Raw genomic sequence first — 43,774 nt, forward strand, 5'->3', positions numbered from 1 at the left:
AGCGCCAGGCCACGAGCGCGGGGTTGCCGCCGTTGTGAACGGCGAACCGTTTCCCTGTTTCGACCGCCGCCTCCAGCGCCGCCTCGTACCTGCCCTGAGCGGCCAAGATCCTGGCTTGGATGTGCAGACTTGGATAGAGCAGCCCGGCCCGCAGCAGTGCTGGGGGAAGGTCGAGCTTCTTGATGACCGCTGAGGCTTCGTCGATGCGCCCCTGCTCCAGCAGGACCTCGGCGAGCAGTCCCTGTGCGATCGCGGGCGCGATTCCCATCGACGTGATGCGGTGCAGTTCGATCACTTCGCGGAGGTCGTTTTCGGCCTCGGCCAGCTCGCCCATCCGCAGCCAGCCCATTCCGCGGAAGGTGAGCGGCGCACTCAGGGCCACGAGCGATCCTCGTCTCCGCGCCTCGGCGATCAGGTCGCCATTGGCGTCCACGCCCTCACGCAGGTCGCCGACTGTCAGGGCGAGATAACCGGAGATGCTCGCGGACGCTCCCCTGGTCGCGGCTTCCAGCATCTGCGGATGGGCCAGTGCCTTACGGGCGCGGTCCAGCCCTCGAGCGTCCCCGGCGTAGCACTCGTGCCCGGCGATCATGCACTCCAGGAGCGCCGCGTTGATCGTGCGGGAGGCGGGCAACTGGCGCAGCATCTCCACCCGCTGGGAGATACTGTCGAAACCGACGACGACCAGAGGGACGCCCAGCAGCATCGCCTCGAGACCGCGCCGGAGGTCATCGCATTCCTCGGGTAGGTCTGATATCGCCGTGACGAGCTGCCTCGTCGCTTCGTCACCCCGGCCCACCCACACTTTCGCGACCCCCGCCAGGCCGACGAACTCCCCGACTTCGACGGGGTCATCGATCATCCGGAGGGCGGCGTCGAGATGCTCCAGTACCGCTTCCAGATCGACGAACAGAGCGGCATAGATGGCCTCTTTGAGCGCCTCCAGCCTTTCCTTCCTGCTCATCTCTCCGTTCAGAGCATGTGTCAGGTAGGCGTGGGCGGCTTCGGGCGCCCCTTTCCCCAGTGCCTCCATTCCGGCTCTCCGTAGCATCATTGCGTGCTCACCCGTGGGATTCGGGACGCAGAGGATATGACTCGCCGACTCCTCCGTTCGGTGGCCCTCCCGCATCAGCAGTGTCGCCGCGGCCAGATGGCACCGGACGCGTGCGCTCGGGTCCATCTGCTCATAGACCGCCGAGCGGACCAGCGGGTGCAGGAACTCGGCGGCAGCCTCCTCCCCGGATCCCGAGCGAAGGATCTGCGCGCTCGTCAGCTCGTTCAATGCCCGGTGCGCTTCCACCCGGTCGAGCGCCGCGACCGCGGCGACATGGCCCGCGTCGGCACGGCGGCCGAGGACGGCCACGGCCTCGGCCGCGGGCCTCGCGGCCGGCGACAATCGCCTGAGCTCGACGGAGACGCGCCTGGCCACCGCCTTAGTTCCGATGTCACGCAGCCTGACAGCGTCAACCGGGGTGGCGCTGTCACGCTCCACGATGAGCGCACGCGCCATCTCTGTCACAAGAAGGGGATTGCCCGCGGCGGCGGCGTGACAGGCCGACAGGAGGTTCGGCTCGGGTTGCTCACCGAGCATGTCCGTCAGGACGACGTCGGCGGCCTGCGGGCTCAGCGGCTTCGGTTGCAGGATCCGGCATTCCGGATGCGTGAGGACGAAGTCCAGCAGGTCCATCGCGGCCGACGGATCGGATGGACGCGTCGCGGCGGCGACCACGAGCGGCATGTCGTACAACCGCTGCTGAAGGTAGGCCAGAAAGCGCAACGACGGCTCGTCCCCCCAGTGCAGGTCGTCGACCACCAGCAGGACGGGACCTTCCTGACAGATGTTGGCGGTGAGCCAGAACAGACCGTGAAGGAGATTCATCTCGCTCTGCTGCTCGCCGTCAACCGTCGTCAGGAGATGCCCGGCAGCGGCAGCCGCACCCGACAGCCATCGCTCGCGCCGGGCCGCGTCGGCTCTCCTCAGCACGCCCTCGAACAGTTGCCGGACCAGCCCGAACGCGTATCCGCGCTCAAGATGCGACCCCCTCGCGGCCAGGACCCGCATGTCGGCACCACTCGCCATCGCGCGGGCTTCATCGAGCAGTCTGGTCTTACCGATCCCCGCTGGCCCCACCACCACGAGACAGGTGCCCCTCCCGTCCCGAGCTGGGAGTATCCCGGCGGAGATCGCCGCAGTCTCATCCTCACGTTCCACCAGCAGGTCTCGCAGCACGCCCGCCATTCTTGCCCGTCTCTATCGCTCGTCAAAGACGAACATAACTACAAAACAGTAGCCATATGACAGACAGGAAGTTTCTGGGCAAGCCGACAAGTAACAGGATGCTCACCGACGATATTCCTGGACAATCAGTCCAATATCCCTCCCGTACGCACAATGGTGCGAATCTCAACTACCGGCGTCGCGGCGCAAACGAGTTGTCACGCGTCGACCACGCAGTCCCCTCGTGGACGCGAGGTCTGACCCGCAACCCGACCTCAGCCGTGCAGGCGGCAGCGGACCCCAGTGGAATGATCGACGGTCAGCCCTCCGAGTACGTCCGACACGCCCAACAACCCCGTTACGCTGCCCCCTGGCTGAAACCCCGGCATGCGGGCACTCGTGGTGCTCCGCCGGACGCTGTGCGCGGTGAGCGCGGGCGGCACGCTGCCGGCCCGGGAACTGCGCGGCCAGAACCTGCCCTGGCGGCCCGCCGGCGGGTGCGGGGGCACCACTTCCGCGTTGGTCGCACTTTAGGTGGGGGGCGCTCCGGCCCCGAGGTGATGCCGATCATCTACAGAGGTGGCAGGGTGGCTGGGGTCGGAACACTCGATGACGGCCGTCCAGGATCTCGTCGGCCGGCAGATCAGGCCCGCGCAGGACCCGTGGGCAGGCATGCCGGACTGTATCCGCTCGCGCAGCGGTTCCAGCAGGCCGAAGGCCACGGCTGGCTTGGACCTCGTGGTGGGACTCGCCTCCGGGGGGACCGGGTCGTCGACCTCGGTCAGCTCGGCCGGCCTGCGCGCAGGAGGGGCACGCGTGCGGGCCGCCGTGAGCGCCATGAGATGCTCGCGGACGTCGCCCCGGAGGGCGAGGCACGCCGATGGTCGGAATGGCGCTCGCGATGGCGTCACCAGCCGCGGTTGGCGTAGCGCTGTGTCTCTGAGAGAGTGTCACAGTCGATCCCGACCATGGCCTCGCCGAGGCTGCGGGAGACCTCCGCGATGATTTTCGGGTCGTCGTGGAAGGTGGTGGCCTTCACGATTGCGGCGGCTCGCTGAGCCGGGTCACCGGACTTGAAGATGCCGGAGCCGACGAAGACGCCTTCGGCGCCAAGCTGCATCATCAGCGCCGCGTCGGCCGGGGTCGCCACTCCTCCGGCGGAGAACAGCACGACGGGCAGCTTGCCCAGTTGGGCGACCTCTTTGACCAGTTCGTACGGGGCCTGGAGGTTCTTCGCTGCGGCGAAGAGCTCTGTCTCGTCCAGGGTGGTCAGTCGCTTGATGTCGGCACGGATCTGGCGCATGTGGCGGACGGCCTCGACGACGTTGCCGGTGCCGGCCTCTCCCTTGGAGCGGATCATGGCCGCGCCCTCGGTGATTCGGCGCAGGGCCTCGCCGAGATTGGTGGCACCGCAGACGAAGGGGGTAGCGAAGGCCCACTTGTCGCTGTGGTTGACCTCGTCGGCCGGGGTGAGAACCTCAGACTCGTCGATGTAGTCGACGCCAAGCGCCTGCAGGATCTGGGCCTCGACGAAATGGCCGATGCGGGCCTTGGCCATCACGGGGATGGACACGGCGTTGACGATGCCGTCGATCATGTCGGGGTCGGACATTCGGGCGACGCCGCCGTCCTTACGGATGTCGGCCGGTACTCGCTCCAGGGCCATGACGGCGACCGCACCGGCGTCCTCGGCGATCTTCGCCTGCTCGGGGGTGACGACATCCATGATCACACCGCCCTTCAGCTGCTCGGCCATGCCGCGTTTGACGCGCACGGTGCCGGTCTCGGCAGTCTGGGCGACGGAGGGGACGATAGACACGGTATGACCTCAATCATCGACGGATGGTGTACGGATGTTGAGCAACGGTTGCTCTACAGTCGCGCCAGTGCGGCTGTGATGGCGTCGATTGAGCGGTCGACGTCCATTTCGGTGGTCCGCCAATTGCAGACCGAGATTCTGATGCACCGGCGGCCCTGCCACGTCGAGGGGCTCATCCAGCAGGTGCCGTCCTTTTGAATCTCGTGCACAAGCTGATCGGTGACCGCGTCGCCGTCGACGGCCCGGATCAGCGCCTGGTTCAGCCCGCTGGCCAGTACCTCCAGGCGTGGATGTTCACCGAGCTGGACGGCGAAGCGTTCGGCGCAGGTGAACAGGCGATCGACGAGCTCGGCGAGCCCCTGCTTGCCGAGCGAGAGCAGCGCCGCGTAAGCCGGTATTGCCCGTGCTCGCCGCGATGACTCGGGGGTCCAGTCCAGCGGTTCGCGGATCGGTTCGTCCTGGAGAAAGAACGGCGCGCGGACCTTCATCGAGCCCTCGTGGGCGCTGCGATGGGATACCGCTGCGAAACCGCAGTCGTAGGGGACGTTGAGGATCATGTGGGCGTCTGTGGCCCACGAGTCCGCATACTCGCTCCCGGCAATCAGATGGCGATAGGTGGGGCTGGCATTGGCCCACAATCCGAAGGCGCCATCGACGTGAACCCAGGCATTCACGTCATGCGCGAGTTCGCAGATGCCGGCGATCGGATCGATGGCTCCGGTGTTGACGTTGCCGAGCTGAGCGCACACGATGGTCGGGCGGCCATCGTGCCGGAGTTCCGCCTCGAGCGCGTCCAGGTTCATCGCGCCGCGTGAATCGACGGCGACCGCCTCGATACAGCCGACGCCGAGACCGAGCACTCTGAGTGCGCGGTCGATGGTGACGTGGCGTTCGCCGCCGACGATGACCCTGATCGGCGGCGCCCCGATGAGACCGTCCTCTTCGACGTTCCAGCCGGCGCGCGCCAGGACTTCGTGCCGCGCGGCTGCCAGTGCCGTGACGTGCGCCATCTGGCAGCCGGTGACGAACGCGAATGATGACGCGACCGGCAGTTTGAGCACGTCGAGGAACCACTGCCCCGTGGTCTCTTCGAGAGCGGCCACGGCCGGAGTGGACCGCGCCAGCAGGGCGTTCTGATCCCACGTGGAAGCAAGCCAGTCCGCTGCCAGGGCGGCCGGCAGCGTGCCGCCGACGACGAGGCCGAAATAGCGCGGCGAACCCATCGCCGTGATGCCCGGCTCGGCAGTGGCAACAAGGTGGTCGAGGACCAGCCGTGGATCGGTGGGCCGGTCCGGCAAGTCTCCTCTGAACGCGTCTCGCATGGCGGTGCTGCCGGACTCCGCCTCGACCCGCCGCTCAGGCAGTCCTTCGAGATACTTCGCGGCGTGATGCGCGGCTGCGTTCAGCAATTCGCGTTCACTCACATATTCTCCTGACCGCCCCGATTCACAGGCTTGATCGGCAGAATGGTCTCCCCTATCGAATCCTCAACGCCCTTCGCCCGGATCAGGGTCATCCCCAGCATCAGCCCCCTAGCTTTGGGCTCGACTTCCTGATCGGCTACGGCTCCGAGGAGCATGACCAGACGTTTCCCAGGCCACACTGAAGTGCTCCAGGTTGGGTTGGCTCAAGCCGCCGGTGGGGACTGGTGTCCGTCCCTCCGTACGTTCGTGGATCGCGGCTGTTCAGCAAGGAGGCGGTCGGCGCAAGGGCCGCTCCGGGCCCGCCCGCAAGAGACACAGGCGGCGTGGGCAACTGCCGCACCGCATGGCGAGCGGGTCGTCGCCAACGGCTACGAGGGATTCATCCGCACGGCACGGTGACCGGCGCGGGAGAAACAGGGCTGCGGTGGGTCTCTCATCGCCGTGCCCAGGCTGCCGTCGAGTTCTCCGCGCGCCCACCACGGTGAGGCGGGCCAAGACCGGCGTGGATCGAACATCAGATGTCGACGACGCAGTCCTCCTCCACACGGGAGACACAGGCCAGGGTGTACCCCTGCGCGATCTCGTCCCCGGTGAGGGCATCGCTCGGCGGCGAGGCCAGTCGCCCGGAGACCACCCTGACGCGGCAGTCGCCGCAGGTGCCCGAGCGGCAGCCGTACTCGAGATCGATCTCGGCTGACTCGGCGGCGTCCAGAAGCGGGCGGCCCTGAACGGCGGTGACGCTCCTGCCGGAACGGACGAAGTCCACCCTGCACGTACCGGCCCCGGGCTCGGGCGCCTCGGCGACGGTGCCGAAACTCTCCCTGCGCACCTTCGAAGGGTTCAGGCCGAGACCGGTGAGCAGTTGGGTGACGGCGTCCATGAAGCTCGCCGGCCCGCACAGGTAGGCCACGCGGTCCCGCAGATCCGGAACCTCCGCATCGAGGAGGGCCCGATCCAGGCGCCCACCGCCGGAGGTTCGAGTGGTGACCAGCCGATAGGAGAAGTGCCGACGGTGCCGCTCTGCGAGCAACCGCAGCTCGCGATCGAAGACGGCCTCGTCGGCATGACGCGCGGACTGCAGGAAGACCGCGTCGACGGGGGCCGAGACGTCGCACAGCCAGCGCGACATCGACATCAGCGGCGTCACACCGCTGCCGGCCCCGATGAACAGGACCTTGTCCGGAAGGTCGTCCGGATCGAGACGGAAACCGCCACGGGGGGCCTTCGCCCGCAGCCGATCACCGGTCCGCAGGTTGTCGAGCAGCCAATTGGAGACCAGTCCGCCGGGAACCCGTTTGACGGTGAGGTCCAGCGCGTACGGACGACTGGGCGATGACGAGATCGAGTAGGAACGCGTGACCCGCCGGCCGCCGACGTCCAGCACGAGCGTGCAGTACTGGCCGGGCAGGTAGACGAAGCGGCGCGGAGGGTCGCTCTGCAGGCGTACGGTGCACGTGTCGGCGGTCTCCCACAGCAGCCGGCTCACCACGAGGGGTGTGTCGATCCCTTCCCACACCGGCGCCTCGTGGTGCGCCGCCATGAGGGGTCGGCGGCGCCGTGCCACCGCCGGCTCGAGAGTGACCGGCTGGATCTTCAACTGCACCTGTGAGGAGTAGGCGCAACGCCCCTCGTGGTCGGTGACGTCGTTGATGTAGAGCCCTCGCCCCTCTTGTGCTCGGGAGCGGTGGAAGCTCACGTAGACCGTGTCGCCCTTCACCCGGTCGGACACCGTCACCGGCAGTTCGACGCTCGCGCCGTGCCGGGTGCTGGTGACCTTCGCGAGGCCGCCGTCCTCCAGGCCAATTCTCTCGGCCAGCGACGGTGAAACGTGCAACGGGTGCTCGTCGGGCATGTCGGCGACAGGTGTGGCCTTCCCCGAGTTGAAGGTGCTGGTCGCGAAGCGGATGCGGCGGCGGTCGTCGGACAGCGAGGAGCGCCCGCTGTTGAGAACGATCCCTTCGGGGAGGAACAGATCCGCCTCCGTGGGGACGAAGAAGGTGAACAGACGCGGAGCTCGGTAGATGTCGCGGAAGGGGGAGGCGTCGGGGTCGGCGTAGTCGAGGAGGTAGCGGTTCACCCCGACACCGCCGTACACCACCGAGTGGCTCCGCAGAAGTTCCCCCCACCTGATCGGGGTGCCGTCGGCGTGGTCGAACGCGCAGTACAGCGGGCCGCTGCCGCCGTGCAGGTAGTCCTGGACCCGATTCCACAGTTGAACCCTGCTGACTTCACCGTCGACGCGTCTCAACCCCCTGCCTCCCTTGCCCGGGGGCTGGCAGAAGCGTCGCCGCAGATATCCCGACCGCAGGTGCCCGGCCAGGTCGGCGTGCCGCGCGGCCAGGCCGGCGTCGGCTTCCAGCAGTCCGGTGATCTCCGCCATCAGGTCATAAATGATCGTCGCGTCCGATCGGGTCTCCGCGGGGGCCTTCTTCTGCGGCACCGAGAGCCGTAGCCGCCATTCTCCGTTCTGGTACAGCTTCGTCGTGGCCGGATGCGGCGGGGAGGGGATGATCAGGTCGGCATGCGCGAGGCTCCACGGGTCGGGAATGGGATCGATGACGACCAGCGTGGAGGAGGAATCGGTGAGCTTGTCCGTCCAGCGCCGCCGGTTGGGCATGTTGGCCTCGAACTGCGTGCCCACGCAGAGGAACAGCTCCCGCTCTCCTGGAGTCGGCTCCGAGTAGTCGAGTGCCGCTCTCGGGGTGTCCTCGAGCACGCGTTTGTAGGAGCCGGGCGGCAAACCCATGCGGCGGGCCGCCTCATCGGCCTGCTCGATCGGGATGCGGCCCATGAAGAACTTGCGTGACAGCCCCTGGACCTCGCTCTCGGCGTTGATCTGGCCGGGGAGCCGCAGCACGCCGCCGGCCGGGTCTCCCTCTCCGCGCAGGCCGTACTTGCCGAGCATGGCCAGCAGGTTGCCCCAGAGGCAGTGTGCGACGATGCCGCTGCTCTGCGAAAGGCCCACCGACGGAATGGCGATGGGCACGGTGGCGGGGTCCGCCAGCTTGGCCGCCAACTCGCGGATGGCCCTCAGCAGGGGCAGGCGGTACCGCTCCTCCGCCGCGATGCGCACCACGACGTTCTCCGGCGCGTACGGCTCGGACAGGGCCAGCTCCCGAAAGGCGGCAAAGGTGCCGGCGTCGGAGAAGCGCGTGACGAAACGCTCCTCGACGGCCCGGGCATGCCTGGTCAGGATCTCGTGGGCGACGGCGAGCGCGAGGTGCGGGTCGCTGCGCGGCCGGACCAGGAGCACCCGGTCATCACTCAGTCGTCTGGCCAGATCCTTCGCCGTTTCCGTGACCATCACCTCGACGAGGTAGGCGTCGAGGTCCGTTCGCCTGGCAAGCAAGCGGTACGCGGGCGGGTGGCTGATCATCCCGTTCCACCCGTTGAGCAGGAACACGCGATTGGGTCCGTTGAACGCCTGGTCGATGGTGATGAAAGGCCCCTCCTGACCGGTAAGCACCTCGTTGTGCACGGCGCCGGCGTTGAGGCAGTGCTCGGCGTTGCCCGTCACGTTACGGACGCCGAGCAGCCGGAAGACCTCCTGCATCGCGAAAACGGTGAAGTAGTCGACCTGGCCGCAGGCGTAGACAAGAGTGCGCGCGCCGGGTCCGCGGTGGCCGAGCACGTGGAAGGCCAGCCAGGAGATCGCTTCGCCATACGTGATCGGCCTGCGCCGACCCGTGGTCCGATCGAGAACGCTGGGCGTCGTGTGGATGGGGTGGGCGGACGCCTGTTCCATTCTGGACTGCCCCAGTTTGACGCAGCCGTGGGTCGGCTGCGCTCCGGTGAGGACGAAGGGCCTCACGGTCGTGTCCGCAAGGATGGCTCCGTCCCCCACCCCGCAGTAGGAACAGGAGATCTGGGTGGACAGCCGCTGCCCTCGGCGATGACCGGGGACGAGGTAGGCGGGCATGCACGTCAGGTCCGGCAGGACCCCCGCGTGCTCGATCGTCGTCACGGCCTCGCTGCGAGGCGGCTCGATGTTCGTCACGATGCTCCAGCCAGGGAATGCGGTGAGGGAAGAGCACGGTCCGCCGCGTTTTCGCCGGCGGGTCGCCGCTACGCCCGGACGCTAGGCATCGCCCCTGTTGCCGGAGTGCCGCCGCGATGTCTCGCCGGTGTCGGCGTCGGCGACAGCGTTACGAAAACCCGCCGACAGTACATCCGCCTAGCCTGCGCCTCGTTCGAGTCCCGAGGAGAGAGGCGAGCCGATGGCCAGGCGCGAACGCGGATGGATCCGCGACTGGGAACCGGAGAATCCGCACTTCTGGGAGAGCAGGGGAAAGCAGATCGCCCGGCGCAACTTGCTGTGGTCGATCGCGGCCGAGCATCTCGGCTTCACCGTCTGGACCGTGTGGAGCATCGTCGCGGTCAAGCTCGGCGCCTACCGGTTCTCGACCGACCAGCTTTTCTGGATCGTGGCACTGCCCAACCTCGTGGGGTCGGTGCTGCGCATCCCTTACACCTTCGCGCCCGCTCGATTCGGCGGGCGAAACTGGACCGTGGTCAGCGCCCTGTTGCTGCTCGTCCCGACCGGCTTGCTGAGCGTCGCCGTCAGCGACCCACGCACACCGTTCTGGGCCTTCCTCGTGATCGCGGCCACCGCAGGCCTGGGCGGCGGCAACTTCGCCTCCAGCATGGCGAACATCACCCACTTCTATCCGCAGAGCCGGCAGGGCCTGGCACTGGGGTGGAACGCGGCCGGAGGCAACATCGGAGTCAGCTCGGTCCAGTTCGTCGTCCCCCTGGTCATCTCCGCTCTGGGACTCGGCGCGGCGGGTCTTTTCTGGATCCCGTTCATCCTGGCGTCCGCGGCCGGCGCTTGGCTCTTCATGGACAACCTGACCAGCGCGACCTCTCCGTTCCGTCAGCAGGTGAAGGTGGCCGGCGCCGGGCAGACGTGGATCATGTCCCTTCTCTACATCGGGACCTTCGGGTCCTACATCGGCTATTCCACGGCGTTCCCCGTGCTCACCAAGACCCAGTTCCCCTCGGTCGCCGTGACGAGCTTCGCTTTCGCCGGGCCGCTGCTCGGGTCGCTCGTACGCCCCATCGGGGGCCGGCTGGCCGATCGCTTCGGAGGCGCCCGGATCACGGCGTGGACCTTCTGCGGCATGGGCGCCGCGCTGGCGGGCGTGTGGTCCGGCCTGCACCTTGGGAGTTTCCCCATGTTCCTGGTGGCCTTCCTGGTCCTGTTCGGGATGACCGGGCTCGGCAACGGCTCGACGTACCGGATGATTCCAGCGATCTTCGTGGCCAGGGCCGTGAGAATCGCCGAGAAGAGCGGCAGCCCGGCGGCAGTCGAGGACGCGCCGTTGCGCGGCAGGCGCGAGGGCGCGGCCGCCATCGGCATCATTTCGGCGGTCGGCGCCCTGGGAGGGTTCTTCGTCAATCGCAGCTTCGGCACCTCCGTCCAGGCGACCGGCGGCGCCGGCGCCGCACTCCTGGGATTCGGTGCCTTCTACATCGTTTGCGCCGGTCTGACCTGGTGGTGTTACCTGCGCACGATCGGCTCCCGGGTGCTCCCAAACTTCGCGACCGCCCGGGTGTGATGCCGGACGGTACGGCGCGCGGCGGTGTGGACGAGGTAGTCGCGGACCAGGTTGTACGTCGCGAATCGCGGCTCAAAGTCGTCGTCCACCAGCCTCACCATGGAACACGCGACCAGATCGTCCAGCGCCGCCGCCACCTCGCTCACCGACAGGTTGTGTGGAACGCAGAGCGCCTCGGCTCGATTCAGCGTCGCCGGTTCCCGGTGAGCGGCCAACCGGCTCAGCACCAGACGCTGCTGCTCGTTGAGCAGGCGGTAGGACGCCTGCAGTTCCTCGCTCATGCTGGTATGACGACCCCGCCCATCGCCGGGGACCCGCAGCAGGGGAAAGGGATCCTCCATCCGGATGACGACCTGCCGGGGCGTCAGCGTGGCGAGCCGAGGGGCGATGAGCTTCAGCGCGAGCGGCAGGCCGTCCAGCCGCCTGCACAGCCGTCCCAGATGGGCAGCATCGCGATCGGTGACAGCGACCCGCCCTCCGGCGGCGTTGGCGTGTTCGATCAGGAACGCCGTGGCGGGAGAGTTCCGCACCGTCTCCTCGTCGAGGTCTTCCGGCACGGCGAGAGGAAGGAGCGTCAATGCCGGACAGCCGTCGATGAGGATTCTGCACCGTGCGGTGGCGATCACCCTGGGGCCGGCACCGTCGAGCGCGGCCTGGCGCAGGATCGGCGTGATCGCGTCGACGGCCTCGTCACAGTTGTCGATCAGCACCGTTTCATGTGGGTCGCCGTGGGCCAGCCGCTGCCGCACGAGACCGGCCGCGACTCTCGCCGGCATCCCCGCCAGGTCCAGCACCGCCCCGGGGAGAATGCCGGGGCCGTACAGAGCGGTCAGCACCTCGCGGGCCAGGTGGGACTTGCCGACGCCCATCGGTCCGATCAGCGCCGCCACGGGGCGGGCGTCGATCAGCTCGGTCAGCTGCCGTGTCTCCTCCTGCCTCAGGACGAGAGCACGTCTGGTGGCCGTGGCCGCGCCACGGCGCTGAGTGCGTGGATCCTCGTCGCCCTCCTGCCGAACCGCGGGAATCGTCTGGCGCACAATCGCCTCCGACAGCCGGCGCAGGTGCTCGGACGGCTCCAGGCCGAGGGAGACGGCCAGCTCACGCCGGTAGCGGTCGTAGACGGCAAGGGCGTCCTGGTGACGGCCCCCGTGGTACAGGGCCTTCATGAGGTGAGCGTGGGGCACTTCTCGGAAGGGATGCAGCGCTGTGATGTCGCGGGCTCCGGCCACCGCCTGCTCCCATCGCCCCAGCCGCAGCAGCAGCTCTACGCGCCGTTCCCCCGCCGTGACGCGCAGCTCGTCGAGCCGGACCGCCTCCAGCCGTACCTGCTCGATGTCGGAGAACTCCTCGTATGCGCTGCCACGCCACAGGGCGAGTGCCCTGTCGAGACAAGCCAGTGCCTGTGCCGCGTCGCGGCGGCCTTCGCGTACCGCCTCCCCCAGGAGACGCTCGAACAGGACGGAGTCGAGCATCTCCTCGTGAACGTTCAGGCCGTATCCGCCGGGCCGCCGGATGAGCGTGTCCGGCGGCAGGGCTCGGCGGAGGCGGGCCAGGCGGCTGTTGAGCGCGCCACGAGGATCACCCGGAGGATCGGACGGCCACAGCACCTCGCATAGCAGCCGGCTGGACACGGCGGTGTGCCTGCGCTCCAGGAGAGTGGCGACGAGGGCACGAGTCCCGGGGTGCTGCAAACGGATCGGACGACCGGTTTCGTCGGCGACCTCCAGGAAGCCCAGGACCTTGAAACGAAGTCTCGTCATCGACGACCCCTGTAAGGATCACTCGCGAAGGAGGTGAGGCGGCGTGGCACGGCTGCCCTCCGATCGGCTCTCCGGTGATGGCCTGCCCTTGTTTGCCGGACATCGCCCAAACACTGCCATTTGAGGCGGTTTGCCGGTCGAGCAATCGTTACTCGATATTTTCCGAGACTGTTACGGGTGTTGTCAGGAATGGCGAGATGGGAACAGGAGGTGCCGGCCTGCGGCGACCACAGCCAGACGAGGAATTTCCGGGGTGGCGGCTGGGGGTTTGACCTGACGCGCAGGAACGGCCGCGTCACCAGACTGGTGATGCGTTCGGACCACCCAGCCATGAACAGCCCGCCGGGCTTCTCGGCCAGAAACGCGCCGCACCGACGTGAGCCTTTCGACCGTTCGGGAGCAAGACAATGGAGTTTTCACTGGATCCGGTCACCGTCGACGTCCTGCTTGGTGACGACGATGTCCGGGAGCTGGCCGCCGTCTGCGCCGAGTGGGCCGGCCACCGTGGATTGCGCCTACACCTCAGCGATGACCTGACCGGTTGGGCCGATCACATGAGAGCGGCGGGTGCCCACGACGGTCTCAATCCGACATTCGATCCCGATTGCCATCCCATCGCCGTCGGGGAAGGGATGCACCTCCTGGTGCGCGACGAATCACGCGAAGTCGTCGCCTGCACCGCGGCCCGTCTCTTCAGAACCCGTGACTTCGCTGCTCTCATTCCGTCCCTGGCGCTGTGGTTCGACCCGCTGCCCGACGGCATGCGGGGACCGCTCGAGGCGGCCCTTCCGGCCACCGTCCCCCTGCTATCGGGCAGGGTCGGGCACATGGGAGGACTGTGGGTCGATCCCCGATTCCGGGGGTCAGGCCTCTCGATGATGCTGGCACGGCTGACACGCGGAGTCACGCTCGACCGATTCGATGCCAATTGGGACACCTGGATATCTTTCGGGAAGATCGCCCGAAATCCGGCCCTCAGGGCGGCTTATGGGGCAGCGGACACCACACTGTGCGTCGACGGCTTCTTTCCGCCGCGAAACCGGCACGAGCAGGTGTACCTCAACTACGCCACGCGCGAGCAGGTCCTCGACGCCGTACGGGAGGGTGCTGCGACCCTCCGTGACTCATTGCTCCACAACACCGCCCTGCGCCCTTGAACCCGCGCCGGAAACGATTCTCGAGGTGAGGCCTGTGAACGACCCGCTGTGGCAAGAGCTGGGCATACTCTTCGACACCTCCTCCAGATCGCCCGACTGGAGACCGACCCTCTTTCATCTGTCTCGGGAAGACGACCGACGGTCCCTGCATGAGCTGCTCGCGTCCGGTGCCGTACGACGTGTTCATGACACTCTGGACAGGCAAATGGGGCAGCTCATGGCGGCCCGCGACCCCGGCATGCCCCCCTCCGGGGATGAGGTGGCCCGGCGAGTACGGCAGCACCTGGCGGGGCGGGACCGCATGGAATACGCCGTGTTCGTCTGGTATCCGTGGTCCGGTCTGCTGGTGCGCACGCTTCCCGCCGAGGAATACCGAGAGCTGCGCACGGACCGCAACCGATACAAGATAAGCAGCGAGGAGCAGCGGCGGCTCACCGGCAAGCGTGTCGGCGTGGTCGGACTGTCCGCGGGAAACGCCGCGGCCGTCACGCTGGCTCTCGAGGGCGTGGGCGGCTCGTACAAGATCGCCGACTTCGACACCCTCGATCTGACGAACCTCAACCGGATCCGGGCGGGGCTGCCCGACCTCGGACTCGAGAAGACGGTTCTCGCCGCTCGGCAGATGTTCGAGGTCGACCCCTACCTGCGCATCGAGCGGTACTCGACGGGCATACACTCCGGCAACGTCGACGATTTCCTCCTCGCTGACGGCAAGCTGGATGTCGTCATCGAGGAATGCGACGACCTGTATGTCAAGGTCGCCGTACGGGAGCGGGCACGCGCGCACGGCATCCCCGTGCTCATGAACACCAGCGACCGCGGCCTGCTCGACGTCGAGCGGTTCGACCTTGAGCCCGATCGCCCCGTCTTCCACGGCCTGGTCGGCGACGTACGGGCCGAGGAGTTGAAGGGGCTGGCGGCCAAGGACAAGCTTCCCTTCGTGCTGGCCCTCTTCGGCGAAGGGCTCCTGAGCCCTCGCATGCTCGCGTCGCTCCCCGAGGTCGGCAAAACGATCAGCAGTTGGCCCCAGCTCGCCTCGGCCGTATCGCTCGGCGGAGGCATCGTCGCGGACGCGGCCCGACGCCTGCTGCTCGGGGAGCCGCTCGCCTCCGGGCGATACCGGCTGGATCCGGACATGCTCGTCACCGGGGAATTCCGAACGCACGGCGACCCTGTCCCACAGGGATAGCCCTCGCCCCAGAACGGTGAGGTCCAGCGAAACGGGTCGGCGGGCCAAGGTGGAGACTTTGGCCCGCCGACCCGACCTGCCGCGGAGTGACTCGTGACGCTTCACTTCATGCCATGGCCGGTATGTGGATCAGCTGCCGGAGAAGGTGTAATCGACCAGCTCGTGCTCGCAAACGGGTCCAGGGCACACGTACAGCTTGCGCTCCTGCAGATCCGAGATCACGAGCACGTTCGTGTCCAGGTTCTCGTGCGTCGGCACGTCCGGCACTGGGTGGCGGCAGATCGACGCCGGGAACCCGAGATGGTCCTCATAGCAGGACTTGACGTAGTCGACGTCGAGCGAGCCGGCCCGCTCGGCGAGAAGCTCCCGCAGGCGCGTCGTCCGTACAGGCGAGTCGGGCAGGAGCTGTACCGAGAGGTCCTCCTTGGTGAACCGGTCGGTCAGATAGCAGTTCGCGTGCGTGAGGATCCCGTCCTCCGGCTCGATCATCTCGTGCTCGAGCGCCGTGGTCTCGAGGTTGCACGTCCGCCCGGTCTCATCGGCGATCATCCAGTTCCAGGCGCTGGCCCGCTCCGTCCGCAGCGCGACCTCGACGGCCTCCTCGAACGTCGTGGCATTGAAGATCATCCGGCCGACCACGAAAGGCGTCAGACCGTACTTCGCGTCCGGATAGCCGAGCAGGTTGTATTCCAGCCCGATGCCCGCCGAGTTCATCCCGTTCCCCCAGGCCAGCACACCGCCGGGGGTCGCGTTGAGGGTCGCCGGCCCACTCTTGGGGATCTTCTCGAGAATGATCCAGTACTTCTTGTAATGCGGCAGGTAGTCACAGGTCTGGCCGACGAAGACCTTCCCACCGGCGGTGACCTCGGGGGTCACGCTGAATGTCGTGCAGCCGCCGGCCGTCCCCGCGAGGTACGTGCTCAAGGTCTCCGCCGGCTCACGCCAGCCCGACGAGTTCATGAGAAGACCGCAGCCCGCGAAGGGAACCTGCATGACATAGGTCTGTTCGAGGGTGAGGCCCGAGCCCGCGCTCATACCTCGCAGCTCATCGGCCACCGTGGGGGCGAACGCCTCGACGGTGGAGATGTATCGCCGCGCCTCGTCCATCAGCTGGTCCTCCGTGAGGCCGGTGCCGAACGGCGGACGCCCCTTGACCATCGCGAACAGCACCTCGTCGTACATCGCCCGGATCGCCTCACGACGGTCCTCCCCGATCTGGCATCCCATCTCGTAGTCGCTGCCGCTGACCGTGACGAAAGGGAACCGGACGGCCCGCTTGCCGACGCCTTGATTCCCAACGGGCTGAGACATCGATGTTCCTTCCTTCGATGGTTTCGCCGGCGTCAGAAGGCCGCCGGACTCTACAGCTCGATCTCCCGGGTACGGGATGTCACGCCGCCCTGATGCGGCCTGGAAGCTAAGCGAACCGGATAGGCAGCGACTCCAGACTGCGCATGTGCATACTCGACTGGTAGCGCAGCGCGTCACGAGGGACGGCGAGCGCCGGCCGCGGTAACCGGCTCACCAGAGCGGTGACGGCGATCTGCGTCTCCAGCCGGGCCAAGGCCGCGCCGATGCAGTTGTGCAGGCCGTGCCCGAGGCCGACATGTCGCACATCCTGACGTCGCAGGTCCAGGCGGTCGGGATCGGGGAAGCGCTCCGGATCCCGATTGGCCGACATCAGCACAGGCCAGACGGCCGCTCCGGCCGGTAATTCGACTCCGGCCAGCTCAAGGTCATGCTTCGCGAAGCGAATTGTGGCAGCTGCGATCGAGCCCTCGTACCTCAGGAATTCCTCCACCGCGTGCGGCACGAGCGAAAGGTCCTGGCGCAGTATCTGGAGCTGGTCGGGATGGTCAAGCAGGGCGAGCATGGCGTTGGCGATCAAATTTCGCGTCGTGTCGTATCCGGCGAAGATGAGCGCATGAACCATCGCCACCAATTCCATCTCGTCGAGGCGGTCGCCCCCGTCACGCGCCTCGATGAGACGCGAGGTGAGATCGTCCGCGGGATTCGCGCGCTTTAACGCTACGAGTTCGCGAGCATGGTTCATCAGCCACTGATACGAATCCTGCATTCGTTCGGGGACGCCCGAGACCGCCCCCTCCACGTTCCTGAGCACATCCTGCCGCCGGTCTGCGCCGATGCCGAGTATTCCGCCTATGGCCTCAGCGGGGATGACGGAGGCGAAGTCCTCCACGACGTCCATCTCTCCTCGCGGGACCGCCTTGTCGAGGAGGCTGTGGACCACCGCGTGCACCATGCCCCGCCAGGTTTCGACGTTCCGGGGCGTGAACGCCTTCATGGCGAGCTTGCGCAGCCTCACATGATCCGGCGGGTCCACGAGCGCCACATTTCCTCCGGGAGGTGCCAGGCCCGCATCCTTGTACTGCCGGCCGGCGTTTTCCGGATCGTTGCTGAAGCCCGGGTCATCCAGCACAGTGAGAACATCGGCGTAGCGCGTCACCAGCCACACGGGAACGTCTGTTCCGGGGAACTCGAACTTGTGGACCGGATCGTTCGCACGCAGCCATCGCCAGGCCGGATAGGGATCACGGAAGTACTCCGGGCTGTGCAGCGCGGGTGACGGTCCTGACATCGGCATCTCTCCCTCTCCATGCTGCGATTCGCAGCCGTCAGCGGAAGACTGCCGCCCGTTCTGATCCGGCACACTAGGGGACTCCCCCAACACGTCCCCCTAGAAATATCAGGGTGAACATCCGCATGAATTCATCAGGGGCGCGGTCAGGCTACGTGCGTGTTCGAGCTCGCCGCGAGTCCGCCCTGGCCCTTCATAGGGATCAGAGCCGGACGCCGTCCGCTTCAGCGCTTCCAATCAAGGTCGATATTTCCCAGTGCAGACTCTCGAACCGTGATGCCTCCAGATCCGCCAACGCCCCCGCAATATTGTCCGTATGTGCTTGGGGTTTTCCCTTACCTCGACCACTGGACTTTGGGGCAATTACAAATTTGGGGTGACCCGCACTGACGTCGCGCCGGAAGCTGTCTCCGAAAGGAGACGGAAATGAATATCGGCGGAATCGGGGTCGTGGGGGCCGGCATCAGCGGCCTGACACTGGCGCTCCGGCTACAGCAGCTCGGCGTCGACGTGACGCTCTACGCGGAGAGCACAGCGGACGAGATGCGGCAGGCGCGGCTGCCGAACACGGTCGTGCGAATGAAGCACACCCGCGCTCGCGAGCGAGCGCTCGGCTGCGAACACTTCGCCTTCGACGGCACTCTCGCGCACACCGCGACGATCTTCATCAAGGGCGAGCCTCCGCTGGAGTTCCGCGGGATGCTGGACGATCCCTTCCACGCGGTCGACTTCCGTCTGCTGCTGCCCGCGTTCCTCGACGACTTCACCACGCGCGGAGGACGCCTGGTCGTGACCGGCTTCTCACCCGGCGCCACGGACATCGACGCGTGGTCGGTGAACCACGAACTGATCGTGGTGGCGGCCGGCCGCCGATCCGTGACCGAACTGTTCCCCCGTGACGAGAGCAGGTCACCGTACGACCGCCCCCAGCGGAGGCTGCTGTCGGGGCTCTACACCGGCATCTCCCACGCGGGCTTCGGCTACAACGTGTCCCCGGGAGTGAGCGAAACCTTCCAGCTCCCGATGTGGACGCGCCATGGGCTGGTCGCCGCCATGCTGATCGAGGCGGTTCCCGGCGGACCGATGGAAGCGATCACTCGGCTGCCGTACGAGGAAGACCCGCAGACGTTCAACCGCACCTTGGAAAAACTCCTCTCGGAACACGCGCCCCAGGTCGCCGAGCGGATCAAGTCCGATTCCTTCGGCCTGATCGGACCTGACGATCTGCTCCAGGGTGCGATCAGCCCTGTGGTGCGAAAGCCTGTGGCGAAGCTCCCCACCGGCAAGGTGGCTCTCGCCATCGGCGACGCGTGGATCACCAACGACCCGATCACGGGCCAGGGGGCGAACCTCGGCTCGCACTGTGCCTGGGTGGCCGCAGAGGCCATCGCGGCGGGCGGTCCCTACGACGAACGATTCGCCCATGCGGTGGCAGACTTGATGTGGCAGGTGGCCGGACCGGTCACCGAGTGGTCCAACGCCTTCCTCCAGCCTCCGGCCGCTCACGTGATACGGCTGTTCGCCGCGGCGGCCTCCGACCAGAGCGTGGCCGACCTCTTCGCCAACCTGTTCAGTGACCCGGTGCCCGCATGGGCGCTGCTCTCCGACCCGGCCAAGGTCGACTCCCTGCTGACATCCCGCACGCGTCCCTGAACGCGCGCCCCTTGATCATGCGTTCGACCACACCCCGGAACAAGAACAGAGGCCCCATGCCCAAGACCATCAGCCCGCACGCTCATACGTACGACGACTTCTCTGGACCGCAACTGGATGCGGGCAAGTGGATGTATCTGGAGTACCGCATGCCCGATGGGTCGTCGTGGCGGTGTGCCGAGCCTGGTGCGGTGACCTCGGTCGCGGACGGCGCTCTCAGCGTCTCCGTCGACCGCTTCCGGCTCGAGCACGACGGCATTCAAATTATGGACAATCCGAAGCATCTGCTCCTGTCCACAAAAAGCTTCTCCCTGCCCAGGTCAGGCCTGATCACCTTCTCGGCGGACATGGCCGTCAGCTGCCGGGGCAACGACCTCCACGACTACCGGGACGGCGTCGCCGCCTTCAACGTGCTGGACATGGAGTCCGGCTGGGTCTTCGACGTGGCCGCGAACAACGACCACATGTGGGCCATCCACGAGATGCTGCCCGTGCCGAGCGCCGCGGCGGCGCCCTTCACTCACGTGGTCGAGGACCCCTTCGTCGGTCTGACCATGCGTCCGGGCCGGCCCCACCGCTGCCAGGTGGTGATCGACACCGGCGCCGGATCCGTCACCTGGCTGGTGGACGACAAGCCGATCCATCACGTGGCCTCCGCGCAGCTGCCCCGCCAGGTCCGGGTGGGGTTGGGGATGTTCACCCTGCGTCCGATCGTCTTCGGGAAGAGCCAGTCGCTGCGGGGCCAAGGGATGTCGGCGTGGTGGAGCAATCTCACCGTCGAAGAGCAGGCGTTCTGAGACGACCCCGTCACTCACATCGGAAGGGATGTCATGACCTCCTTCACGCCGAGCGCGAGGCGGCGCCTCGCGGGCAAACGCGTTTTGATCACCGGGACGGCAGGCGGGCAGGGAGCGGCGGCTCAGGAGCTGTTCGCCCACGAAGGCGCCCGCGTCGTGGGATGTGATGTGATCCCCGGCGGGGCCGAGAGCACAGCGGAGAAGCTCGCGACGCAGGGATGCGACGTCCACGGCACCACAGTCGACCTGGTCGACCCCGAAGCGGCCAGAGCTTGGGTCGAGGAAGCCGCCTGCCGCCTCGGCGGGATCGACGTTCTCTACAACAACGCGGCCGGCTTCGGTTTCTCCCCCTTCTCGGACTTCACCCTCGCCCTGTGGCACCACGTCATCAAGGCCGAGCTCGACATCGTCTTCCACGTCACCCATCCCGCCTGGACCTACCTGCGGGAGGGCGGAGGATCGATTATCAACACGGCGTCCGTCTCCGGCGTCCGGGGTGTCGGCGGCATCGGTCAGGCCGCACACTCCGCCGCCAAGGGAGCCGTGATCGCCCTCACCCGCACCCTGGCCGCGGAGGGAGCCGCCGACGGGATCCGCGTGAACGCGATCTCGCCTGGCTTCGTCACCTCCCCCGCCACCGATGCGGCGATGGACGACTCCGCACGCGGCTACATGCTCGACATGCACCTCATCAGGCGAGCGGGGACGGGACAGGACATCGCCGCCCTGGCCCTCTATCTCGCTTCCGACGAGTCCAGTTGGGTCACCGGGCAGAACATCCGCATCGACGGCGGCTGGACGGCCGGCTTCCGCTGACGGCAGCGGGCGACCTGTCCGACCAATTCCTGGTATTTGCCTAGCCGCGGTGGTGGCCATCGCCAGGACGACCTCATTGCGCGTGCGGTTCCTGTTCCCATCCTGATCAGGCCGTGCCCTGCGACACGGGGTGTGCCCGAAGACCCAGGAGAACGGGCGCGCCCCGTCGCTGGCCAGGCTGGAGGCGCGGATCGCGTACGAGATGCTGACCGAACGCCTGCCCGGCCTCCGGCTCGCGCCTGAATACACGCCGGTCTACCAGCCGAGCTTCTTCTTCCGGGGACTGGAGGCCCTCGATCTGGAGTGGGACGCGACGACATAGCCGAGGCCTGCCCGCGTCATCGGCGGTGGAGCCCTGCCCCACGGATGAAGTCCCACATTCGCGCGGGGACAGCGGGATCTCGACGAGCCATTCGGCGAACTCCGGGACCACCGCGGCCACGGCGTTTCCCGCAACCGCCGATGCCCACGATCGGCCCCGCCCTCGCCCAGGCCCTTCATCTCGCCCCGGATGTACAGAGAGGGAGAGCACAGGTGGGTGATGTCCATGCCGGGGACATCTCCGCCTCCGGCAGGAGGTAACGGGGATAAGACGTGGTCGTCGGCTGCCCCGACTGGTCGTACAGCATCTCCTCGTGCAGCGCGACGCCGATCCGTGCGCCACACCCGCCTTGGACCTGCCGGCGACGATCACCGGGTTGACCAGTGTTCCGGCGTCGTGGACCACCCAGTAGTCCTCGACCCGTACTTCACCGGTGTCCAGGTCCGCCACGACCCGGGCGGCGTGGGTCGCGTAGGAGTAGGCGATGTTCTCCGGGTCGTGGACGTCTTTCTCCTCCAGGTCAGGCCGCTCCCCTTCGGGCAGGTCCCAGCCCCGCCAGGCACGGTGAGGCGACCTCGGCCGGAGTCAGGGACACGTGGCCGGTGACTCCGCGCACCCGAAGAGGCCGTCCACGACCTCGATGTCTCCGGGGTCGGCTCCAGCCGGTGCGCCGCGATCCGGCCCAGGCGCTCTCGCAGCCGCGCGGCCGCGCGTATGAGGGCACCGCCGCCGACGGTGATCGAGCGGCTGGCGATCGACCGCTCGCCGAGTAGGGCGTCGCGGCGCTCCCGCGTGGCCTCGTCCACGAGGCGCTCGCGCACCCACGCCGCCTCCTGCATGCCGAATCCGCGCAGGGCGCCGGTGGGTGTGGTCGAGGTGACCGCGGCCGTGATCGTCGCGCCGGTGAGGCCGAGGGCCACGGCGAGGCTGTCGCGGACGTGCTGCGTCACCTGCGTGGACATCCACACGGTCAGCGTCTCCGCCCTGGCGTCCCACTGCGCGACCACGGGCGGGGTTCGAGCGGGTTGACCGCGACACGCTGGATCCGCAGGCGGCGCTCGACCACGCGCGCCGCGCCGGCGATCAGCCGTTCGATCTCGTCCCGGGGATCGCCGACGTCGTAGACGGCAACCACGTTGGTCCCCCACTCGAGATACAGCAGGGGCGCGTTTCCCTCAGCGAGCACGTCCTCGCACACCTCCTGGCAGGGGACGCCTGACCTTTCCGCGGCCAGCAGGCTCGTCGGGCGCCAGCCCCTCCACTGTCTCGACGTCGTCGACGACCCTGGGCCGGACGAGCCGCATGGTGAGCGGCGGGAGGAGGCTCTGGCCGCCGACTGGCACGCGGGCGTCGTCGCCGTGCTCGCCGAGTGCGTCGAGTGCCTCCGGTAACGTCTGGGGATCCTGATAGGAGAAGACGGGTGGCTTCATGTGGCCCTGCCTTGCGGGAGATCGGGGCGTGCGGACGGGGAGGACGACGTGCGTTCGTTTCGCGGCCGGTTCGCGTGGCCGTTGCTCACCGAGGGGAAGTGGCCACGCGGGCCTCGGGCGTACGGGCCCCCGGGTCGCGTGCATGCACTCCCAGCAGCGCCAGCCCGGCGGTGGCCGCGCCGAGGAAGACCCATCCCGTCGTGTAGCCGGCGGCCGGGACGAGCAGCCCGAACGCCCAGGGCAAGGCGAAGCCGCCGACGGCGGTGATCGTCAGCATGAGGCCGACCGCCGTCCCGATGTTCTCGGGGCGGACAGTGCGATCCTCCCCAGGAATCGTCTCCCAGACCGCGAAGGCGCCGTTGAACGCGAACCCGACGATCAACGCCGGCACCCAGAACCAGGACTCGCCGGTTGCGGGGACCAGCAGCAGGCCGACGGCTTCCAGGAGCACGGCCACCAGAAGCACGAGCCGCGGCCTGCCGAGCCGGTCGGAGACCAGGCCGAAGACGAGGGGGCCGGGAATCCCTGCGAGGCCGACGATCAGCGACGCGAGACCGGCGGTCGAGAAGCGACGGTAGTCGGCGCCGTAGCCTGCGATGAGCTGGGAGGCCGCAAGGAACGACCCGTAGCCTCCGAGGAAGGCGACGCCGTAGATCCACAGTCTGCGGTTGCCGAGAGTCTGGCGCACGGCGTCGCCGGTGATACGCACGCCCGTGAGGCTCCTTCCGCCGGGCGGCGGGCGGAAGACCACACCGACGGCGGCCCCCGTGACCACGCACAGCACGCCACCGGCGACCAGCGCGCGCCTCCAGCCGACGGCGTCGGCGAGGTCGGCCCAGACATACAGGCCGAGGGCGGTGCCGAGGCTGAACATCGCCGACACCACACCGAGGGCGAATCCGTGCGCGCGACCGGCGAACCACACGCTCACAGCGGCGATGCCGATGCCCGCGTAGATCGAGGCCCCGACACCGCAGACGATCCGCAGGACCAGGAGCTGGGTGTAGTCGGCCGCGACGCCCGACAGCGCCCCGGTGATCCCTTCCACCACGAGGCCGATGACGAGTGTCCTGCGGATGCCCAGCCGGGTGGACAGGAAGCCGGCGGGGATGTGGAACACGCCGTACCCCGCCACGAAAGCGGAGATGAGCAGGGCCACCTGGGGGATCTCCACCCGGAACTCCGCGCTGATCGGGCCGAAGGTGGGCGCGAGGTCGAACCAGTTTACGGTCATCATCACGAAACCGAGCGAGACGACCGTCATCACAGCCCAGCGGCGCCCTCTCGACGACGGCGCCGAAGGTTCCGGGGGCGACTCGGCGAGACCGGACATGCACACCCCTTCATGTGCGAAGACGTTCCTTGTTCAGTGGCGTGGCACGCCCCTCGTCGGCGTGCCTTTCACGTCGCTTCCGCCGTATCAATGACTCGCGCGCAGCCGATCGGTTCCGGGAGTCGTCGAGCGTGGTTTCGTGCTTCCGTCAGGACGATTGGGCTTCTGCCGCTGATTCTTCTTAAGGGAGTACGGCCCTGACATCAGGGGGCGCCCCTCAACAGACTCCCCAATCCTCGGACGAGCCGACCCGGAGGATAGGCGTCGACGGCACGCAGCTCGGTGTCCGCTCGCTCGCACGCACCGGTCGCGGCTACGCCGCCATGAGCCGGCCTCCAGCGTCCCCGACGGTGTGCCTCACCTCAGGGGCGTATGTCAGGGATTGGCTCGGGAGTCCGGCGGAATCGCTGGGGTCACGCCCGAATGCGGTCCTGTGCCTGAAGCAGATAGTCAATGTCAATGTGCGAAACAGGTTGGCGAATTGACAAAAACGCCCGCGACAGCGGGCGTCGAGGCACCCAACCAGAGATCGCACGTCTTCACAGGCCGGCCGACGCGGGATTCGGCTGCATAACGCAGCCATGCACAGCCACTGTCACATCCCTCGACGGCACACCCGTCAAGTATCCGAGGAGAAGCCTCATGTCACTGCCGATTCGGCTCCGCCGCACCCTGGGCGCCCTGGCCATGCTCACCGCCACCGTCGCGACCGTCCCCGCCGTCTCCGTCGCACCGGCCAACGCGGCGACAGGGATCTCCGTGCGCCTCTGGGAGATCAAATGCCTGGAGAAGAGCGACGTCGGCCATGGTGACCGCCCGTACTTCGTGGTGTTCATCGGAAGCCCGACCAACCCCGATGACAACCGGACCGTGCTGGTCGACCCCGGCATTATCACAACGGACCGCCCGCTCCCGTACTACCCCAAGACGCTCATCGCCAGTCAGGTGCCCTCCGGCTCGCTCACCGTCACCGTGATGGTCGAGCAGGACGAGGACAGGGACCTGACGGACAAGATCCAGCAGATCGACACCGAAATGCGCGGCCAGTACCAGATCTCCTACTGGCAGGCCGTCGATCAGAAGGTCAAGGGACTGCGGGACAAGCTCAGGTCCTCCGTCAAGCGCTATCTCGGGGACGATGACTTCCTGGGCGACAGCTACGCCACTGTGTATCAGGGCACTGTGACTTCCTCCATGTCGTTCATGGAAGACGGCGGCGACTACAGGGTCTACTACAGCGGCTGACAACCGCCGGCCGACCGGAGTGCTTCGCCGCCACGGTGGTGCAACCGCGGCCCTGATCATCTGATCGTTGTCACCTCGGCGATCAACGGTGCTCGCCGAGGTGACCATTCCTTCGCCACTGAGCAAGGACCCGTCCGTGCGATCAGGATCAGTCCGGACCGGCGGGCATCGGCGCCCTCAACACCGGTCACGATCAGGGAACCGAAGGCGCGTACCCGGGTCGGCGCAGCCCCGGTGGCGGAAGTCGACCTGCTCGGCGTCCAGTGGGCGTCCGACAACGCCGGGGGCGGCAGTTGCGGGTGCCGCAGTGCGGCCATCCGACTCGTGACCGCCAGGATAACCGCCTCAATCCCCAAACACTGGGGGCCGATGTCAGGGATGACCCCGATACCGCAGACCGGCAACGGGAGTTCCATGGGGGCTTGCGACCCTTCAATTCAGATCGGGACAGGTTGGGCAGCTTTGTTTCTTCCTTTCAGCAGGAGGCAGCTTCATGAAACGGCCAACGACCAGGGGCACCCAGCCGAACGTCAGGGCGCAAGATTTCGTGTTCGTGAACTCTGGAAGCCCGGAGGATCTGTTCGAATTCTTCACCTCGCCGCAATTCCTGAACCTGCCGGTCGCCTGGGATTACCAGAGCTACGGCGATTTCTGGAGCGGGGCCGCTTATATCGGCAGAACCAATCTGCAATTCTTCAGATTCGATACCGACCTGGTTCCTCGACTCCCAGAGGGCACAGCCCGGTTCCATGGGATCGGATTCGAGGCCGCCGGCTCCCTTCAGGACACTCTCGATTATTTGAAGGACCAGAACATCGAATGGGAGAGGGGCGACATCAATGTCGGTTCCACCCTACTGTGCACGAATATACATCCGGTCAATCTGGGTCATCCGACCCAGAGCGATACGGGACTGCGGACGCAGATAACGTTCTACGGCCCGGAGTTCTACTCGGCCACCTTCGGGGCGGCGACCACCGGCGAATATCGGGACGCGGCGGACCGCGAGCTCATCGACGTGCGCGGCGGAGGGCCACTGAGAGTTCGAACCGCGAGAACAGTGGTCGTCGAATCCCCCGACGCCCCGGCGACGCAGAGCGGATTCGGACGTTTCCTGGGCATCGAGCCCGACTCTCAAGGAAAATTCGAGTTCGAGGACGGTCCCGCACTCAAAGTCATCCCCGGTGAGACAGAAAAGTGGGCAAAGCTCGTGCTGCAGGTGTCCGACCTGGATGCGGCGAAGGACTACCTCGAGGGCAGCAACATGTTGGGGAACCACAGCTCGCAACATGTGCAGATCGCCCCGAGCGTGATCCAGGGCCTCACTATCGAACTGACAGAGAGCTGAGAAAGGACTGCCGACTCCTGCCCACGGGAGCCGAACCGAATCGCCAAGTTCAATCTGCGGGGGCTGGCGTCTCATGACAGCCGAATGAGATTCGCAGGGAAACGCGGCCAAATAGGTGGTCTGCTATGCCGACGGCGTCCCACAGTTCGGCCGCCCAGGTAGCCCCACGGCGGAGCGACCGGCCATGATCACCGGAATCGTGGTCACTTCGGCGATCAACGGCGCTCGCCGAGGTGACCATCTCCGTCAGGCCGCGCGATCACAAGCAGAAGCCTCCTCGGCGACGGACATGGAACTCCCTCACCATTCCACCCAGTGACACTAATACATTGCGGTCGGGCAAGATATCGCAAATGGGTGAATGCCATAGCCATCGCTACGGGCTCGACTCGGGTCCTCCGCCCCGGGCCCGGCTGTGCCTACAGGTGAGGCGTGGGAGGTGACGGCGGCCGGGTCACGGAGCGGCGGAAGCTGACCTCTAGAAGGATCGGACATCTGGAGGCTGGGGTCGTTCCTGGGGTTCCCCCAATGTATCGGCCTTTTTCTTGCCAGGGCGATGCTTGAGTATCCGAGACAGGAAGAAAAGTGTCTGTTGATCGGTCTCCTCGTGTGTTGTGCACGCTGATCACGGCCGCCGTCTTAGTGGCGTCGGCCTGTGTCCTCACCACAGGTCCCGCTTCGGCCAAGCCATTATGGCAAACGGTCATGGCGGAGACTCCCATTGATACGACGCAGTACAAAAATGTCCAGGCCACCTGCCCTGCGGGGACGAAACTCGTCGGCGGCGGAGCTCACATCGGATACGTCTCCATCCCCCTTTCCCAGGCGGAGGCGTCTGCGCAGGCGAACTCCTACTCCGCCGCGGCGTATGCCGACGGCGCGACACAAGACCCATGGAACCTGAACGTCACGGCGATCTGCGCCGACGTCAGCGTCGTCCTGAACCTCCAGTACGTCAATCGCAGCACGCCCGTGGACGACACGGACGCCAAGTCGGTGACCGTCCAGTGCCCCAGCACTCTGCGCGTGCTCAGCACCGGCTTCAGGATCATCGGCGGTAAGGGCGACATCCGGCCGATAGGCACGTCGCTCAGCGAGCCCGCATCCTCCATCTCGGCGGTGTCACCGAACACCGCGGTGACGGCGAGCGCAGTCGAAAAGCCGGGCTACACGGGCACGTGGGGCATCAACGCCTCGGCCGTCTGCGGGACGCCCAGCTCGAATTACGAGGTGAGAACGGCGATCGACACGGTCGTCGTAGACCCTCCAGCCACACCGTTCCCGTGGAGAGCCGCGGTGGCGAAATGCGCACCGGGAAAGCAGCTTTACGGAATAGCGGGCCGGATCGATGGAGCAGCCCCGAGATACGTGGCGCTTCAAGCTTTCATCGTGGATTACGCTCCGGAAGGTACGGTCTTGCTGCAGGCTATAGCGGAAGTCCCGAATACGCCTCCGTGGTCGGTGACAGCGAGCGCGATCTGCGGTTAACCTCAACCTTTCGTGGCCGTCCGGTGGCCTGGCTGATCGGTTCGGCTGGAGTGTGAGCTCGCGGTCGTGGTCAGCCTGGTCGCCCGGCTGTTGCGCCGGGTGGGCGGGGTTCCACGGGCCCGCGGGGGTGTCCTTCCTGGTCGTCGGGGCGGGTTGGTGCTGGTCAGGTCGGGGCCGGGCGCGCCTGAAGCCGGGCGATAGCGGTGAACCAGTTGGCCGGCCCAGGGCCAGGACGCGGCGATGCGCAGGCGGAGACGCCGTCCACCGCGAACCAGCCGCGCGGCGATGGCGAACAGATGCGGCCGCAGCCGTTTCGGTTCGTAGCGGCGGGCCGGTCCGCCCAGGGCGAGCATCTGCATCCGGGCCAGGAGTTCGCAGGCCAGGGCGACGATCTCCACCCAGATCTGGTTCTGGGCGAAGTCGTGCAGGGGCAGGTTGCGCAGCCGGGTGTCCTTGGCGGTGCGGATGCGGTCTTGGCAGCGGGCGCGGCTGCGGTGGCGTAGTTCCAGGTCGGCGAGCTGACCCGTGTGGTGTTGGTGACGAAGCAGGTGAAGTGGTGCCTGTCGATGTCGGTGAAGCGCAACTGGGCACCGGGGTGGGGGCGCTCTTTGCGCACGATCAGGCGCATCCCCTTGGGCCAGCCGTCTAGCTTCACCAGGCCGGTCAGCTCGGCCACCCAGGCACCGGGGCGTACCTTGCCCTCGGCATCGTAGCGAGTGTCCACGCCTGCTCAGGCAGGGCCAGGATCGCCTGCTGGACCTCCTCGGTGAGGGTCAACCCGATCGAGTACGACAGCCGCCGCCCGGGCCGGGACAGTAAGGACAGGAACTGGTGGGTGCCGCCGCCGGAGTCAGCGCGAATCAGCACCTGCCGGCGGCCGAGCCGTCTGCGGACATCGTGATCTTGCGCCGGGACGCGATAGTCGTCACTCGGAAAGTGCCTTCTGAACTGGTGCGGACAGGACTCTAGACAAGAGCAATCCTCCCAGCTCAAAGGCACTTTTCTCACGTGAACGATCAAGCCCGCTTGAATTTTCCGCGAAAGCCCGGAGCCAGCGCCCGCGATCTCGTGATGATCGGCGTCGGCCGCCTATTCCCCTCGTTAACCAAGCGGTGCAGCGGTGGCCGCGTTCATCGCGAGTCCGGATGCGCTCTCGGCGCCCTGAATTTGATGAGCCGAGCAGGGCTGCGTTGACCGGGTGACCCGCCCGATCCCCACCGCTCGCGCACCCCGGCGGACTCAAGGCGTTGGCCCGGGTCGAGTTCGAGGCATCGGCACCCCCTGGCCGGGCCGAGCCTGGGTGCGGTTCTCCCGCCGTCGACCATCACAGGGGATGAACGCGCGCATGGAGGCGGCCGCGACAGCACGGCTGACCGACGCGCCGGCCGGATCAACGAGACGGCGGAACGGCCCCCATGCAGGGCACCCAGGTGGACTTCTTCCTGTTGTACTCGTCGGATGCTTTCGTCATCGGCTCGCCGCGGCGGGGAACTACTTCGCGGCCAACTGCCACCAGGACGGGCAGGCCTCGCACCGCCAGACCAACGGGCTACCTGTTCTGACGGTCAGCGGGGGCAATGGGCAGCAACCGGACAGGTCGACGGCGGACCAGGACGAGCGAGTAAGAGGGCCAGGTCGCCCGGCCCCCTCTCACACCACCGGACATGCGGGCCCGCATCCGGCGGTTCGTCAAGCCTTTGACCTGTGACAGTGCCGGCTGCGCGGTTGCGAGGCAGGCCGACGTCGTCCCAGTGAACGTTGTGCGGAGCGCGCTGGAAAACGGCAGAACCTCACGACCCACCGGCGAAGGAGAAGCCAGCTGCCTTTGCTGGAGGTCACGGCCTTCCGAGGCAGCACTCCGTCGGACGGTCAGCTTTGGCCGTCGGTAGTCCGAATCAGTACCGCTTCGACCGGGCAGCACTCCGCGATGTCTCGTATCAGACCGAGGTCCCGCTCCTCCGGTCTCGGCCGGAGGACCTTGGCTATCCTGCCGTGTTCGTCCGATCCGAAGATATGCGGAGCCATGGCCTGACAGAGCCCCGAGCCGACACAACGATCCGCCGAGATAGCCACCATCTCTCCCCGTGATATCCCGTTCGGTGCTGATTCGCCGTCGACTGGGTTGCCTTGAAGCACCATATTCGTCCTAGAAGAGGGTGACAGGTAGTTCACTCAGGCCGCGCGTCAGCAGACTGGGCCGGTAAATCAGGCTCTCGTGCGGGACCGCCAGCTTCATCTGCGGGAACCGGGTGAGTATCGCGGAGATCCCGATCCTCGACTGAAGCCGGGCCAGCGAGGCCCCGATGCAGTTATGGATGCCGTGCCCGAAGCCGACATGGCGAGGCCCGTTACGCCCGAGGATCAGCCGGTCCGGTTCGTCCCAAATGGAAGCGTCGCGATTGGCCGACAGGAGGACCGGAACCACCACCGCCCCTGCCGGCAGACGCGTTCCCCCGAACTCGAGCTCCTCGCGGGCGAACCGGAACGACGCCCACTGAATCCCACCCTGATAGCGTATGAACTCCTCAACCGCCCTCGCCGGTCCGATTTCCGGAGCCGTGAGGGCGGGGTACTGGTCGGGGAACTCGAAGAGCGCCGCCAGGGCGTTACCGATCAGATTCTGCGTGGTCTCATATCCAGCCAGGACGAGAATGCCCAGCGTGGCCACCAGTTCGGCCTCGCTCAGCCGACCGTCGTTCTCCTCCTCCGCGGCCACGAGACGTGAGACGAGGTCGTCACCCCGCGATTCACGGCGTGCGTTCACGAGACCACGGGCGTAGTCCATGAGTTTGCGCATCGCCTCTGGGACCTGCTTGGCCGCCTCGGCCTCCACACTAGTGACCGCCTGGGTCTGTCGCAGGACATACTGCCGGTCCTCGGGGGGCACGCCGAGGATGCGACCGATGACCGCGGAAGGCAGGATCGTGGTGTACTGGGTCACCAGTTCGGCGTCCGCGTTCCGCGCCAGCTGGTTCAGCAGGATATCGGTCTCCGCACGCGCCGCCTCTTCCCACCGGGTGACTGCGGAAGCGGTGAAAGCCGACATTGCGAGTCGCCGAATCCGGGTGTGCTGAGGTGGGTCCACCAATGGCAGCGAGAACTCCATCTCCGTGCCTCGGCCCAGGGTCAGCCCCGCGTCCTTGAACTCGCTTGACGCGTAGGAGGAGTCCGTGCTGAACCGGTCGTCGGTCAGCAGCGTCCGCACGTCGGCATAACGGGTCACCATCCACATGGGCACATTGCCGTATGGGAAAACGCAGGCGTGCACGGGGTCGTTGTCCCGCAGCCAGGCGTAGGTCGGGTGCGGGTTCTGCAAGAACTCTGGGGTGAACAGCTCTGTGGGCTTCTCCATCGAGAGCTCCCATCATTGGTGCGGTGTGACGGGAGACACAATCTCTGGCACACCAGCACCTGGACAACAGGGTCGCCCCTAAGTGGTAACCCCAATGATTCGCCTCTCAACGGGTGGCGTATCCAACAAGATGCACGTGAGAAACCGTCGAGGATCCCCGCCCAGGTGGAGGAGCCCGCGGATCCACCTTCGTCTCGCCGTCCGCGGTGGCGTAGGTTTCCGACAGTCGCCTCCGCCTCCGGCCGTGCATCAATTCAATCCGGAAACCGGATGCGGCTCGCGGATATGGAGGAGATGCGAGGAGCACCGCGATTATCGTGCTCGACTCAGGCAATCGACGAAGTCGGTCGACTCGTTGGGAAACGAGCCACCTCTGCCGCACACGCCACACCGGCGGAAATCTCATATTTTGGGGTTGCCCTTCGAATTTTTTGGGGGTGAGACCCACATGGGGAGCGATCTGTCGAGATGGAGACTGGACGAGATCCCGGTCACGCGAGTCCGCTGCGGTTCGTACCTATGCGTCGACGGTGCGTGCGACACGACGGAGGGTTGGGCGGAAGTTGCTCGCACTCACCCCTGCCGGCACTTCGCCCAGGAGGGGGCTCATGTTGGCCTCGATGTCGGACCTATGGGAGCGGGAGAGTGAGCGGGAGACGCTCTCCGAGGTGATCGATGCCGCTCGATCGGGCACGAGCAGGCTCGTCCTGGTTGAGGGGCCCGGTGGAATGGGCAAGACGGCTCTGCTGAGGGCGGCGGGGACGACGGCCGCCTCGGCAGGGCTGCAGGTGCTGCGCGCCAGAGGGTCGGATCTAGAGCGGGCCTTCGGCTTCGGTATCGTCCGCCAGCTGTTCGAGCCCGCTTTGGCTCTCGCCGACGCCACGCAGAGGACCCGCTGGTTGCAGGGGCCGGCTCACGGCGCGACAGCGGTGCTCGGTCCGCCGGGAGAAGAGGCAGCGCCAGTCGGCGACTTCGCCGTCCTGCACAGTCTCTACTGGCTGACCGCGAACATGTGCGGCGACTCCCCCCGAGCAATCATCATCGATGATCTACACCTCGCCGATATGGCGTCATTACGGTTTCTGGCATACCTGCTGCCACGGATCGAGGGTCTGCCGATCGGCATCATGCTGGGCACCCGCAACGGAGATGCGCGAGCCGAGCAGGATCTGCTGGCTTACATCACCACGGATCCGGCCGCGCGGGTGCTGAAATTGCGCCCGTTGAGCCTGGACGCGTCCGCCAGGGTGGTACGGGGCGTGGTCGGACTCGCGGCGGACGACGCCTTCTGCCTGGCGTGCCACGAACTGGCCGGAGGGAACCCCCTCCTGCTCCGGGAACTGGCCGTCGCCGCTGCGGCACAGGCGATTCCGGCCACCGCCGATGGAGCGTCACGGCTTCCCGCCGCAGCCGGAACCGCCATCGGTCGCCGGGTGAGCCTTCAGCTCTCCACGCTGCCCCCGGAGGCGACCGCCCTGGTCCATGCGGCGGCGATCCTGGACGACGGGGCCAGGATCGCCGAGACCGCCGTCGTGGCAGGAGTCGACGTGGCGAAGGCGTGGGATGTCCACTCCTCGCTGGTGGCGGCGGGCATCCTGTGTGGAGGAGAGCCGGTCGGCTTCGTCCATCCCATTGTCCAGGCGGCCGTCTACGATCTGATCGATCGGACGGAGCGTGCTCGCCTCCACCGGCTCGCCGCGCGGGTGCTTGCCACAGGCGATGCGACGGCCCAGCGCGTCGCGGCTCACCTCGTACGGACCCCTCCCGCGGGAGACCCCGAGGTCGTAGGCGCTCTCAGAGCCGGGGCGACCGAGGCGCTCACTCGCGCCGCACCCGAGAGCGCACTGGCCTATTTGGAGCGGGCGCTACAGGAATGCTCCACGGACAAGGAGGAGCAAGCGGACCTGCTGAGGGAGGCAGGTGGCATCGCCATGCTCATCGACGGCCGCAAGGCGATCGACTACCTCACACGGGCGTTGGAAACGACCGAGCCGGCGGAAGCCCGGGGAGCGATCGCGGACACGCTCGCGCGTGCGCTCTTCACAGTCGGCCGCAACCGCGACGCCATGACGATCCTCCACGAGGCCGTCTCCCGGCTCGGTCACGAGCACCCCGACCTGCGCCGCCGCCTCCAGGCCAACCTGCTCAACGTCACGCTCTCGAACGCCGGGTTGCACAACGTCGCGGAGGAACTGGTGATGGAGCTTCGGGACGCACCGTCGCAGCCCGGCCTCGGCGGACACATGCTGGACGCGCTCATCGGCTGGTACGAGGGCATCGCCCTGCTCGATCACGAGCGGGCCCTCAGGTGCACCGGACGCGCGTTCGGCGACGGGCTCTTCGTCGAGAAGGCCACTGCCACGGAGGCGTTCGCCGACGCCGTATGGACGCTGATCAGCGCGGACCAGGGCGACGTCCTCGGGATTCTCGACGTGGCCCTCGCCCACTCGCATCGGAGCGGCTCCACGTACGGCGCCTCGGCCGTGCTCGCCTTCCGCGCCCTGGCGTGGCTGCGTCAGGGATCTCTCATCGAGGCCGAGATCGACGCGCGCGAGTCGATGAGGCTCGCGGAAACGGTCCGCCTCGACGTCATCCGGCCCCTGGTGGCCAGTCATCTGGCCGACACGCTCATGGAACGCGGCGAGAACGAGGCGGCGGCGCAGGCCCTGAACTGGGCGGGCGAGGCCGGTCTTCCGAGTGCCGCGGCGCAGACGTGCTGGACCCAGGCCAGTCGTGGCCGCCTGCTCATCCGTGAAGGCAAGTTGGAGGAGGGCGCCGAGGCTCTTGTCGACTGCGGTCGCCGTTACGAGTCCTACGGCTGGCGTAATCCCGCCTACCTCGACTGGCGAGCGGATGCCGCGACCGCACTCCACACCCTGGGTTGTGAGACGGAGGCGCGAGAGCTGGCCACCGATACCGTCGAGCTCGCCCGCCGCTGGCGGGCGCCCCGCGCCCTTGGCCAGGCTCTTCGGGTCGCCGGCAGCCTTGCCCGCGACGAGACGGGACTGACGATGCTCCGCGACGCCGTGAAGATCCTCCAACCCTCACCCGCACAACTCGAGCACGCCAAAGCCCTGCACGCCCTCGGGGCCGCGCTCCGTCGCGCCAACAAGCGGGGCGAAGCACGGGCTTGCCTGGCCAAGGCGCTTGACCTCGCCGACCGCGCCGGCGCCGTCCCCCTCGTCGAACAGACGCGCGCCGAGCTGCGGGCGTCCGGCGGCCGTCCCCGCCGCACCGCCATCACGGGCCCCGGTGCCCTCACCCCCAGTGAACGGCGGGTGGCCGTACTCGCCGCCGCCGGCCACACCAACCGGGTCATCGCCCAGCGACTCTTCGTCACCACCAAAACCGTCGAGGTGCACCTCAGCAGCGTGTACCGCAAGCTCGGCATCACCCGCCGATATCAGCTGTCCAAGCAGGATCAACTGCTGGCCGGCGCCGACACCACGCCTTCCCTCGGATGAACAGGAGACTCCACCGAAGATGCCGCAAATCCCCGCCGAGCCTTTCACAGACGAATATTTCCAGAATCCTCATCCCACCTGGGCGTGGCTCCGGCAGAACTCCCCTGCTCTTCCGGTGACGTTCCCTGGCACAGGCGTGCGGGTATGGCTGATTTCGCGTTACGAGGACATTCAGAAGATCCTGAGCGACAGCCGTATGTTCAGCTCGGACTCCGCATCCGCCACGGACCATTTCCGTACGGCCGGACTCGCGATCGGTCCGGGCACGGCATGGGAGAACGCGCCCGCTTTCTCCGATCCACCAGACCACACGCGGATTCGGCGTCTGTTCTCCCCCGCCTTCGCCGCCAGGCGCGTGGCAGGCCTGGCCGGCACCTTGCAGAAGAACTTCGATCAGATCCTCGACCTCCTGCCATCGAGCGAAGAGTCCGAACTCCTGGGATCTGTCGCCTATCCGTTCTCCATCGCCACGATCGGCGACATCCTCGGGGCCCCGCTGGAGGACCACGAGGAGTTGCAGCGCTTGGCGTCCGAGGCCGTACACCCGGACCGAGCGCGATCGTTGGCGGCCATCACCCTGTTACTCGACCGTGCCCGCGCTTTCGTGGCGGAGCGACGGGCGCATCCACGCGACGACCTGCTCTCGGAGCTCATCCGGTCCGAGGAAGCGGAAGAGGCTCTCACGGAAGCTGAGCTGGTCGGAACGGTCGGCGTGCTGGTCGTGGCGGGATACAACACCACGGCGAACCTCATCGGCAACGGCGTTCTAGCGCTGCTGGACCACGAGGATCAGCTGCGCCTCCTCCGGGACCGGCCTTCACTGATCGGCAGCGCGATCGAAGAGATCCTGCGCTACGAAAGCCCCGCCGCGACGTCCTTGTGGCGCTTCCCTAGAACAGAGGTCACGATCGGAACGACGCGTATACCGGCAGGGGAGCCAATCCTTCTCCTGCTCGGGTCGGCCAACCGGGACCCGTCTGCCTTCGCCGATGCCGACTCGTTTCTCATCACACGGCCCTCCGGTCCTCATGTGACCTTCGGTCACGGAATCCACTTCTGCCTCGGCGCTCCGCTTGCCCGGCTGGCCGGCAAAACGGCTATCTCCTCCTTGATAGCGAAATTTCCTGACATCAGATTGGCCTGCCCTCGGGATGGGTTGCGCTACCGGCCCGCGCTGATCGATCGCGCTCTCGTCGAGCTTCCCGTCAGGCTGGGACCGGCCCGAGTCGCTCCGACGTGCGGCGCGAGGGCTGGACAGTAGACGCGAGATCCCTCCGTTCGGAGGGATCCTCCCAGCACCATGCGCGGCGGTCAGGTCCGCCGCCGGCCCGCCCTCACCGACCTGCTGACGACAAGGTCTCCGCGCTGACAGCCCTTTTCGCCGAGGGATCGTCGCACGGAGACCTTGCCGTTAATCGATCTATGAAAAGCGCCACCTCCGCCGTACGCCGAATTTCTCGGCCACATCAGCTCTGGCAGACCGAAGGCTTCTTCTGGGCGTTCGCCATCAATCTACTCAGCACTGCGGAGTCGAAGGCGAGGGAGAAATGATCCAGCCCAGGGTTGTCGGTGAGTGTGAAATGGTGACAGGGCATCGCGCTCCACGCCTGAATGGCGTTGTTGGTGATGTCCTCCTCATTTCCGTCGCCGTCCCGGGTGAAGACCGGCAGGGCAGCATCGAAGACCTGACCGACCGTCAGATCGTGCAGGGTGACGCCGACGAGAGTGGGGATCCCCGACCCCTTCTCCGCGTAGACGTCGACGTTCGGAAGATTCGTGGAGGCGGGGAGGATGCTCATGGGGTTTCCGTCCCGGAAGCGCACGAAGCCGATGTAGTAGTCCGCGATTTTCGCCGCCTCCGGCGGCATGCCGGGGGCGGTGACGAGTGCATGGTAGTCAGCCGGCGTGTACTGCTTCCCCGTGCCGGCGTCCGCGATGACGACTTCACCGGTGCCGAAGGTCGACGGCGCCGCGGCGCTCATGTACGTCGACGGTGCGGAGATCAACATCCGCGCGCTGCTTTCCGCGATCTCCTGCGTGTCAGGCAGCGTGAACGTGGTGAGGTTGAGGCCGGTGAACAGATACCCGTACATCGCACCCTGGCCGGGGAAGTTGCCGGCGATCGGCGTGAACCCCTGAATGTACTTCTCCTTCCAGCTCTCCGAGGAGTGGGTGAGCAGGTACTGGGCGTACAGCGGACCGTTGGAGTGGCCGACCAGGTGAACGCGACGGTGGCCGTTGGCCGCATACGTCTGCTCGATCAGCTGCCGCGTTCGGACGAGGAAACCGCCCATGTCGGGAGTGAGGCGGGAGTCGTACCCGGCGACGCGGATGCTGACGTCCCTTCTCCAGCCGGCTTGCTCGAGTGAGGCGTACAACTGCTCGTATGCTGGAGCGCTGGCGGTCGTGCCGTAGTCGGACATGGTGACGGTTACGCCGCGCTGATTGGAGAACCGGTCCGGCATGTGGAGGCTGGGGTCGCCGTCATAGCGCAAGGTCATGAGCTTGTCCATGCAGACCCGGCTGAAGGTCGGGCTGGGCGTTGGGTTCGGATACCAGTCCTCGAAGCTCCCGGACGCGGGGCAGGACGGATCGACCTGCTGCTTCTGCACGTTCACCATAAGCCTGGTGAAGTGGAAGGCGGGAAACAGAACGATCGGCGTCCGCGGCGGAATGGATTGAGCAGCGGCGGCTCCGGCGAACATCCTCAATGTCGCAACCGACAACACTAATGCCACAAGAATGCGGCATAAGCAACGAAAAGCGGGCATGACCTTCTCCTTGATTCGTGTTTCTCAGACTCAGTCTGCGGCACGCGTTGGAAGTCATGCCTCGGAGAAATCCCTTAACGCCTACCCCAAGGGTAATTACGAGTATCAGGAGCCCCTGCCGGCGACGAAGACGGTGATGAGGGCGGAGGTAATGGCGTTTGGTTCATCTACCGACTCCTCTCACATTTTCAGCTCGGACGGGAGTGACCGTCAGCCGACGGCACCGGCCACCAGCGCCTTGATCTGATCCCTCCGATTGATGCCCAGCTTGCGGTAGCACTGCTGGAGATAGTTGTCCACGGTCCGCCGGGACAGGTGCAGACGCTCAGCGATCTGCTTGCTGGGCAGTCCCTCTGCCGCGAGCAGCGCGACCTCCCGCTCGCGATCGGTCATCGTACGCGAGGTCGTCTGCGTGAAGGTCAACATGGGGCTGCGCGCCTGCTCGCAGGCGCGCAGGGCCGACCATGCCTGCTCGCGCATACGGATTGCCGGCCGCCCTTCACCCCGGCGTCCGTAGCAGCGGCTGCTCTCCGCCCAGGCCTCCGCGGCGAACAGCGCCGCGCCCATGCCGTTGAAGGCGGCACCGGCCTCAGACAGCGCCTTGGGATCGTGATGGGCGGCCGCCTCGATCATGTCGAGCCTGGCCGTCAGGAAGGGACCTTCGACCGCCGGGCGCAGGTTGCGCACCAGAGGGAGAGCCACAGCTCCGCGTCCGAGCCGGGCCAGCGTGTGCAGTGCCGCCACCGCCACCGTCCGGGTGCCGGAGGCGCAGGACGTCTCGGCCACGGCCAGGAGCTGCCTCTCCGCGTGCGGGATCCGTCCTTCGGCGGCGGCCAGCCAGGCGAGGGCGATCCGCTCCATTCCCGCCAGGTTCCGCACCGGCCCGGATGCGGCCGTATTCAACTCGGCCGCCACGTCGCGGGCCGCCGCGCGGCTTCCCAGATGGATCTCGGCCTCGAGCAGCAAGGCGAGAGGCCATCGCCGCCTGCTCGGCAAGGCCGCTCCGTACAACTCCGCCGAGCGCCGTAGCCACCGTCGTGCGGTCCGCGGCCTGCCCTGGCTGAGGGCGATGTGGCCGCGGCACAGGGCGGCCAGAGCCTCGCCGATGACGAGATCACGGCGGTGGCACTCCCTCCACATGCGTACGGCGAGGGCCTCGGCCTCGCACAACCGTCCGGCAAAGGACAGCGAGACGATTCTCACGACCTCGTCCACGTGCGGAGCCCACTGAACCAACCCGCCGTCGACCGTTCTGGCGTAGAGCGGAACCGCACGTTCCATGAGTTCCAGGCAGCTCGCTGGGCGTGCGTCCCAGGTCAGGGCCGTCCCCTCGGTGAGAGCGGCGAGGGTGAAGGTGCGTGGATCCCGGCTGCGCAGCAGCGGGGCAGTCAGTGCGAAGGCCGCTTCGGGCTCGCCGCTTAAGAGGCGCAGCCGCGCCTCGTGCGCGGTGACCTCGTCCGCACAGTCCGATCCCGCCACTCTGGCCGCCGTCTCGGCGGCGACCTGTGCGGCGCGCTCGCCGGCTTCCAGCCCGCCGAGGAGGTTCTCGCTGCGGACGATGCCGATGGCGGCGAGGTCGTGTGGCAGGTCCGCCCGTGTCATGGCCGTCGCGAGCACCGACTCGGCCTCCTCGGCCCGCCCCTGGCCGACAAGAGCGTGTCCCAGGAGAAGGCGCGCCCGCACTCCGCCGTCCACGGCTTTGGCCGCTCGCGCCAAGCGGACGGCCGAGGATGAGTCATGGACGTTGACGCTGATCGCGGCGGCACGCGCGAGCATGTCGGGGTCCACGACCTCCCCGGCCTGCAGCCACCAGTCGGCGACGCGGGCGAGATCGACCTGGCGTCGCATCCCCGTACGGACGACGGCGTCGGCGAGCATGACCATCAGCCGGCGCCTCTCGAAGGTGGAGACCCCGAGCACGGCCTCTTCGAGCAGCGGGTGGGTGAGACTCACCTCCCTGCGCAGCTCGTGCCTCCGCACCTCGACGAGGCGGCGGTCCTCCAGGTCCCGCAGGGCTTCCTCCCCGGCCAACTCGCACAGCAGTCGATATCCGAGCGGCTCGCCCAGGGCCACCAGGCGCAGTGCCAGGTTCGCCTCCGGAGACAGCGCCTTGACCCGTTCACCGGCGACCATGTCCATCAGGTACGGCGGCACCATGAGCGGCCGTTCCAGCACCCAGCCGCGCTCACCGTCCACACAGAGACTGCCCGTGCCGGCCCCGTAGGCGATCAGCTCGCGGAGAACGAGAGGGTTTCCCGCTGACAGCCGGCGCAGTTCGCGGAGGACCGCTGCGTCCTTTCTCCCCGGCAGCGCCTGAGCGATCAAGTCCTCCATGTCCTCTTCGGGCAGCGGCTCCAGCCTCAGCCGCAGCGCTCGTTCGTCCTTCCACAACGGGATGAGCGCGTCAGGAAGCCGATCACCCGAACGAGCGATGACGAGAGCCACCACCTTGCCGATGAGAGTCAGCTGGTGGGTGAGCACCGCGGATGCGCTGTCCAGATTGTGTGCATCGTCCACCAACAGGATCAGACGACCGCCTGTGTGTCCCGCCAGCAACGCCTCCCGGGCGGACGGCAACACCATGGCGTCGGGAACATCCAGACGCGGCAGCAGAGGAGCGAAAGCGCCCAGCGGCAACGAGGCCGCCGCAGGAGTGGCCGATACCCTCAGGACCGTACCTCCGCCCGGACCCACTCGTGTGATCGCCTCGTCGGCCAGCCGGGTCTTGCCGACCCCGATGTCTCCCACGAGGAAGACGACCGAGTGTTCACGGTGGGAAACAGCGCCGACGAGCGCCTGGACCTTCGCTTCCCGTCCCACGAAACGCCATGCTCCGACGACATCGCGCTCCCGCACGCACACGGTCACCGCTCCGATCCCGCGCCTGAAGACCTCCCACAACCCCGCCTCCGACGTCGGCGGGAGAACCCCGCGATGAGAGTCCTGACACAGGATGGAATGGCCGCCAGCCTGAGGACATCGTGGCCGTCCCGTAGCCGATCCCCAAAGTTTCGCTCGGCACCCCCAAGCCCCGCTGCCCGGCTTGACACATCCAGCCCGAAAACCAAACGATGATGCCATTGTGATCACCGAGGACCTCCGCCTGCCGTCACGAAGGCCCTTTCCGCCCTCGCATGCGCTGGAGGCCGCCTGACGTCCATGACGTCCTCGCTGCCGGAAGAAGCCGCGACCGAGTTCGACGCGCTCGTCGTCGGCGCCGGCTTCGCGGGGCAAGGTGCCGGACCTGCCGGGCCTGGGCACCTTCCGCGGCCGGCGGTACCAGACGGCTCGCACGGAAGAGCGGGCCACCGAGTTCGAGTGCAGGGGGGTGCACGGCGGGATCGGGTTCCTGTCCAGCCGCAACGACCTGCTCTTATTCGAGCAGGCCAAACAGTTCGCGGCCGATTTCGCACGAGACGAGATCCTGGGAAGCGTCGACGACCAGAAGCCCTACTACTCCGGCAAGCACAAGCGCCACAGGGCGAACGTCCAGGTTCTTGCCGATCCTGCAGGCCACCTGGTCTGGGCCTCTGCGGCTCCTCCCGGGGGCGTGAACGACCTGACCGTAGCTCACATCGCAGGTCTGATCGATGCTCTGACCGCCAACGACGTGATGATCTTTGCCGACAAGGGCTACCAAGGTGCGGGAGCAGGGTTCGTACCCCGTTCAAGGGCCATCGGCACCGCCCCGCTGTCACGTGGGCAGAAGGACGCCAACCGAGCACACGCGCGCCCCGATAGCGTTTTGTGATTGCGTGTCGTCTTTGAGATGGGATGGGGGCAGGCAAGGATTACAGGGTGCTGCGAGACCTACTGGTGGAACGTGAGGACGAGACTGCGACGATGTCCGCCGGGATAACGTCTGCTCGGGAGAGGGCCGGTGCCTGTGTCGTAGTGGTGGGCGCCGCGGGAATCGGCAAGACTCGGCTGCTCGACGAAGCCCGTTGGATGGCGGCGGACGCGGATATGCGGGTGTTGTCCGCGCGAGGGGCGCATCTTGAGCGTGGATACGCGTTCGGGCTGGTCCGGCAGCTGTTCGAGGGCGCGCTGAGGAGAGCAGACGCGGCCGAACGTGAGCGATGGCTGTCGGGTGCGGCGGCCGTCGCCGGGCGCCTCTTGGCGGGGGCCGACGGCGAGCAGCAGAGCGAGATGAGCCTCCTCCACAGCCTGTTCTGGCTCACCGCCAACGTCTGCCAGGAAGGTCCCGTCCTGCTGGTGGTCGACGACCTGCACTGGGCGGACGAGCCGTCATTACGCTTCCTGGCCTACCTCCAGCAGCGGTTGTACGACATGCCGCTTTTCATCGCCGCCGCGACCCGGCCGTCCGATCCGTCGGCCGCGATGGACCTGCTGGACTTCGTCCTCACGCATCCGGAATGCCGGATCCTGCAACCGAAGCCGCTGAGCCCGCAAGCCGTCGGCGTCGTCCTGACGGAAATCCTCGGAGAAAGCCCCAAGCCCACCCTCTTGTCAGCCTGCCACGCCGCCGCGGCGGGGAACCCCCTCCTCGTGAAAGAGGTGGCCCGCGCTCTCGCCTCGGAACGCGACGACAGCGCGATCGAGGTCGACGACGTCCGACTCCGCGACATCGGAACCAAGGCGGTGTCCAGGCGCGTTTCGATCGAGCTGCGGCGGCTGTCGCCGACGGCCCGGCGCGTCGCCGAGGCCGTGGCCGTGCTCGGCGGGCATGCCGACCCGCGCCATGTCGCCGCCGTCACGGCGCTCGATTGGGCGCAGGCGGACCGGGCATTGAACGAACTGGGGAGCGCACATATCCTCCGCGGGGCAGGTGGGGAAGAGGCTGTGGCCGAGTTCGTGCACCCGCTGGTCCGCTCGGCCGTGTACGAGCAGATGGACCCGAGCGAACGCATCCGATGCCATCTGGCCGCGGCGACGCTCCTGACGCGGGAAGGTCATCGGGCGGAGGAAACGGCAAGCCATCTTCTATGCGTCCCGAATCTCCCCGGTGAGCACGCGAGGATGCTGCGGCGAGCCGGAACGGAGGCGCTGGCCAATGGTGCGCCGGAGGCCGCCCACGCCTACCTGGTCCATGCCCTCACCGCGGAGATAACCCTGGCGGAACGGCTGGAGACACTCAAGGACGCCATCGGCGTGGGTGCTCTCGTGGATGTGGAAGCGGGACTCGATCATCTCGCCGTCGCTCTCCGGCTGATCGATGACCCGGTCCAGGTTGCGGAGTTCGTCGCCCTGGTGGGGCTCGCGAAACTGCTGGTAGGCCGAGCCGAGGAGATGACCGAGGAGCTGATCGCGATCATCGCAGACCTGCCTGAGGACTGCGATGACCTGCGGCGCGGCCTGGAAGCGATCCTGCTGGACGTCCCTCTGGTCGTCGTCGGTTTCGACAGTATCTCCCAGCGGGTGGAGATGCTGCGCCAGTTGCCCGCCTCCCGCACGATCAACGCGGCGCTCCTGGAGTGCATGATCGCCGGGCACGAGTGCTACGCCGGGGACGCTCGAGGGCTGGACCGCGCCCGTAAGGCACTGGCCCATCCGCAGATGCTGGAAGCCGCGACCAGGGGAGCGTCCGCGAGCGTCCCTGGGTATATCGCTTTGATGCTCGGCGACCTGCGTGAGGGTATGAACGCCTACGGCGAGCTGGTCACCGAGGCACGCAGGCAGGGGTCGATGGTGGCCCTCGGCTTGGCGCTCACCTATCGGGGGATGGGCTGGCTGCGGATGGGCGAGCTGGCCGAGGCGGAAAGCGACCTCCGTGAAGTGATCGAGCTGCATCGGATCACGTCGATGGGGGTCGCGCTCCCGCTCGCGCGGGGCTTGCTCGCCGAGGTCCTGCTCGAGAAGGGCCAGATCGACGAGGCGTCAGAGGTCATCACACAGGTCAGCCTTCCCACATCGCTGTTGCAGGACGGAATGTTCTTCCCCTGCCTGCACATCCAAGCCAGGATCTTGGCCGCTCAGGGCAGGTACGAGGCGGCGCTGGAGGCGGCGGTCGAAACAGGGAAACGGTTCGCCGTTCACAACGGCGGCAACCCCGCGCTCGTGGCCTGGCGCT

The 43,774-nt window shown here is 67.1% G+C and carries 30 protein-coding genes and 2 pseudogenes; 15 read left to right on the top strand and 17 right to left on the bottom strand.

The genetic code is table 11. The features are described from left to right. A partial coding sequence (locus tag FLW16_RS40245) for an AAA family ATPase (protein WP_185949812.1) occupies positions 1-2,230 on the bottom strand: 2,230 nt, incomplete at its 3' end. Between the two features lie 375 nt (positions 2,231-2,605). On the opposite strand from FLW16_RS40245, the gene FLW16_RS44245 reads away from it, so the two are divergent. Further along, on the top strand, positions 2,606-2,752 hold the full coding sequence (locus FLW16_RS44245; RefSeq protein ID WP_185949813.1) for a hypothetical protein: 147 nt from the start codon (positions 2,606-2,608) through the stop codon (positions 2,750-2,752). Here the strand turns inward: FLW16_RS44245 and FLW16_RS40250 are convergent. The 4 genes from FLW16_RS40250 to FLW16_RS40265 all read right to left on the bottom strand — a co-directional run bounded on the left by FLW16_RS40250 (position 2,749) and on the right by FLW16_RS40265 (position 9,458). After that, entirely contained in the window at positions 2,749-3,057 is a 309-nt protein-coding gene (locus tag FLW16_RS40250; RefSeq protein WP_142566250.1) for a hypothetical protein, read from the bottom strand. The two genes, FLW16_RS44245 and FLW16_RS40250, sit on opposite strands and share 4 nt — an antisense overlap. A 68-nt stretch (positions 3,058-3,125) precedes the next feature. Continuing rightward, positions 3,126-4,037 carry a pyridoxal 5'-phosphate synthase lyase subunit PdxS gene (pdxS, locus tag FLW16_RS40255; RefSeq protein ID WP_142566251.1) on the bottom strand — a complete coding sequence of 304 codons (912 nt, stop codon included), beginning with the start codon at positions 4,035-4,037 and terminating at the stop codon, positions 3,126-3,128. A 53-nt stretch (positions 4,038-4,090) separates the two neighbouring features. Then, positions 4,091-5,461 (bottom strand): aminotransferase class V-fold PLP-dependent enzyme, encoded by a 1,371-nt coding sequence (locus tag FLW16_RS40260; protein ID WP_221891540.1) that lies wholly within the window; start codon positions 5,459-5,461, stop codon positions 4,091-4,093. Positions 5,462-5,975: 514 nt separating this feature from the next. Further along, positions 5,976-9,458, bottom strand: a complete 3,483-nt coding sequence (locus FLW16_RS40265; protein WP_142566252.1) for a 2Fe-2S iron-sulfur cluster-binding protein — start codon at positions 9,456-9,458, stop codon at positions 5,976-5,978. A gap of 220 nt (positions 9,459-9,678) precedes the next feature. Between FLW16_RS40265 and FLW16_RS40270 the strand changes: the two genes are divergently transcribed. After that, on the top strand, positions 9,679-11,019 hold the full coding sequence (locus FLW16_RS40270; RefSeq protein WP_142566253.1) for an MFS transporter: 1,341 nt from the start codon (positions 9,679-9,681) through the stop codon (positions 11,017-11,019). Here the strand turns inward: FLW16_RS40270 and FLW16_RS40275 are convergent. Next, positions 10,962-12,779, bottom strand: coding sequence for an AfsR/SARP family transcriptional regulator (locus tag FLW16_RS40275; RefSeq protein WP_142566254.1), 1,818 nt, complete (start codon positions 12,777-12,779; stop codon positions 10,962-10,964). The two genes, FLW16_RS40270 and FLW16_RS40275, sit on opposite strands and share 58 nt — an antisense overlap. A 407-nt stretch (positions 12,780-13,186) precedes the next feature. On the opposite strand from FLW16_RS40275, the gene FLW16_RS40280 reads away from it, so the two are divergent. Then, the gene (locus tag FLW16_RS40280) at positions 13,187-13,936 is read left to right on the top strand and encodes a hypothetical protein (RefSeq protein ID WP_142566255.1); all 750 of its coding nucleotides are present in this window, start codon (positions 13,187-13,189) and stop codon (positions 13,934-13,936) included. Between the two features lie 205 nt (positions 13,937-14,141). Continuing rightward, positions 14,142-15,125 (top strand): ThiF family adenylyltransferase, encoded by a 984-nt coding sequence (locus FLW16_RS40285; protein WP_142566256.1) that lies wholly within the window; start codon positions 14,142-14,144, stop codon positions 15,123-15,125. 129 nt (positions 15,126-15,254) lie between these two features. Here the strand turns inward: FLW16_RS40285 and FLW16_RS40290 are convergent, their stop codons facing one another. Both FLW16_RS40290 and FLW16_RS40295 read right to left on the bottom strand, forming a co-directional pair. After that, on the bottom strand, positions 15,255-16,436 hold the full coding sequence (locus tag FLW16_RS40290; protein ID WP_142566257.1) for a C45 family peptidase: 1,182 nt from the start codon (positions 16,434-16,436) through the stop codon (positions 15,255-15,257). A 106-nt stretch (positions 16,437-16,542) separates the two neighbouring features. Next, positions 16,543-17,796 (bottom strand): cytochrome P450, encoded by a 1,254-nt coding sequence (locus tag FLW16_RS40295; RefSeq protein ID WP_142566258.1) that lies wholly within the window; start codon positions 17,794-17,796, stop codon positions 16,543-16,545. 354 nt (positions 17,797-18,150) lie between these two features. On the opposite strand from FLW16_RS40295, the gene FLW16_RS40300 reads away from it, so the two are divergent. The 4 genes from FLW16_RS40300 to FLW16_RS40315 all read left to right on the top strand — a co-directional run bounded on the left by FLW16_RS40300 (position 18,151) and on the right by FLW16_RS40315 (position 21,312). After that, positions 18,151-19,377, top strand: coding sequence for a styrene monooxygenase/indole monooxygenase family protein (locus FLW16_RS40300; protein ID WP_142566259.1), 1,227 nt, complete (start codon positions 18,151-18,153; stop codon positions 19,375-19,377). 56 nt (positions 19,378-19,433) lie between these two features. Next, complete coding sequence (locus FLW16_RS40305) at positions 19,434-20,174, top strand: DUF6081 family protein (RefSeq protein ID WP_142566260.1); 741 nt, start codon at positions 19,434-19,436, stop codon at positions 20,172-20,174. Positions 20,175-20,207: 33 nt separating this feature from the next. Beyond that, positions 20,208-20,990 carry an SDR family NAD(P)-dependent oxidoreductase gene (locus tag FLW16_RS40310; RefSeq protein ID WP_142566261.1) on the top strand — a complete coding sequence of 261 codons (783 nt, stop codon included), beginning with the start codon at positions 20,208-20,210 and terminating at the stop codon, positions 20,988-20,990. Between the two features lie 130 nt (positions 20,991-21,120). Next, positions 21,121-21,312 carry a hypothetical protein gene (locus FLW16_RS40315; RefSeq protein ID WP_142566262.1) on the top strand — a complete coding sequence of 64 codons (192 nt, stop codon included), beginning with the start codon at positions 21,121-21,123 and terminating at the stop codon, positions 21,310-21,312. A 175-nt stretch (positions 21,313-21,487) separates the two neighbouring features. On the opposite strand, the pseudogene FLW16_RS46395 reads toward FLW16_RS40315, so the two are convergent. From FLW16_RS46395 to FLW16_RS40335, 4 genes and pseudogenes are all read right to left on the bottom strand, one after another. Then, a pseudogene (locus tag FLW16_RS46395) lies at positions 21,488-21,798 on the bottom strand (molybdopterin cofactor-binding domain-containing protein). Continuing rightward, the gene (locus FLW16_RS45740; RefSeq protein ID WP_260616133.1) at positions 21,681-22,319 is read right to left on the bottom strand and encodes a hypothetical protein; all 639 of its coding nucleotides are present in this window, start codon (positions 22,317-22,319) and stop codon (positions 21,681-21,683) included. Before FLW16_RS45740 ends, FLW16_RS46395 begins: the two are co-directional and overlap by 118 nt. Next, entirely contained in the window at positions 22,283-22,498 is a 216-nt protein-coding gene (locus tag FLW16_RS40330; protein ID WP_142566263.1) for a hypothetical protein, read from the bottom strand. The genes FLW16_RS45740 and FLW16_RS40330 overlap by 37 nt, the downstream gene beginning before the upstream one ends. A gap of 329 nt (positions 22,499-22,827) precedes the next feature. Further along, positions 22,828-24,075 (bottom strand): nitrate/nitrite transporter, encoded by a 1,248-nt coding sequence (locus tag FLW16_RS40335; protein WP_142566264.1) that lies wholly within the window; start codon positions 24,073-24,075, stop codon positions 22,828-22,830. A 642-nt stretch (positions 24,076-24,717) separates the two neighbouring features. On the opposite strand from FLW16_RS40335, the gene FLW16_RS40340 reads away from it, so the two are divergent. From FLW16_RS40340 to FLW16_RS40350, 3 genes are all read left to right on the top strand, one after another. Further along, a complete protein-coding gene (locus tag FLW16_RS40340; RefSeq protein WP_142566265.1) occupies positions 24,718-25,320 on the top strand; it encodes a hypothetical protein in 603 nt (200 codons plus the stop codon). 493 nt (positions 25,321-25,813) lie between these two features. After that, positions 25,814-26,668 carry a hypothetical protein gene (locus FLW16_RS40345; RefSeq protein WP_142566266.1) on the top strand — a complete coding sequence of 285 codons (855 nt, stop codon included), beginning with the start codon at positions 25,814-25,816 and terminating at the stop codon, positions 26,666-26,668. Between the two features lie 705 nt (positions 26,669-27,373). Next, the gene (locus FLW16_RS40350) at positions 27,374-28,156 is read left to right on the top strand and encodes a hypothetical protein (protein ID WP_142566267.1); all 783 of its coding nucleotides are present in this window, start codon (positions 27,374-27,376) and stop codon (positions 28,154-28,156) included. 163 nt (positions 28,157-28,319) lie between these two features. On the opposite strand, the pseudogene FLW16_RS40355 reads toward FLW16_RS40350, so the two are convergent. The 3 genes and pseudogenes from FLW16_RS40355 to FLW16_RS40370 all read right to left on the bottom strand — a co-directional run. Then, positions 28,320-29,029: pseudogene (locus FLW16_RS40355) on the bottom strand (transposase); the annotation flags it as partial. Positions 29,030-30,025: 996 nt separating this feature from the next. Further along, positions 30,026-30,295, bottom strand: coding sequence for a ferredoxin (locus FLW16_RS46400; protein WP_142566268.1), 270 nt, complete (start codon positions 30,293-30,295; stop codon positions 30,026-30,028). Between the two features lie 7 nt (positions 30,296-30,302). Next, positions 30,303-31,508 carry a cytochrome P450 gene (locus FLW16_RS40370; RefSeq protein WP_142566269.1) on the bottom strand — a complete coding sequence of 402 codons (1,206 nt, stop codon included), beginning with the start codon at positions 31,506-31,508 and terminating at the stop codon, positions 30,303-30,305. Positions 31,509-32,128: 620 nt separating this feature from the next. On the opposite strand from FLW16_RS40370, the gene FLW16_RS40375 reads away from it, so the two are divergent. Next, positions 32,129-34,972 (top strand): AAA family ATPase, encoded by a 2,844-nt coding sequence (locus FLW16_RS40375; RefSeq protein ID WP_185949815.1) that lies wholly within the window; start codon positions 32,129-32,131, stop codon positions 34,970-34,972. A gap of 19 nt (positions 34,973-34,991) precedes the next feature. Then, entirely contained in the window at positions 34,992-36,233 is a 1,242-nt protein-coding gene (locus tag FLW16_RS40380; RefSeq protein WP_142566271.1) for a cytochrome P450, read from the top strand. Positions 36,234-36,438: 205 nt separating this feature from the next. Here the strand turns inward: FLW16_RS40380 and FLW16_RS40385 are convergent, their stop codons facing one another. Next, positions 36,439-37,743 carry a lipase/acyltransferase domain-containing protein gene (locus tag FLW16_RS40385; RefSeq protein WP_142566272.1) on the bottom strand — a complete coding sequence of 435 codons (1,305 nt, stop codon included), beginning with the start codon at positions 37,741-37,743 and terminating at the stop codon, positions 36,439-36,441. A gap of 210 nt (positions 37,744-37,953) precedes the next feature. Continuing rightward, entirely contained in the window at positions 37,954-40,563 is a 2,610-nt protein-coding gene (locus tag FLW16_RS40390) for a LuxR C-terminal-related transcriptional regulator (RefSeq protein WP_142566273.1), read from the bottom strand. 415 nt (positions 40,564-40,978) lie between these two features. On the opposite strand from FLW16_RS40390, the gene FLW16_RS46405 reads away from it, so the two are divergent. Together FLW16_RS46405 and FLW16_RS40400 are read left to right on the top strand one after the other, a co-directional pair. Next, positions 40,979-41,494, top strand: coding sequence for a transposase family protein (locus tag FLW16_RS46405; RefSeq protein ID WP_396687146.1), 516 nt, complete (start codon positions 40,979-40,981; stop codon positions 41,492-41,494). Positions 41,495-41,541: 47 nt separating this feature from the next. After that, a partial coding sequence (locus FLW16_RS40400) for an AAA family ATPase (protein ID WP_185949816.1) occupies positions 41,542-43,774 on the top strand: 2,233 nt, incomplete at its 3' end.

The sequence above is a fragment of the Microbispora sp. KK1-11 genome (assembly GCF_006874435.1).
In the GTDB taxonomy this organism is placed as follows: domain Bacteria; phylum Actinomycetota; class Actinomycetes; order Streptosporangiales; family Streptosporangiaceae; genus Microbispora; species Microbispora catharanthi.

Bases quoted from the DNA above. Each gene is read 5' to 3' on its own strand.
- FLW16_RS44245 (WP_185949813.1), top strand. From the start codon at position 2,606: ATGCGGGCACTCGTGGTGCTCCGCCGGACGCTGTGCGCGGTGAGCGCG.
- FLW16_RS40250 (WP_142566250.1), bottom strand. From the start codon at position 3,057: ATGGCGCTCACGGCGGCCCGCACGCGTGCCCCTCCTGCGCGCAGGCCG.
- FLW16_RS40270 (WP_142566253.1), top strand. From the start codon at position 9,679: ATGGCCAGGCGCGAACGCGGATGGATCCGCGACTGGGAACCGGAGAAT.
- FLW16_RS40275 (WP_142566254.1), bottom strand. From the start codon at position 12,779: ATGACGAGACTTCGTTTCAAGGTCCTGGGCTTCCTGGAGGTCGCCGAC.
- FLW16_RS40280 (WP_142566255.1), top strand. From the start codon at position 13,187: ATGGAGTTTTCACTGGATCCGGTCACCGTCGACGTCCTGCTTGGTGAC.
- FLW16_RS40285 (WP_142566256.1), top strand. From the start codon at position 14,142: ATGGGGCAGCTCATGGCGGCCCGCGACCCCGGCATGCCCCCCTCCGGG.
- FLW16_RS40290 (WP_142566257.1), bottom strand. From the start codon at position 16,436: ATGTCTCAGCCCGTTGGGAATCAAGGCGTCGGCAAGCGGGCCGTCCGG.
- FLW16_RS40300 (WP_142566259.1), top strand. From the start codon at position 18,151: ATGAATATCGGCGGAATCGGGGTCGTGGGGGCCGGCATCAGCGGCCTG.
- FLW16_RS40305 (WP_142566260.1), top strand. From the start codon at position 19,434: ATGCCCAAGACCATCAGCCCGCACGCTCATACGTACGACGACTTCTCT.
- FLW16_RS40310 (WP_142566261.1), top strand. From the start codon at position 20,208: ATGACCTCCTTCACGCCGAGCGCGAGGCGGCGCCTCGCGGGCAAACGC.
- FLW16_RS40335 (WP_142566264.1), bottom strand. From the start codon at position 24,075: ATGTCCGGTCTCGCCGAGTCGCCCCCGGAACCTTCGGCGCCGTCGTCG.
- FLW16_RS40340 (WP_142566265.1), top strand. From the start codon at position 24,718: ATGTCACTGCCGATTCGGCTCCGCCGCACCCTGGGCGCCCTGGCCATG.
- FLW16_RS40345 (WP_142566266.1), top strand. From the start codon at position 25,814: ATGAAACGGCCAACGACCAGGGGCACCCAGCCGAACGTCAGGGCGCAA.
- FLW16_RS40350 (WP_142566267.1), top strand. From the start codon at position 27,374: ATGGCGGAGACTCCCATTGATACGACGCAGTACAAAAATGTCCAGGCC.
- FLW16_RS46400 (WP_142566268.1), bottom strand. From the start codon at position 30,295: ATGGTGCTTCAAGGCAACCCAGTCGACGGCGAATCAGCACCGAACGGG.
- FLW16_RS40370 (WP_142566269.1), bottom strand. From the start codon at position 31,508: ATGGAGAAGCCCACAGAGCTGTTCACCCCAGAGTTCTTGCAGAACCCG.
- FLW16_RS40375 (WP_185949815.1), top strand. From the start codon at position 32,129: ATGTCGGACCTATGGGAGCGGGAGAGTGAGCGGGAGACGCTCTCCGAG.
- FLW16_RS40380 (WP_142566271.1), top strand. From the start codon at position 34,992: ATGCCGCAAATCCCCGCCGAGCCTTTCACAGACGAATATTTCCAGAAT.
- FLW16_RS40385 (WP_142566272.1), bottom strand. From the start codon at position 37,743: ATGCCCGCTTTTCGTTGCTTATGCCGCATTCTTGTGGCATTAGTGTTG.